The 42517-nt window shown below is 57.7% G+C and carries 35 protein-coding genes and 1 pseudogene; 2 read left to right on the top strand and 34 right to left on the bottom strand.

Translation table 11 applies throughout. The features are described from left to right. Positions 1-340: 340 nt before the first annotated feature. Positions 341-724, bottom strand: coding sequence for a helicase (locus tag D6877_RS14255; RefSeq protein ID WP_130911207.1), 384 nt, complete (start codon positions 722-724; stop codon positions 341-343). Positions 725-1242: 518 nt separating this feature from the next. Between D6877_RS14255 and D6877_RS14250 the strand changes: the two genes are divergently transcribed. Continuing rightward, complete coding sequence (locus tag D6877_RS14250; RefSeq protein ID WP_130911206.1) at positions 1243-1614, top strand: DUF6124 family protein; 372 nt, start codon at positions 1243-1245, stop codon at positions 1612-1614. A gap of 42 nt (positions 1615-1656) precedes the next feature. On the opposite strand, the gene D6877_RS14245 is transcribed toward D6877_RS14250, so the two are convergent. From D6877_RS14245 to D6877_RS14210, 8 genes are all read right to left on the bottom strand, one after another. Continuing rightward, complete coding sequence (locus D6877_RS14245) at positions 1657-2655, bottom strand: hypothetical protein (protein ID WP_130911205.1); 999 nt, start codon at positions 2653-2655, stop codon at positions 1657-1659. A gap of 54 nt (positions 2656-2709) precedes the next feature. Beyond that, positions 2710-3471, bottom strand: a complete 762-nt coding sequence (locus D6877_RS14240) for a lysozyme inhibitor LprI family protein (RefSeq protein WP_130911204.1) — start codon at positions 3469-3471, stop codon at positions 2710-2712. Then, positions 3468-4313 carry a tetratricopeptide repeat protein gene (locus tag D6877_RS14235; RefSeq protein ID WP_130911203.1) on the bottom strand — a complete coding sequence of 282 codons (846 nt, stop codon included), beginning with the start codon at positions 4311-4313 and terminating at the stop codon, positions 3468-3470. The genes D6877_RS14240 and D6877_RS14235 overlap by 4 nt, the downstream gene beginning before the upstream one ends. Next, positions 4300-4845 carry a hypothetical protein gene (locus tag D6877_RS14230; RefSeq protein ID WP_130911202.1) on the bottom strand — a complete coding sequence of 182 codons (546 nt, stop codon included), beginning with the start codon at positions 4843-4845 and terminating at the stop codon, positions 4300-4302. Before D6877_RS14230 ends, D6877_RS14235 begins: the two co-directional genes overlap by 14 nt. A 10-nt stretch (positions 4846-4855) precedes the next feature. After that, complete coding sequence (locus D6877_RS14225; RefSeq protein ID WP_178083684.1) at positions 4856-5356, bottom strand: hypothetical protein; 501 nt, start codon at positions 5354-5356, stop codon at positions 4856-4858. A 44-nt stretch (positions 5357-5400) separates the two neighbouring features. Then, positions 5401-7851 carry an alpha/beta fold hydrolase gene (locus D6877_RS14220; protein ID WP_130911201.1) on the bottom strand — a complete coding sequence of 817 codons (2451 nt, stop codon included), beginning with the start codon at positions 7849-7851 and terminating at the stop codon, positions 5401-5403. A 9-nt stretch (positions 7852-7860) separates the two neighbouring features. Further along, positions 7861-9255 (bottom strand): TIGR01777 family oxidoreductase, encoded by a 1395-nt coding sequence (locus D6877_RS14215; RefSeq protein WP_130911200.1) that lies wholly within the window; start codon positions 9253-9255, stop codon positions 7861-7863. 86 nt (positions 9256-9341) lie between these two features. Continuing rightward, positions 9342-9917: a hypothetical protein gene (locus D6877_RS14210; RefSeq protein ID WP_178083683.1), complete on the bottom strand. Its 576-nt coding sequence runs from the start codon at positions 9915-9917 to the stop codon at positions 9342-9344. Between the two features lie 33 nt (positions 9918-9950). Here D6877_RS14210 and D6877_RS29920 point away from each other — a divergent pair. Continuing rightward, positions 9951-10204, top strand: a pseudogene (locus D6877_RS29920) (hypothetical protein); the annotation flags it as partial. Positions 10205-10207: 3 nt separating this feature from the next. Here the strand turns inward: D6877_RS29920 and D6877_RS14200 are convergent. The 25 genes from D6877_RS14200 to tssA all read right to left on the bottom strand — a co-directional run bounded on the left by D6877_RS14200 (position 10208) and on the right by tssA (position 42387). Beyond that, complete coding sequence (locus D6877_RS14200; protein WP_347233414.1) at positions 10208-11632, bottom strand: lysozyme inhibitor LprI family protein; 1425 nt, start codon at positions 11630-11632, stop codon at positions 10208-10210. After that, entirely contained in the window at positions 11622-12749 is a 1128-nt protein-coding gene (locus D6877_RS14195) for a hypothetical protein (RefSeq protein WP_130911198.1), read from the bottom strand. The genes D6877_RS14200 and D6877_RS14195 overlap by 11 nt, the downstream gene beginning before the upstream one ends. Before the next feature lie 109 nt (positions 12750-12858). After that, positions 12859-13545: a hypothetical protein gene (locus D6877_RS14190; RefSeq protein WP_241662902.1), complete on the bottom strand. Its 687-nt coding sequence runs from the start codon at positions 13543-13545 to the stop codon at positions 12859-12861. Between the two features lie 83 nt (positions 13546-13628). After that, on the bottom strand, positions 13629-16793 hold the full coding sequence (locus D6877_RS29915) for a glycoside hydrolase family 19 protein (RefSeq protein ID WP_241662901.1): 3165 nt from the start codon (positions 16791-16793) through the stop codon (positions 13629-13631). 18 nt (positions 16794-16811) lie between these two features. Further along, positions 16812-17831, bottom strand: a complete 1020-nt coding sequence (locus D6877_RS14180; RefSeq protein WP_130911196.1) for a sel1 repeat family protein — start codon at positions 17829-17831, stop codon at positions 16812-16814. A 5-nt stretch (positions 17832-17836) separates the two neighbouring features. After that, positions 17837-19873, bottom strand: coding sequence for a type VI secretion system tip protein VgrG (locus D6877_RS14175; protein WP_130911195.1), 2037 nt, complete (start codon positions 19871-19873; stop codon positions 17837-17839). A 28-nt stretch (positions 19874-19901) separates the two neighbouring features. Beyond that, positions 19902-20903, bottom strand: a complete 1002-nt coding sequence (locus tag D6877_RS14170; protein WP_130911194.1) for a serine/threonine-protein kinase — start codon at positions 20901-20903, stop codon at positions 19902-19904. Beyond that, positions 20900-21628, bottom strand: coding sequence for a PP2C family serine/threonine-protein phosphatase (locus D6877_RS14165; protein ID WP_041476618.1), 729 nt, complete (start codon positions 21626-21628; stop codon positions 20900-20902). The genes D6877_RS14170 and D6877_RS14165 overlap by 4 nt, the downstream gene beginning before the upstream one ends. Further along, a complete protein-coding gene (gene tssM / locus D6877_RS14160) occupies positions 21628-25167 on the bottom strand; it encodes a type VI secretion system membrane subunit TssM (protein ID WP_130911193.1) in 3540 nt (1179 codons plus the stop codon). Before tssM ends, D6877_RS14165 begins: the two co-directional genes overlap by 1 nt. Positions 25168-25181: 14 nt before the next feature. Next, positions 25182-26057: a type IVB secretion system protein IcmH/DotU gene (gene icmH, locus D6877_RS14155; protein WP_016772511.1), complete on the bottom strand. Its 876-nt coding sequence runs from the start codon at positions 26055-26057 to the stop codon at positions 25182-25184. Positions 26058-26062: 5 nt separating this feature from the next. Further along, entirely contained in the window at positions 26063-27394 is a 1332-nt protein-coding gene (tssK, locus tag D6877_RS14150; protein ID WP_016772510.1) for a type VI secretion system baseplate subunit TssK, read from the bottom strand. A 2-nt stretch (positions 27395-27396) separates the two neighbouring features. Continuing rightward, the gene (gene tssJ / locus D6877_RS14145; RefSeq protein WP_016772509.1) at positions 27397-27897 is read right to left on the bottom strand and encodes a type VI secretion system lipoprotein TssJ; all 501 of its coding nucleotides are present in this window, start codon (positions 27895-27897) and stop codon (positions 27397-27399) included. Positions 27898-27902: 5 nt separating this feature from the next. Further along, positions 27903-29099 (bottom strand): type VI secretion system-associated FHA domain protein TagH, encoded by a 1197-nt coding sequence (gene tagH / locus D6877_RS14140; RefSeq protein ID WP_130911192.1) that lies wholly within the window; start codon positions 29097-29099, stop codon positions 27903-27905. Between the two features lie 18 nt (positions 29100-29117). Then, entirely contained in the window at positions 29118-29258 is a 141-nt protein-coding gene (locus D6877_RS14135; protein ID WP_003229566.1) for a hypothetical protein, read from the bottom strand. A gap of 297 nt (positions 29259-29555) precedes the next feature. Continuing rightward, a complete protein-coding gene (locus tag D6877_RS14125; protein WP_122705536.1) occupies positions 29556-31076 on the bottom strand; it encodes a sigma 54-interacting transcriptional regulator in 1521 nt (506 codons plus the stop codon). A 10-nt stretch (positions 31077-31086) separates the two neighbouring features. After that, entirely contained in the window at positions 31087-33744 is a 2658-nt protein-coding gene (tssH, locus tag D6877_RS14120; protein WP_130911191.1) for a type VI secretion system ATPase TssH, read from the bottom strand. A gap of 11 nt (positions 33745-33755) precedes the next feature. Continuing rightward, entirely contained in the window at positions 33756-34763 is a 1008-nt protein-coding gene (gene tssG / locus D6877_RS14115) for a type VI secretion system baseplate subunit TssG (protein ID WP_130911190.1), read from the bottom strand. Further along, the gene (gene tssF / locus D6877_RS14110) at positions 34727-36514 is read right to left on the bottom strand and encodes a type VI secretion system baseplate subunit TssF (RefSeq protein ID WP_024014825.1); all 1788 of its coding nucleotides are present in this window, start codon (positions 36512-36514) and stop codon (positions 34727-34729) included. The genes tssG and tssF overlap by 37 nt, the downstream gene beginning before the upstream one ends. A gap of 101 nt (positions 36515-36615) precedes the next feature. After that, positions 36616-36999, bottom strand: coding sequence for a hypothetical protein (locus D6877_RS14105; RefSeq protein ID WP_110599800.1), 384 nt, complete (start codon positions 36997-36999; stop codon positions 36616-36618). Beyond that, the gene (locus tag D6877_RS14100) at positions 36996-37847 is read right to left on the bottom strand and encodes a hypothetical protein (protein WP_016772501.1); all 852 of its coding nucleotides are present in this window, start codon (positions 37845-37847) and stop codon (positions 36996-36998) included. Before D6877_RS14100 ends, D6877_RS14105 begins: the two co-directional genes overlap by 4 nt. Before the next feature lie 5 nt (positions 37848-37852). Then, complete coding sequence (locus D6877_RS14095) at positions 37853-38356, bottom strand: PAAR domain-containing protein (RefSeq protein ID WP_130911189.1); 504 nt, start codon at positions 38354-38356, stop codon at positions 37853-37855. An 11-nt stretch (positions 38357-38367) separates the two neighbouring features. Further along, on the bottom strand, positions 38368-38775 hold the full coding sequence (gene tssE / locus D6877_RS14090) for a type VI secretion system baseplate subunit TssE (RefSeq protein WP_007920274.1): 408 nt from the start codon (positions 38773-38775) through the stop codon (positions 38368-38370). A gap of 9 nt (positions 38776-38784) precedes the next feature. Then, a complete protein-coding gene (tssC, locus tag D6877_RS14085) occupies positions 38785-40260 on the bottom strand; it encodes a type VI secretion system contractile sheath large subunit (RefSeq protein ID WP_016772499.1) in 1476 nt (491 codons plus the stop codon). A gap of 28 nt (positions 40261-40288) precedes the next feature. Then, positions 40289-40792, bottom strand: a complete 504-nt coding sequence (gene tssB, locus D6877_RS14080) for a type VI secretion system contractile sheath small subunit (RefSeq protein ID WP_016772498.1) — start codon at positions 40790-40792, stop codon at positions 40289-40291. A gap of 32 nt (positions 40793-40824) precedes the next feature. Then, positions 40825-42387, bottom strand: coding sequence for a type VI secretion system protein TssA (gene tssA / locus D6877_RS14075; RefSeq protein WP_056790892.1), 1563 nt, complete (start codon positions 42385-42387; stop codon positions 40825-40827). Positions 42388-42517 lie beyond the last annotated feature (130 nt).

Below are 42517 nucleotides of genomic sequence, written 5' to 3'. Positions count from 1 at the left end.
GAGCCGTGAAAAAGCTAACGATGTCGTCAGCAAAGTGCTTGAGGCTGAAGTGCTGTTGCGTGAACTGGCTTCGCAATTCAGCCAGGGCTAAACGCATCACGGGCAAGCCCGCTCCCACAAGATCAACACGATCCCTGTGGGAGCGGGCTTGCCCGCGATGAATCCAACCCAATTTACCTGTCTGACACAAAACCTGTGGTGAGGGGATTTATCCCCGACCGGCTGCGCAGCAGTCGCAAACCCAGCCAACAGTGTGTGTCAGCTATATCGAGGTCTCAGGTTTTGGGGCCGCTGCGCAGCCCATCGGGGATAAATCCCCTCGCCACAACATCCCTTCTACTCAAGCCTTAGGCTTAGCCTTCCTCGGCAACAAATACTTCATCAACCCCTGAAACCACATCACCAGCGCCGGATTCCCCTTGAGCTGGATCGACTTGTCCTGGATCCCCTGCATAAACGCCAACTGCTTGTTCTTCGCCTGCATCGTGGCAAAGCCATAACCGGCGTCTTTAAACGCAATCGCAAACGCCGGCTCCGCCACCACGCCAGATTTGCTGGTGATGCGCTGATCCTTGACCACGAAATGCCGCGCCACTTTCCCATCCAGCGTCTGCAGCTGAAACACCAGATCCTTGTCACCCAACTGCTGCTGGAACGCAGGATTGGTCCGGCTGGCCTTACCCATCAACAAACCCATCATCCACAGGAGAAAACGAAATTTCATGCGCACAGCCTCAAAAGGAAAATGAACGGCCGGGGCAGTGTAAGGGATTCGGACGATAACGCCAGTATCTGACTCTATTTGAAGAGGATGCAGACCATTTCCCGCACGATGACCGCCAAGTCACGATTCCGCAAGCAGCGTCCTACACCTGTTGAAACACATCCCTGTAGGAGCTGGCGAAGCCTGCGATCTTTTGATCTTCCGGCCCGCGAATCTATGGGAAATTTCCTGCAAAGTGCGGTGCTGTCCATGAACTAGGCGAGTTGGCTGGCTATCGATAGGATCTGTGGGTCGCCGCAAAATCGGCGATACGGACGTGCAAGTCCGCATCGGCACACTATCGGTTATAGCTATTCACCGAGCGTTTTCTTATGCTCGCAAATCGTTATGGCAGCTGTGTGTGGGAGACCTTCGGGTCTGCCGGTTTGCCGATTGCCGGTCTTGCACACCTATACACAGCTGCCACCTAATTCGAAGTGCGAGCGAAAGGGTGTTAGCTCCTTAATCGGTATATTTAAATGATCAAACCAACACCCAATCCCCCCGAAACCCCAGATATATCGCCCTACGAATCTCTCGAATCAAAGAAATTCCACGAAGCCGCCGAGCGCGCCCTCGACCACCACTTCAAACCGCCCCTCGAACCACACCCCAAACGCGAAACCGGCCTCTTCAGCCTCTCCCCCGGCACCGACGCCGAAGCCCTCATGGCCAATGCCTCGGAAGACCTGCTGTCCATCAGCGTCATCGCCTGCGATCTGGCTGACGACCTCCACGGCTCTCGCCGCTCGGTCGCGCTGGCCCTGAGCAGAATGGCGGACGGGGTTCGGTTGATGGTGGAAGGGATGCTTGATCACATTGAAGTGCGGAATACGCCGGCCAAGCCGTAACGCGGTTTGCGGATGAAAAAAGGGGACGTTAAGTCCCCTTTTCTAGAGCGCATAATCCATCACTTCTTCCAACCGCCAGCATTGCCCCCGGACAAACCGATATTCAAAGACATAGTCGGTATCCGGTTTCTGCAGGATGGCGACGGCGTGATCTCCCCGCTCTTCCTTGACGGTCAATGTCAGGCCTTGGACTTCTCGCTTGGCCTGATCCGGGATGATTGGAAACTTGAGTTCCTCACCGCTGAGGCTGCGCTTTTCCATCTCAGGCTCAGCATCACCGGCCACAGTCGTGACCATTTTCAGCGGTTGTTGGACGAAGGATTTCTGCACATCGGCGCGCTCGGAGAAGGCTGCGAGAAACGCTGAAAAGTCGGGCGAGGGGCAAGCGACACTGGTCACGTCGCCGTTAGTTTTGGGCGACTTCTGGCGCAGATCCTGTTGAAGCTTTGAATCGGCAATGATCTTTGCATCGAGGTCTGCCAGGCGCTTTTTGATACTCGCCGCATCCTTGTAGGCACACACAACATCGACGCCGTTTTCAAGGTCTCGGCCGTCTCGGCAATCCTGCAACTCAGGGTCTGGCGGATCACCACGAAAAAAACGCAACGACAACTGCTCGCTTTGCTTGATGAGTGGCAATTCCAGCGTCCAATAGGTATAGCCTTCGAACCCACCGTTTGACTCTTTTTGCCTCATGAGCACGTACAGGGACTTCCCCGCTTGCTCAGGGAATTTTCGTTCGAAGAAAAACACCGACGCGACTTCATCACCCACGAGCGGCGCCACAAACGAGAGTTCTGGCTTCGTGGCACTCATTGTCGTGTAAAAAACCTCACCACCGGGAACGTAGCCACCTGTCGTCTGACCTTTGAGCGTGTTCTTCAAGAACAACACGGTGATCTTCTGCTCGCCCACCGATGCCACCACCGGCGGATGCATTTGCTTGATGGTTTGCAGGTCATCAGCGGTTGCCGTTTGCGCGGTAAGACCGATGATCGATGCGAGCATGCACACACGACTTGAAAACCTGGTCACTTCCATTACTTCCTTGTTGATCGACGAATTGATCAATCTTCAATAACTAGCGCGAGGGCATCACGATGATTCAGGCGCGCCGCATTTCAGCTCTTGGATTTGCGCGTTCTGAATCGGAATTACACAGGCGAGACGTTTCTCTCCGGGTGCACGAAGCTCCGTGAGGCTGAGCGTTACGTGTAACCCGTCCTCGGCAAACGCGTGATCCTCAAAACCTGCGTCGGCATAGTCGCTCCAGAATCTCTTGCCATCGAAAGTGCAAAACTGCCTGGACGACAGCACTCTCCAGTTGCCGTCGGGCGCGAGAGTCTGAACAGTCAGGCAAGGATTGCCGAAGGTACTGACGTAGCGAGCCACGACATCGCCGAAGCGTCGAGAGGCGGATTCAGACACTTGACTGATATTGATCACATCACTCGGTCGATCGGATGCGATCGCTTCCAGATAACCGGCACGCTCCAGACTTATCCGTGCCACACACAGACTGATCATCAAGGACTGCGCCTGTGAGCCGGGTTGTACTTCTGTGGCCTCCAGCAAGCATGTGGTGTCGCGCAACTTGAGCCAGGCACGTTGTGAATCTTTGGCGATTGCAATAAATGCCTCAGCTTGTGCAGGGTCTTCCTCTCGCTGAGACGCGAAACGCGCTATCAGTTTTTTGTAGCTGGCATTAAGTTTTGCGTCGGCCGCTTTACGGTCGGCTTCAACGCATTCCAGGTATTGCCAACTTACGGTAATGACCTTGCAAGTATCCTCAGCGAGCGCAATTGAAGTGAACATCAGCCCAAGGGCCAACACGATAAAGCGGGCAAACCTGTTCATTTTTTCATTCCCTGAAACTCTGATCGCTCAACGACGCGTTGCGGAATTTTCTGCGCCTTGCCAGCGGCAGTCATCGCTTCGCCGTACTCGCGGTAATAGCGCTGTGCTTCCTCTTTTCGATCAAGTCGCCACAAGGAATCCGCCATGTTCAACATCAACACCGTACGCTTGCCCACCGCCTCAACGCCGCGATAAAACTTCAGCGCCAGCTCATCTCTACCGCCCTCGGCCAGATAAAAGCCGAGGTCGTTGTAGGCTTGAACATTTTGCGCCGGGGGATGACACGCCATGTAGGACTCCGGGCTTAAAAAACTCATGCTCCACTCAAGGGATTCGGCGCGGGACTGCGCCGTTTCGGGGTTCAAGACATGTTTCAGCAGTTCCTTGGGAGGTTTGGTTTCCAAGGCAGGGTTGAGCACCCCGCCCTCTTCGGAAACCCACTGATGGCCCTCCCAGTTACCCTCACAAAACCTTTCGTAACTCTCAGCCAACACGCAACCGGTTTCCATCGAAATCACAGCGCAATGCCCCTGTGATGTCGCTATTTCCTCACCGTTCTCACCTATGACTACGCCGTACTCCACCGGGGTCGCCAACAAGGTTTTCTTATCGGGGCTAAGCCATTCGGGATAGGCCTGAGTACCAATGCCAGCATGGAAGAGCGGAAACGTTTTTCCATTTGCCGTGAACCAGGCAGTGGCAGACTCCACCACAGGTGAAGTCCACTTTTTTGCTTGTAACGTCACTGTGTGCCCGTCAATGCCAACTATTGGCGGCTCTTCGGCAAAGGCGCTGGCGGCAACCAAGTTGCCGAACATCAACACCCACTTAAGGCTGGCCATATTCAATCCTTTTCACCGCCGGGCTTTCCGATTGCAGCTGCCTTTTGGTAACGCCATAGGCCTCCATCAGCACTCCCCGGGAGCCCTTCGAACCAAACGAGCGCTGGGTATTATCGAAGCTATATTGCTCCAGCCGTCCTGCCGTCGAGTAATACCCACGCCACTCCGGGCAGGCACCGCAACCGCCGTAACCACCGATTGAAACAAGGCTGCCCTTGCTACCTGTCACACAATCCATTGCCACCACCACGTTGCTCAGCATCTTCGTCTTCACCCCGTCCGAGGTGAGTTGGGAAACCTTGCCGACATCACGCCGAAGCACTTTGCCGCCGATGTTGATGGTCTGGTCGGAGCAAACCGGCAGCACGTGGTCGGCGGTGTCCTCCACCGTCACTGATCGGCAGGACGACACCAACACCACTTCAACGCCGCCACATTGCATAACGTCGCGCTGGGTGTAGGCATCGGTCGGAGCGGCGACGGCCGGAAGCGAGAGCAACAGAGAAAGACAGCCCGTGAGTAAGCGGTTCATCCCCTAATCCTTAATCAAGCGGCGGCGTTTCTGCGTCTGTCATCGTCAGCAACCGAAATTCGTTGTTCACAAACTCGTAGTAACGATCCCGGTTGACGCTTTCCAGCGAATTCCCCTGAGCGTCTTCTTCGCCGTCGAGGGTGATACCGGAAATAAGGATCAAGCGGCTGTCGGGTTTGTAAGCCATGGCGAAGGTGCTGCCGTCGTAGGCATTCGGCAGACCGCCAGAGACTTCACCGGTTTGTGCATCGAGCACTTCGGCGCAGATGGCACCGCCGCCACAACCCAACGGGTTGAGGATGTAATGGCCGGCGAAGTTGACCTTGCCTTTCAAGGCTTTTGATCGCGCACTGTCCATCACCGGATTGCTGTTTTCCTGCGGCACCAGTGCATGGTGGGTGCCGGTGAAAACTGGTGTGACGGGATAATCCTTGAAGTCGGGGTCGGCGGCGAATGCCATGGTTGTGGCAGCCAATATCAAGCTGCCGAGAAGAGCCGAAAATCCTTTCATGTAGTAACTCCTTAATGGAAGACCTAAAACCGACGGCTCCCGGTTCATCCCTTGTTACCCGGATTGACCAGACTCAACTCACCATCCCGATACACCACCTCACACCCCACCCACGCCGGGTCCACCTGCGGCATCACCGCCGACGGCTTTCGCAATTCGCGCAGCAACGTCGAGCCATGCGACAACCGCCCACCCATCCGCGCAATCACTGCCCGCGCTGTTTGGTAATGCGCGTGCCGCCCCGGATCGAGAGTGTCTTCCAGCAAGATGTCCTCGCCGAGGATGCCCCGCACTTGCCCCGGATAAATCATGAACCCGGTCGCCTGCTCCGCACCTTCGCGACCGTCCTGCCAGAAGCTGCCGTCTCGGGTGCGAACGTCGGGATGCGGTGCAAACCAGTGCTCGCGATCCGCCAGCGGCATCGCGTGATGCAGGCGGAAGAAGATGCGCATGAGGTTGTCGCGATACCACTCGCGTACTTGCAGGTAGTAACCGCGTAGGCCCGGCAGGCCGGTCGAATGCGCGAGGCGGATCAGTCCAGACCATTGCGGGAATGGCTGTAGCGGCAGATCGCTCGACGCGGGCCGAGGGGTGGCCGGATCGGTTTCCCACGGCAATCGATGCGGACTGTTTTCAAGGTTGTCGTAAGCAGTCGGCGGGCGACCCAGCCAATCGCCACCGCTGCTGGCCAGTGCCGTGGCGATGCACAGATTGCCTTGCACCACGAACACGTAAAACCGAGTGAACCAGTCTGCCAATTGCTGACCATCGGCAGCTTGGGCGACGAGTTCGGCCAGTTCCCGATCGAAGCGCTGCAAACCGTTTTCAAGATTCAGCAAATGGCCGCGAGCCTTGCGTTGCATACGCAAAAGCAGCGGCAACGAACGGAGTATCTTCAGCGGTTGCCACGGCAGATGCGGGGTCGCGCCGCCGACTTCACCGGCGTAGTTAGCGGCGCTGATGCCCCAGTCGGCCAGCCGGGCGAGAAACAGATCATTGTTGATATAGGACGCGCCACCGAACACAGCGGTGAACGGCTCGTTGTCCTGCAACACTCGCGCATCCCAACGCGCCATGATCGCCGGGATACTCGCTGCCGCGCGGCGTTGGGCGTATTCCACCAACACGCTCGGTCGCGGCGGCAGGATCTCGGCGATGTTGGCGGCGGTCAGGTGGCGGCGCCAGCCGTAGTCGCTGATCGGCCGGTATTGCAGCAGCCACAATTGCGCGCCGTCCCAGGCCCATTCGACGTCGCCGGGCACGTAGTGAAACACGCGCAACACGTCTTGTAGAAAGCGCCAGAGCAGGTCTTCGGTCAAACCGTGGGACGGCGTAAACGTGCCGCTGCGCCAAGCATCACCGAGCCGCGAAAGTGTTGCCCGTGAGGGGCTGACGTGACCGTCGGCAAGCGATTCGAGATGGCCTTCAACCCACTCCAGTTCTACCGAGAGATGGCGCACAAAAGCGATCCCGGAAACTACCGGCGTGATGAAGCGTTGCACCACCACTTCCTCGACGCCTTCGGCCGTCAGCTCGGCGATGCGTTTCGGCACGTTGGCGGTCGGTTCGCGCAGATAGGTCGTGCTCAAACCGGCATTCGCCAAATCGGCCTGATCCTCGCCATAACTGGAGGAGCGCACCGCCCAGGTCACATCAGGTTGAGCAGCAAGAAATGCCGGCAGACGCGGATCGGCACATTCGTTGAGCGTCAGCGCCGCTGGCACCGCTTGCCGGGCCAGCTCAGCCAGGCGCAAACGACCGCCCTTGGTGTGGGCGACAAACCCGCGCTCGCCCGACTCCAGCCACTGCGCGAACTGCGCGGGCGAGTCGATCCACGGGTAATGGCCCCAACCGGGTTTCAAGCTGATGGTCAGATCAGCGCGGGCGAGAATCGCCGACCATGCCGCCGCTTGCTCGATGCCGAGTACAGCGTCCTGATCGCCCCAGACCAACTCGACCGGATCGGTGATCCACTCCAGCAGCGGCAACGCGGTGTCGGCGCGAATCAGATCCCAGTGCGGCACAAACGCACGGCAGCGCGCATAGCCGGCGCCCATGCGCTGGTACTGCGCAGGCGTCCAGGTCTGGTTGGAAAACTTGCGCGCGAACAGCGTGGGTTTGTTCGACAGCAGCCAGTGAATGGTCTTGCGAATTGGCAGCGGCGACATCAATGCCGGCAAGCGACGCTGCCACAAAAACGCACCGACCGGCGCCAACAAAACGCTGCGGGAAAAGTGTCCGGGCCGACGTTGCAACGCGTGCAGCACCAGCAAGGCATTGACCCCGACCGCCATGATCGCGCTGCCCTTCTGCGTCATCGCCAACAAGGTCTGCGCGTAGTCCGCCAGATCCTCGCAGGGTGGCAGCGGATTGGCGCCGAAGCCCGGCAACTCCAGCGGCAGCACGTCGTAGCGCTGGAAGTACGGCAGCGCGTCATCCCACCAATCGGCGGCGCTGCCGTTGCCGGCCAGCAGGTACATCAACGGCTTGCTCATGGACGATCCTCAGGTCAGATCGCGCAGAGCAGCGTCGAGGGTTGGAAAACGGAATGTGTAGCCAGCCTCAGTCAAACGCTGCGGCACCACGCACTGACCGTCGAAGAACAACTGCGCCATCTCCCCCGCCATTGCACGCACTGGCGCAGCGGGAATATGCAACCACACCGGACGCTTGAGGACCTTGCCGGCCTGCTCGGCGAACGCGGCCTGACTGACCGTTTCCGGCGCCACCATGTTGTAGGTGCCGCGCAGATTGTCATCGTTGAAAGCCCGCGCGATCACCTGAAGCACATCGTCGCGATGCACCCAACTCATGATCTGCCGACCATCGCCCATGCGCCCGCCGAAACCCAGGCGGAACGGCAGCAGCAACGGCGTCAACGCACCGCCGGGGCCGAACACCACGCCGAGGCGCAGCACCACCTGACGCACGCCAAATTCCGTGGCCGGTTGCGCGGCGGCTTCCCAACGCGCACAGAGTTCGGCCATGAAACCGTCGCCCTTGCTGGCGTGTTCGTCGAGGTTTTCACTGGCGTCGCGCACGCCGTAGAAGCCGATGGCCGAGGCTTGAATCCATAGGGCCGGTTTATGCTTGGTGTTCTTCAGCCAGGTCATCAACGCTTCGGTGGTGCCGACTCGGCTGGCGAGCAGTTGCGCCTGACGCTTGGGAGTCCAGCGTGGGCCGGCGACAGGGGCACCGGCGAGATTGATCACTACGTCGAAGGCTTCGTCGTGGCTAAGTTCGCTGAGCGAATGCACACAGCGGATGCGGCCGTTGAATAGATTGGCCGCGCTCAACGGATCGCGCGTCAGTACGCTGATGGAGTGGCCCGCGTCGAGTAATTGACTGACCAAGGCTTTACCGATAAATCCGGTGCCGCCGGTGATCAGCACACGTTTGAAAGCGCCACCGGCAAACGGGTTGGACAGGCTCGTTGTCTTTACTGCAGGAGACTTCCGGCGGTCATGCCGATACAGCCAGAACAGTGGCGGCAACAACACCAGCAACGCAAAACCGTCGAGCCACAGGTGCGACCAGACCTGTTGTTGCGCTGAGAGCCACATGTCCTGCGGCGCCCATAACAGGATGCCAGCGGTCAACCAGCCCCACATCGCCGGGGCTTTCAAGCGATTGCCCAAGTGCACCAGCGCGAGCATGTACAACGAATAACTTTGCAGCGTCGCGCCGAATAGCGCGAGCCACCAGACTTGTTGTTCGTGGCCGGCGGTGGGAACCGGATCGGCGCCCCAGAATGCGAGTTCGAGGGTGTGCAGATAGCCGTCGAGTAATCCGGAATGCCCGGCCCACGTCAGGGTGAGGCCGGCAAGAATGTGCACGATTGCGGCGGCGTATAGCCAGAGCACCAACGCTGGGCGAAGGGAGATCGAGGGGGCTGGCATTCCGTGTCCTGAGCGCGTTCCTTGGGGGTGGGGAGTTTAAAGGAAAATGGGTGTTTTCAGTCGCTCGAACACAATACGTTTTGTCGCTATCGCACTGAGTGAGCGTCAATCAAGACGAGCAGCTCCTTCAACCTAGCAATATCCTCCTCATAAAAGGCATTACATTGCGTCACGACCACATATTCATAGCCGGTCGCTTTTTCATGGGTGCTGCATACAATCCCCGGACCTTCCCCGCCATCCTGCCTTCCATACACGACATCCCGCGCATCCGTCAGCACCCAGCCTGACATTGCCAATTTCGTACTGGCTGATTCAGGAAGTCCATCGAAGTGCATGATTGCCTCAGCATTCGGCAGCTTGACAAGCAAGTTGTATGGCGACGATAAAGAACTCATTCCCACAGTTTTCGTGACTTCGGCGAGGTCCTTACCCCGCACGATAAACGTGGGGAGGCCGTCTAGATCACCTTCATAAGTTGACTGATGAAGTGGCGAAAGTTTCAGGACTGCAATTGCGCCCTTGCTGACACAGCTGACGAGCTCCAGCATTGGCTGAACGTCATGAAACTCGCAGGTGGAATCTTGAGCAAACAATGTCGGTGATAGAAGTGTCGTGCAGAATGCGAACACCCACCTCAAACAAGATTGGGGCAAGCTCAACTGAATGCCCCTGTACGCATTTCCATTCACTGAGTGCCACCTGCTCCAATACATTCAATTGAATCGCTGGAATCCAAGAAACTCCACAAAGCCGCCGAACGCGCCATAGACCACCACGTCAAACTGCCCACTGAACCAAACGCAACACGCGAGACCGGCCTCTTTAACCTCTCCCCGGCACCGACGCCGAAGCACTCATGGCCAACGCCTCCGAAGACCGCCTGTCCATAAGCGTCATTGCCTCAGACCTCGCCGACGACCTCCACGGCTCCCGCCGCTCGGTTGCACATTTAGTAGCATTTGCTCGGAGCTATTGGCTCAATCACTTCCGACCGAAGTCGCTTAGCAGCATCGAGACCTGACTCGTATCCCTTGTCGGCGGCTAGCTGATAGCAAGCCAAGGCACGAGGAATATCCTTCTCGCCGAGATCGCCACTCTTCCAGTAGTCACCAAGCGCGACAATTGCATGCGCTGACCCCATGGAGCCGGCACGAATAAGCTCTTTCTCAACATCAATTGGCCGCTGGCACGGTCCGCTTCCGGCCGTTTCATTGCCAAAACAATAGAAGCTTGCCAGACCCTCAGCGCCTCCTGGTGAATTCAAAGCTGCTGCTTTGAAAAGAGCCTCAACTTTGCTGTATTCCAACTGCGGAGCCATACCCGACAGACTCAGCCTAGCCGCAGACTCACTGGAAATAGGATCGCCTGAAGCAGCTGCACACAGGTAATTTTCCAAAGCCGCTTCAAAAAGCTCCACTGTGAGTCGATATTGCTCAAGACCACCCAAACTAATAAACCCTTGTGCACGCTGTGAGCAGAAATTTTCCTCACGACTCAATGAGCGCGTACTGGCTACAGAAAGCTCCTTTTCGGGAATCGACCAATCCTCAACCCCCTCAAGCGTCCAGCAGGCTTTACGCGAAAAGTTGAAGATCTTGATATTGCTGTTTCCGGCACGTTTATCCACAACGTCAACGTGACGATCATCTACCTTCTCGACTTCTATTCCTTCGACTTTCCCATCTGGCACCGCAGCCATTAAGGGAAACGCCATCTCGCGCCCCACCACTGCAGTGACGTGAGTCACTATCCGTCCTATATCCGACGTCCCCTTCAACACCAATAGCTTCACGGCCTGCGCAGTTAGTCGCTTCTGCGATTCGGCATTAGCGGAGAATGCTGGAAGAAACTGTTCAAAGTCTTGCGTAGGGCACGAGCCACGTCCAATTGTCGGGCCACTCCCGATATCGGACGCGATATTGTCCAAAAACACTGAACGGTCACGACTCATACTGGCGATGCAATTGTTCACCGCTGCCACATGCGCCGAAGAGCCCCGTTCCGCCTCCAACGCATCGACCTGGCAATCGGTATCGCGCAGTTTGATCCAGGCGCGCTGAGCCTCCTGAACCGTTGCCTTTTGGCTCGCCGCAAGAACTGGATCAGTTTGATACCCACCTTCGAGCCGAACCATCAGTTCTTGATAACTGGTATTCAACTGCTTATCTGCAGCAACCTTGGCACTCACAGAACATCTTTCCCTCTGAGAGTTCGTAGTGATATCGGCACATGCATCGTCAGCAAATGCATGTCCCCCCAACAGAGATAAACCACCAATCAGCACGGCGGGCAGCACCGGAATAAGATATTTACTCAAAGCAAATTCCAACAATATTTTGCGAAAGTGTATTTTTAATTCGAGCCTATTCTTCAAGGGAGATAGCCATTTTCAGAGTAGATCCATTCAGATAAACGACTGCTTCGCGCCCATTAATATCGACAGGGGTAGGATTCTGGATCATTCCTTCATCACTAGCCTTCGCAATTTTTGTTAACGTCTTATCCGCAACATTGGCACGCCAAATAGTTTCATCACCATTCTTGAAATAAAACGTCGGCCGTGACTTGCTCCAAATCGGAGCATATATATTCCAACCGGCCTCGGGCCGACCAGCCTGCGCTATCGTTTCATACCCTGAGATGTGCGAGTAGTACGCTTGCAATTTTCCATACTCACCACCCCAACCGAATGTCAAACCACTAACAGCATTTTCATCAGCATTTGGCCACTGCTGGAACAGCAAACTGCTTTCCAATGGCGGAGATTTTGAACCGAGCTTATAAACCATCCCCCGCAGCTGATTCTTAGAGAGCTGCTGTCGATAGTAAAACGCCCCATCCAAGATTCCCGCGAATCTTTTCCCTTCGTCGTTTGAACCCAAACTGAAAGCACCATCAAAACCGATATCTTTCGCAATCGTGTGCAATACCGGCCTGTCGTTGCGATCAACGTACTCATATAGATTACCCCGGTACGCAATCATCGCCGCATCAAAATGCCCTTCGAACACGATGACATGCAACATGCCTGAAATTGTTTCAGCGGAGATCACAAATCGTTCAACAGCCCCTTTTTCATTGGGAAGCCATGCTAAATCAATGACCTTCCATGAGCGTTCAAACTGTTTGTAAGGCTTATCCCCCAACATTAACTTAATATCTTTCTGAGTCGGCCTAGGCGCAATAGGAACCGGCGACAGAAAGCGTATCTGCCGAACATAAGAGTCCTCTAAACACTCCACTGACTCACAAGAGTTACGCTCCGACTCAAGCCATTCACTTTCGATTAATTGAAAAACCCGCCGATTTTTTATCGACTTGAATACTTCACTTAGCTTTTCATCCATTGCGGACAAGGAAGGAGAACGACAAATTTTCCTTTCTACGTCCGTTGAAGCTTTGCCACAGTCGGAACTCGCAGAAAATGCCACCGAACTGAAAAGCAAAAAAGCTAACGGTAAAAAGCTAGGGAGCGAATATATATTTTTCATTGATTCACGCTTTCAGGCATTGAACTTCGCAAAGCGGGTTGCGAGATGCTTGGGGCGTTCATTTATCCGCCGCTTCATTTGTTACCCTCTTTGCCAATGCTCGACGACATCAACATCCACCCGCATCGCCACACAAGATCCATCCGCGTATTTCTTTGCCTTTCGGTGTTTTAAACATAATCGAAAGCCAGCCAGCCTCAACAGCCTCCTGCTCAACCCTATCCCCGGAAACCAAATACATACGAGTGACATCGTCAAAAACTGGAGAGCTATAAATTTTAGCTTTTTTATTTATTGTCAGCTGAACCGGCACACCTTCATTCCATTTAGAAAACGCTGGAGTCGCAAGTTTATTACTAACAGACAATTGATCCTTGTAAGGAAATTCATACATTAGATTCTGGTAATCGTCTGCCAATATATCGCCACCCTCACCAAAATATTTGGAGACTCGCTCATCCCTTGAATAACCACTCTCGCTCTTTTTGTAAACATGCACGCTGTAATATTCACCAGAATATCTAACTCCGGTGTCTGAATGTATTCCCACACTGTGTATTACAAAAAGCTCTTTCTCGGAACTACCTTGAACATCAGAAAAAAATGCCGAGCGGACTTTTCCTGTGTCTGCCAAATACGGTAACTGCCCAACGAGCTTCTTAGATTTACTCAAACAATCAACATAGTTAACATCAATACCCACTTGATTGTTCGAATCTTCACTGCTCGCCTCATCCTCTATAGGAACGAGATCAAAAACAATCGCACCGTCTTTTGTCGGGATCGAATGGTACACTTTACTCTCAGGGACCTCGCAAGCTAGCGAAGCCACCGAAGACAGGCAAAATGAAACTAACAATGAAAATTTACATAAGCGCTTCATAACGAACAGCCCCCGAACACAACCTTGAATTTCTCAGCAACTTCTTTAGTAAACTTCTCTCGCTGATCAAGTTCTTTCAGCCCAGAGTTGATAATCCTAGTCACAGATTTAATCTTCGCATCTACATCAGGTGAACTTGCATCCGCAAGTGAACCAATACCTTTCGCCTTCCAAAACCATAGACCAGACTCTAATGCAACCCTCATATTGTCCTGTACCAGGTTCGGATTAGCATCGATATTCACACCTATCGCTACAGCACATTCACGATAGTTAGCATAGTGGGTCAAATGAAGAAGGCCTCTCCCCCTATAGTCGTTATGAGGGTACTGATTGCTACCAAAGCTATGTTTACCATACGCTGGATCGTTTGCAATCAGATGCTGATCTATATACTCAAGCTTCTCTTCTCTGGTTAGTGACATCCCCAGCCTTGCAAAACCATCATTAATAGCGGTTGGCGCCATTCTATATAGTTTCTCGGCTGTGTAGCTACGACGAGTGTAATTTAAACTTTCCCTAAACGCAGAAAATTGAAAAGTCTCGTGCTTACCCTGCCCCATTATATGAAATACCTGAGCACAGGTATTTACTCCATACTTAGGGAAAAGCTCGTTCGCCACCATGACAAACTCACTTACAAAAGTATCCGTTACGGAGGATGGACAAATACTCCGCATCAATGCATTTGTTAATGCTATATTACTGCCACACTTTTTGCAGACATTACTCCCGGACGATGGCATCATATTCCCAATGAGCGCGATTGGATGAAAATGCCATACAACTCCATCGCCTACCCCTTTAGATTGTATAGCTGGATCATCCCAAAATATTAAACTATCTATTCGTTCTTTTTCGTGCTTTAGAACAGATGGATAATTTTCTAGCATCGTGTCCAGCCGCGCCCATTTGGCAGAGTCCGACTTGGATTTCCACTCCGTAGGGTGATATGCAATTAGCTTTGACCAGTGATCTCTTAAATCCAGATTCTTAAGTGCAATCGGAAAATCCTCGGGAGTAACTTTTTGATCATTATTACCAAATCGATCCAAGCCCCTATATAAGTTCTGGAAGAACTCTGGCATATCATCAGGATCCAGAAAACCATCAGAATTTGAATTTAATTCCTTAACGATGCGAAAGCCTAGTTTTTCCCAGTCATGCTGACTAAGAAGCTCCGCGCCTTCTTTTTTGAGCAAACCTGATTTGCTCTCTGTATTATCAAATACGGTTACCTCATACCACTCTTCAGCGTCCTTATAGAGAACAGTTTTCCCGAGCTCTACAAATTTCTCATTCGAGATTGTCACGCTTTCGGTTACAGGAGGCTTACCTTTTAAGGTCGTATTTGCTGGCAAGTGTAAGTATTGCTTCCCTTGCTTCAAAGTTGCTTTATTTTTCAGAAAATCCTCAATTCTCGGATCTGCCGAAAAAATTTCAACGTGAACTTGATAATTTCTCGAAACCCCTCCATCAGGACCTGCTAATGTTTCATTCAAACCAAGAAAACCGATTATGTCACCTGCCTTAATTGCCGTGTCCATCGGCACAACCTTATCAAACTCCGTAGGAACCAACCCCAGCAATTGAACATAAGGCTTTTCAACACAAGCCCAAAAAGTTGCTGGGACAGGAGTAGAATGGCTTTTCAAACCGGTTGTAGCACTGGAAATACTTGGCACGAAGGAACATTCCGCCATTTTGTAAAGTTTAGAACCAATCTTCAGGTTAAAAACTTTTCCACTATCAAATTCTATTACGCTATTTGTACAAAGTACTAAATCTTCGTTTTGCCCCAGACTATTTACCTGTCTCATTGCAGCCCCAGCTACAGCGCCGTTACTCTGGGGTGAGGGGGCTACCCTTAAGGTAAGCCCAGAGCCGGAAACTATCGCTCTGACCTTGCCCTTCCAATAATCTGGCTTCTTCCGCTCCGGTGCAGTTATTGCTTTCCAGCTCGCACTGCCATCACCTCTTGGGTATGCAACACCGTTTTGCTTGTAGGCGAACCAGAAATCCTGTCCTGGCGTGCGTCCACCTACTGTACCTTTAATTAGTTTGCCTTTCGCGTGGATGTGATCAGAGTGCTCTTCAAGTATTTCAATTTCAGTTCCAGCAGAAATCGAACCATATTCGATGCAGCCAGTTGCGCCAGCAACATCGCTTCGAGCTTTAAACCCACTTGCGATCATCTTTATTTTTTGAGGGCCCGTCTGTTCCGGTTCATCCGCGTACCTCTGATATGGCAGCAAATGCATATACAGGCTATAAAATACGAGTTCATTACTAGTATTGGGCACGACCTCTTTATTAGGTGGTGATTTATAGTCGTGCTTGACAAGGCAGAATGAATTTGAGTACTCCAATTCCTCTGTAGCACTCGAACCTTCAAACTCCGTCTTTAAATAATCCTCATTCAATCGATAGGCTACGACGACACCATCTCCAATACAACGAATAGGCTCATCTCTCACACACTGCGGAGCAGTCTTATGCGTGATATGAATACCGCCATGCCAAAATCCATGACTCCCAAGTAAAAAGTTACCTGCGCTTTCACTCTCAAGTGCTTTGAAGATTTCTTCAGCATCCTTAAATTGCGATCCATCCGCTTTTCTAAACGGGTACTGAAAGTTCATTAATGGTGTAGATTCTACCGGTGCAGGTGCAGGTGCAGGTGCAGGTGCGGATCCTTCCCCCGTCCGAGTCGACTCCTTAACCCTTAGAAACTTTGTAGGGACTGGCCAAAAATATGCTTTGCTATAGGCACCAAACTTTGCAGTAGCTGGACCGGAGCTTTGCGCCCCAAAAAACTCACCATATTGAGAGTCCAGCGTACTATCATAGTGTTCTACGATACCCGTATGATTTAGCGTTTTATTATCTCGATTAGAGATTACGTTAATCCAGAGTACGATATCTCCTCGCCTCACATTAGCAGGACTAATTACATCATAGTATTGAAGTGCGGCCGCACTATTTAGCCCCGCCGTGTTCTGGTAAGGAACTTGATATCCAGCACCTGTGAGCAACAGGTTTACCATATGAGAGCAATCGACGATTTTTTTGCCATTTTCTACGACAAAACCATCCCCACCTTCCTTATATCTATAGTTAGCACTCGTATAGTTACTTGATAAATCTAGTGGCTCTGTCATTTCTGCTTCCTGCAATAATCAGTAGCAATAGCTGGCTTTAGTAATTTCAGCGGTCTGTTTATTTAGACGTTCCAAATGTGCGATAGACCCTTTGCTGCCTTTTTTGGCAGCCACTTGGTAGCACGCAACCGCCCGGGACATGTCCTTCGTTACCAGCTCTCCAGTTTCAAAGGCACGCCCGAGTGCATTTATCGCAAAAGCACTTCCCATACGGGCCGCTTGCGTCAGCGCTTCCTCAGCCTGTGCTGGATGCTGGCAAGGGCCATTGGAGGAAATATTGTTTCCATCGCAATAGAACAACGAGAGGCTCATCGCCCCCTCAGGCAGAGTGGTCGCTGCTGCCTTGAATAGCTGCTCAACCTTCTCCGTTTGCAACTGCGGAGCCATTCCGGAAAGACTCAAGCTTGCTGCATTCAAACTAGCCTGGGGATCGCCGGAAGCGGCTGCGCATAGATAGTTTTCCAAGGAAGCTTCAAACAACTCACCTGTGAGTCGGTACTGCTCCAGCCCCCCTAGACCTCTAAAGGCCTCTGCACGTTGAAAGCAAAAATTCTCTGCCTCGCTCATGCGGGGCTTGCTCGTCTCTACGAGATCTTTCTCACTGATCGACCAATCTTCAACCCCCTCAAGCACCCAACACGCTTGGAGAGAAAAGTTAAAAATCTTGATGTTGCTATTACCTGCTCGCTTATCCACTACGTTGAAATGATTATCGTCAATCGCCTCAACCTCTACGCCTTCAGTCTTGTCCGCGCCTACAGGCGCCATCAACGGAAACGCTAAATTGGTGCTAGTAAGCCCCATCGTTTGAGGCTCAAAAACCCCATGATCTCCCACCGGTTTCAAAACCAGCGACTTCACCGTCATTGCAGTCCACCGCTGCTGAGTTTCGGCATTCGCAGAAAACGCTGGCAGAAACTGGGAAAAGTCCTCGGACGGACATTCATCCGCATAAGCGCTGCCATGAAACAGGCTCAACAGCGACGCGGTGAAAACCGCCATCGTGATGCCATTGCTCTTCTTCAAAACACCATTCATGTCGATCACTCAGAAAACACAAAAAAAGCCTTCGGCTTAACCTTCTCAGGCGGCGCATTCAACAACGCCTGATCCATCAAACTCCCCGCCTTATCCTTATCCGCCGCCCCCGGCAGCACTGGCGGTTTAATCCCGATCCCCGTGCCGGACCCAGCCGAGCCACCCGCATTGATCTTGATCACCGGCCCAACCACCGTAACCCCACCGCCATCAAGCTTGATAAAGCTCCCACCCCCAAGAATGGTCAGCTCTGTCCCCGCCTCAATAACGATCTTGTCCCCAGCCTTGAGGTGTATCTCTTTCCCCACGCTGGTGAGCTGCGCAGTCCCCAGCTTCACATGCTGGTTCTGCCCAATCGTCAGGTGATCATCCAGCTTCGCTTCAACCTTGCGGTCGGAAATCGTGGTGCGGTGTTCTTCAGCCTTCAGCTCGGTGTAGGTGTTCTTAACCACCGTGTCATGACGCTCATTCCCGACCCGAATCTTCTGGTCGTGCTCAACGTTCTCATCCCAGTCGCGCTGCGCATGAATGTAGATCTGCTCCGCACCTTTCTTGTCTTCAATGCGCAGTTCGTTATACCCACCGCCACCCGGGGAGCTGAGCGTTTTGAACACACTGCGGGTCTTGTTCGCAGGCAAGGCGTACGGCACCGGGTTTTCCTTGTGGTACAGGCAGCCGGTTACCAGCGGTTGATCGGGGTCGCCTTCGAGGAAGGTGACGAGGACTTCCATGCCGATGCGCGGGATGCTGATGGCGCCGTAGCGGTCGCCGGCCCAGGAGCTGGAGACGCGTAGCCAGCAGCTGGTTTTGTCATCGGCGAGGCCTTCACGGTCCCAGTGGAATTGCACTTTGATGCGGCCGTACTGGTCGCAGTGGATTTCTTCGCCTTTGGGGCCGGTGACCATGGCGGTCTGGCTGCCGAGCACGCGTGGTTTCGGGTGTTCGAGGGCCGGGCGGTAGAACACGTCCCACGGGGTGGCGAGGAAGGTGTTGCGGTAGCCCTGGTGGAAGTCGTCCTTGTTGTCGGTGGTGTCGCTGGTCACGCCTTCTTCGAGGACTTGCGGTTGTTTGCCTTCGTGGAAGATTTCGGTGAGCAGCCACAGGTCGTTCCACTCGCTGCGCGGGTGGTCGGACATTTCCATGAAGTGGCCGCTGACCAGTCTGGTCTGGTCGCCGCGACCTTCGGCCTGGCGGTAGTCGGCGCGGTGGCGTTCGAGGGCGCGCTGGCTGAGGAACTTGCCGCGCGCGCGGTCGATGAAGCGGCCGGGGTAGTCGTAGTCTTCGAGATCCGGTTCAGTGCTCTCGCCGTCAGGTTTGTATGCGGCTTCCATTCGCAGGCGCGGTTTTTCGAAATCGTAGTCGCGGCGCGTGGTGCGCGTGGTGCGGGTTTCCAGACGCAGTTTGAAGGCTTTGATCACCGGCTCGTCGGCGACCATACCGCTGCCCTGCACGTACGCAGTCGGCTGACCGAGATTCTGGAACACGGTCTGGTCGTCGCCGAACACCAGCAGGTGGGCTTTTTCGCTGTGCTGGAAGTGGTAGTGAATGCCTTCCTCTTCGCACAGACGCTGGACGAAATGCAGGTCGGTTTCGTCGTACTGCACGCAGTAGTCGCGATCCGGGCACGGCTGGCTAAGCTGGAAGCTGTAGGCGTTGCTCTTGATGCCGTGCTCTTCGAGGATCAGCGCAATGATTTTCGGCGCGGACATCTGCTGGTAGATACGCTGGTTGGTGCGGTGATGCAGGTATTGCAGTTGCGGCACGATCGAGACTTTGTAGCGGGTCAGGCGCTTGCCGGCATCGCCCTGGGCGACGCGGTAGATCTGCCCGTGAATGCCCGAGCCCTGTGGATCGAATGCCAGAAACGCCTGCTTGTGCAGCAGTTGTTCGAGGTCCAGATCGGGGTTTTCGCTGACCAGTTCGAGGTCGAAGCGATACGCCTGGCTGATGCCTTCGGTGCCGGTGAACGACAGCACTTGCAGGTCGCCGACGTAGTCTTCGACCTTGAGGCTGAAGTGGGTTTCGTTAGCTGAGTTGAACATCGTGTGCTCCCTGTTCGAATGTCATCCGTTACGCCCGAAGTCGCAGACGTTGCAGCCAGGACGAAGTGGCGCCCAAGGCGTCACGCAATTGTTGGGCAGTGATGGTGCGTTCTGCCGGGTTGAAGCTCAGCGCGGTTCGCAGCGCTTGCCAGCCTTGCTGGGGTAGATTCGCTGGGGCGCGCAGCTCGCGCTCCAGATGCTCGTCGCGGGCCTGGGTCGAGGGCAAGCGGCGGAACGGGTGTCTGCCGCCCGCCAGTTCATAGATCACGCAGGCCACCCCGTACACGTCCGCGCTGGCCGACAACGGTTGGCCCTCAAGCAGTTCGGGGGCGGCGTAGCCCGGGGTCCAGGCGTTGAAGCGCTCGCGGCTCAGGTGCGGCAGGCCGGGCAAGGTGCCCTCTTCTGCCTGCCCCAGACCGAAGTCGAACAGGCGCAGGCCGTCTTCGCTGAGCATGACGTTGCTCGGTTTCAGATCACCGTGCAGCACGCCGCGACGGTGGGCGTAGGCCAACGTGTCGAGCAGCGGCAGGACGATGTCGCGCAGTTCTTCCCACGGCAGGCCGAGGGGCCGCTCGCAGAGCAATTTGTCCAGGGTCAGGCCACGCATGTATTCCATGGTGATAAAGGCCCGCTGGCAGTCGGTGTCGACTTCAAAGGTGTGTGCACGCACGACGTTGTCGTGGCGCAGGCGTCGGGTCAGGGCGAACTCGCTGTAGAGCAAGGCACTGGCGTCCGGCGATTCGGCAAATTCTTCGCTGAGGATTTTCAGCGCAATGTAAGGGTCGGGATCGCCGAACTGCTCATGCAGCAGATCCCGCGCCCGGTAAACGGCGCCCATGCCACCGGCCCCGAGCAGACGCTCGAGGTGGTAGCGACCGGCGAGTACATCCGGCAGCGCACCGATGCTGGCCTTGGTCGGCGCCAGCAACGGTTCGGCCTGGTTGCCCTTGGCGAAGGCGAAGTAGGTCAGGTTGTTGGCCTGCTCTTCGCTGATCAGCAGGTCATCGATGGGCGATTCGAGTTCACTCATTGGCGGATCACCACGGCAGTCAGGTTGTCCCGCGCGGCGCCTCGCAGGGCGCCGTCGAACAAACGTTCCAGCGCCACGTGCGGCGCGCTGAGGCTGAGGGCGTTGCCGAGGGCATCGCTGCTCAGGCCCTGATACAAACCATCGCTGCAGAGCAAAAACACATCGCCCGGATAGACCTCGAGTTCAAGCACATCCAGGGTCAGTGTGTCGGCGGCGCCGACGGCTCGGGTGAGTGCCTGAGCCGCCGGGTGCGCTGCCGCCTGTTCGACGCTCATTTGCTGCTCGTCGATCAGCTGCTGTTGCAGCGAATGGTCCTTGGACAGCTGATACAGCCGCTGCCCGCGCCACATGTAGCAACGACTGTCGCCGGCCCAGATGCAGGCCGCGCGATTGCCTTCCACCAGCAGCGCGACGACGGTGCTGCCCATGATGCTGTCGTGACGTCCGGCAGTGACCGTCAACTCCTGGCCCAAGCGCCGGTTCAGCCAGTGCAGGCACTGGCGGATGGCTTTGAGGCGTTCGTCGAAGTCCTCGTGTTGCGGCAACTCAGCCAGGCTGGCGACGATCAACTGGCTGGCGATGTCGCCACCCTGATGACCGCCCATGCCGTCCGCGACCACCCACAGCCCATGCTGCGGCGAGTCGAGGAAGGCATCTTCGTTGCGCGCCCGCACCTTGCCCGGGTCGGTACGCGCCGCGCTGCGCCAGGGACTGGCCACCAGCATCAGAGCTGCACCGGCATACGGAAGGTGCGCAGCACGCCCATGTCGAACGGGTTCGGCGTGCGCTGGCTGGTCAGCAGGTAGTTGGCGCGCAGGCCGCCCACGTCCGCTTTCAGTACCAGCACATCACGACCGTTCAGGTACTCGGTCTGCATCAGGTCGAACAGACGGAACAGCGACCATGGGCCGGAGTTCTTCTCGATACCGATCGGACGCCCGGCCATCTTGTCCATGACCAGACTGGTGCGACCGTCTTCAGCATCGGTCGGCCACTTGAAGGTCATTGGCAGGATCGGGCCGTGACGGTATTCCATGGTCTTGTCGCCGAACTTGAATTCGGAGCGGCTGACCGCCGGATCGAGGGTGTACGGCTCGAGCTTGAACTGCACGGTCGGCTCGGCCGGGTTGATCGAGAAGAAGCTCTGGCGAATGGTCTGCGCCGCCGCCATCTGGTCCAGATACATTTTCGATACCGGCAGGCTGTGACCGTCGACGCTGCGCATGCGGTAGTTGCCCGGATCGCCGCTGACGAATGGACGCATGTAGCTGTCGAAGAAGCGATCGACAGTACCCTGAGCACGGAAGAACTCGCGGAAGTCGCTGATCGCCACGTCGCTGGTGCTGCTGGCGCTGAACGGATAACGCTTGCTGATGGTCTTGCCATACACGCTGTACAGCTCGTTCTGATAACGGCCGTTCAGGTATTGGTAGGCATCGTTGAGCACCAGGCGCCACGAGTCTTCGGCCAGCACGTTGAACCACACGCTCAGCGGACGCGGCAGACGACCGGAGGCATTGCGCAGGTTGGTCAGCGCATCACGCTGGCCGCTCATGCGCGTCTTGGCCATCTCGAACGCGGCTTGCTCCGGCGTGCTGGAACGGGCCAGACCGGCCAGTTGCAGTTGCAGGTCGTTGAGCGCGCTGAACGCTGGCGTCAGGTCAGCACCCGGGCCGTTGTTGTCATCGAGCAGACGATGCAGCGGTTCGAAGCGGCGCTGCAGGGATTTCTTCGCGGTGTCCGGCAGATTCTTCGCCACGTTCAGCGCCGAAGCCTTATCGGCGGCAGCCGCGGCGAGTTTGCCGACCTTGCCCATTTTGCCTTTCTGTCCGGCCAGCGCATCGGCAGCTTCGCCGGCTTCATCGACCGGATCAGGCGCAGCTTCGAAGCGGGTGTTTTCACGCACTTCGGTGAGCAATGCGAGGACCGGCGAGTTAGCCGAAGTCAGGCCCGCCAGTTGCTCGGCGCCTTCGCCAGCGTCGCTGATCGGTGGCAATGCGACCTGGCCAACGGCTTCGCTCCAGTAGTTGGCGTAGTCGCGGAAGTACAGCTGCTCGAGTTCGACCATCAGGCGACGCAAGTCCATGTCGCTGATGCCCGCGCCTTCGCCCAGCACCCAGTTGTCACGCAGGATATCGGTGACCAGAGCCGCGCCCTGCACCGAGAAATACTGCTGATAACCCTGCTGGGTGTAGAAACCCGGGATCACGTATTCCGTGCCGATGAACAACGAGCCTTGTGGGCCGAGGTGTTGGCTGAAGCGATAGTCCGGCAGGTTGCGCGCCTGCTCGCGGAGCATGCGGTAAACCACGTTGGCCAACGATTCGCTGCGCAGGACCTGACGCGCCTGCGTGACCAGTTGATCGTTCAGCGGATAAATGAACGGCTGCTTGAGTAAGCGCTCGAGGTGCGTGTTCAAACCGTTCTGCACCGCGGTGTTGCCGGTGTAGCGCTGCGACCAGTCAGTGGCAACCCAGTCCTTGAGCCACGCCGCGTCGCGACGATCCTTCATGTTCAGCATCAGGTACGCACGCAGGCTGTTGAGCAGGCGATCGCGGTCCTTCATGTTGGCGCGGATCTGCCCCTCGAGCATGGTCGCCACCCGCGGCAGCAACTGCGCTTCAAGCTCACGCTCGTAGGCGGTTTTCACCACCGGGTTGATCTCTTCGCCCTGATACAGGCCGCCACGCTCGTGGTACGACACGTCGCTCTTGCTCGGGAACACCTGGGTCGCGGCGTAGCTGGTGTCGAGCACTTTCAGCACGCCCATGGCGTCATCGCGCGGCGTGACGGCCGAGCGTTGCTGGGTCCAGTTCTGCGCCAGCGTGCGCAGGTTTTCCAGACGCTCGTAGTTGGCCGAGAAACCACCGGCCCAGAGCATGCCGAACAGTGCCAGTGCCGCCAGAGCGCCGACGTACAGCGCACGCTGGCCCCAATGAATGCGGCTGCGCTCGCGCTTGTCCAGACCGGCCAGATCGGCTTCGGGGAAAATCACCTGGCTGAGCAAGTGGTGGATGAACCGCGAACGGCCGCTGCGCAGAGTCGGCAGCACACCGGCGTTCATGCCCAGGCTGGCGCCGATGCCGGCGGTGGTCGAATCCATTTCCTGGGTCAGGTGTGGCGCGCTGGTCAGGTAGAAACCGCGCAGTTGCGTGGCGCGCTGATAACGGTTGCCGGTGAACGCCATGTCGACGAACAGGCATAGACGCTCGCCGATCTGCCCCAACTGATGCGGGAAGTCGAGGATGCGGCCACGGCGCTGAGTGTCGCGCTCGGAGTGCATGCGCATGATCACTTGGCTGTTCAGGCGGCGCAGCAGCTCTTCGAACTCGTTGCGCAGGACCGTGACGTCGGTGCCGACCTGATCCTTGCGGAAACTGGTGCCGAGCACCTGATCACTTTCTTCGCGGGTCAGTTGATCGAAGAACTCGTCGAAGCCGAGCAGCTTGTCAGCCTTGCTCAGGACCAGATACACCGGCACATCGACGTGGAGTTTCTGATGCACGTCCTGCAAACGGCTGCGCACCTGGCGCGCGAGGGTCTCGATGTCCTGCTCGCTGCCGCCGGTGAGGGTTTCCACCGGAATGGTCACCAGCACGCCGTTCAACGGACGGCCGCGACGACGCTTGCGCAGCAGTTCCAGCAGGGTGGTCCAGGCGTTGCCGTCGACTTCGGCGTCCGGTTGAGTGGTGTAGCGCCCGGCGGTGTCGATCAGGACACCGTGATCGGCGAAATACCAGTCGCAATGACGGGTGCCGAGGGTGTCGCGGGTCAGCTTGCGGTCGATCTTGTTGATCGGGAACTCCAGACCGGAAAAGTCCAGCAGGCTGGTCTTACCCGAGGCCTGCGGACCGATCAGCAGGTACCACGGCAAGTCACTGCGCCAGCGCTCGCTGCGACCGCGATACAGGCTCGACGTCTTCAGGGTTTTCAGCGCGTCCTTGAACCGCGCCTTCAACTCTTTCTGTTCTTCGTCGATCAGCTCTTCGCGGCGAATGCGGTCCTGACCGTCCTCGCTTTCTTCTTCGGCTTTCTTGCGGATACCCGCGCGCCAGCTGACGAAGACCATGGTCAGGCCCCAGATCAGGAACAGCACGCTGATGGTCAGCAGACGCGAGGTCGCGCTTTCCCAGAACTTGTAATCATCGACCGCCAACAACGGGCCGACGAACCACACCAGCAGCGCCACGAACAGCACCAGCAGCAGAGTCCAGACCCAGGTCTGGCGCAGGAAGGCGCCGACTTTCTTGAAAAACTTTTTCATCACACGTCCCTGTTTTACGGCTGCGCCTGCGGTTGCACCGCGGCTGGATCAAGCGGCTGATAAGGATGCAGAACGGTGTCGCGTTGTTCGCTCAGGACCCAGGCGAAGCCCGAATACATCACCACCAGGCAGACCAGAGTAAAGAGCACCACCATCCACGCCGGCACGATGCGCACCAGGTTGCGGCGCTGATCGTTGAGACCTTCCCAGTGCGGCGACAACTCGCGCGGCACGTCGCCACGCAACTGACGGATCTGCCGGTACAAGGCGTCGCGGATGCCTTCAAGCTCAAGCATGCCGCGCGCCTGGACGCGGTACTTGCCCTCGAAACCGAGGGACAGGCACAGGTACATCAGTTCGAGCATTGGCAAGTGCTTGACCGGGTTTTTCGACAGCCGATCGAGCAGTTGGAAAAACTTCTCGCCGCCGAAGGTTTCGTTGTGGAAGCTGCTCAGCAGGCTCATCTGCGACCATTCGCTTTCGTTGCCCCACGGCGTGGTCACGACAGCTTCGTCGACCACGGTGCAGAGCACGTAACGCGCGGCCATTACCTGGCTGCTTTCGGCGCCGTTGTGCAGGGCGCGCACTTCAAACAATTTCAGCCCGGCGGTCAGCCGCTCATTTAGCGCGTACAGGTCTTCGCGGGTCTCGCTGTGCTTGAGACGCACCACTTCCGAGAGCAGGTCGGACGAGGCCGCGACCAACGAATTGAGGCTGATGTTGAAGGCCTCTGCCGGACGCAGGCGCGCGGCGTAGATCATGCGTTCTTCCAGTTGCTCGAAACGCGGCGGCGCGGCGAAGTCGGTCAGCGGACTCGATGCCGGTCCGTGGCCCTGACGGTCGAGCAGGACGGTTTTGTCGTCCTGGTTGTAATCCGTTTCCTTGATCATGTCGGTCAGTTCCTGATGGCCCAGAATTTCAGTTCAAGCTCGGCGAATTCGCCGGACACGTGGAACGCGAAACCGCCGGAGCGCTCGAGTTGTGCCAGGTCTTCGGAACTGAGTTCGAGGATGAAATAGGTTTTGTTCGAGTGGAACGCGATCTGCCGTGGGGCCACCGGCAACGGTTTGACCTTGATCCCCGGCAAGTGCAGGTTGACCAGTTGGCGGATGCGCTCCACCGGGCCGACCTTGAGGTGCTGCGGCAAACGCTGACGCAGTTCTTCGGAGTCGCAGTTGGCACTGGCTGCCAGCACGAACGAGGCCGAGCCGAGCAGTTTGTGGTCGTGCAACGGCGAGACGATGATGCCGTACTGACGCGCCTGCAGGATCAACTCGATGGCGTGCTGTTCGAGCACCATCGACAGCACCTGACGGATCGCTTCCATCAGTTTGCGGAAGCTTGCGCCCTGATCGGCGTGGGAATAGCGGCTGTCCAGACGCGGGCGTTTGCTCTCGCCGGAGAAGGTCGCCAGATCGCCGAGCATGGTCAGCAGCGTGCGGTACAACTCTTCCGGGTGCACTTGTTCCAGACCGAGGTAATGGCGCAGCAGCAGTTCGGTACGGTTGATCAGTTGCAGCATCATGAAGTCGCCGACTTCAGCGCCGCCGACCTTGCCGTTGGAGCGAATCCGCTCGGCGATGGTGTCGCCACGGTGGCTGAGCATGCTGATGACTTCTTTCAGGCACGACAGCAGGTAGCTGGAGGCGTGGGCCTGAATGTAGGTCGGGACGAAATCCGGGTCGAGGCTGATCACGCCGTCGGGCGTGGTGTCGAGCACGTCGCAGATTTTCAGCTTCACGTAGGCCTGATCGCTCTGCTGCTCGCCGAGCAACAGTTTGAAGTCCGGACGACCGCAGCTGACCTGGCTGGCAGAATCGTCGCCGGCGTTGGAGTCGGCGACTTCGGCGTCATAGGCGGTGTAGCGCGCGAGCACGTCGGATTGCTCCGGGCGCCGGGCCTCGATGTGGTTGCCGGTGACCAGTGGCAGCGCCAGATAGATCGGCGTGTTGCCGGTGTTCGGCGGCACGTCCAGCGCCAACGGCTCGGTGTTGCCACCGAGTTCGAACAGGCTGCCGTCCGGCAGAATCCCCGAGGCTTCACTGATCACCAGTTTGCCCATGTTGAGGAACTGCAAGTCGATTTCCAGATTGAGAAAACCCCAGGTGTAGCCACCGAGCAATTGCGTGCGGGTTTTCATCTGGTGATCGTAGTAACGATCGTTGTGCTGGAAGTGCTGCGGTCGCAGCAGCATGCCTTCCTGCCAAATGACTTTATGGGTGTTCATGATCAGTCATCCGCCTTGGCGAGCACTTGTTGGGTGTTGCGGATACCGGCCTGATCGAGGGTCAGATCAGCCTCGGTGAGTTCCAGCGGAGTGATCTGCACGGTGTGGCGCCATTGCGTATCCGGCAGGTCGCGATAAGCAGCGAGGATGCCCACGTAACGGCTGCCCTCCTCCACGCTGAGTTTCAGTTCCACGGTTTCACCCGGGCGCAGTTCGAGTTCTTCGCTGGCCACCAGATCCGGGTTGAGGGATTCCTTGGCGCGTTCGTAGAGGCTGAAGAAATCAGCGTTCTCGAAGGTCACCGGGTGCTTGAGTTCGAACAGACGCACGACGATCGGCGACGGCCGCCCGTTGAGGTCCGGGTTGAGCTGATCGCTGCCGGTCAGTTTCAGATTGATCTTGGTCACTTTCGAGTACGGCGACAGCGACGAGCAACCGGCAAGCAGCACCAGCACGGTGAGCGCAGTCAGCGTCTTGAAAAAAGCGGTCGAGCGGCGAGACATGCGCATCATCCTTGGTGGTCGGTGTGGAGGGTGGAGATCAGGCGGATCTGTTCTTCGTAGGCCTGGGCAAAGTCGCGGGCCAGCAGACGCTCGCTCCAGTCATCGTCCTGACGCAGTGCCTGGTGATAGCGGCCGAACGCTCTCCAGCGCCCGCCCGACGTGGCGATCAACGGCTTGCTGTCACGCTCGAAACGCAGGGTCAGTTGCTCTGGCGAGAAGTGCTCCAGCGTGCCGCGTACGGCGGCGCGACTGGCGGTGAGCAAAGCCACTTGGTGCGCCTGCAAATCACGGAATGCGCGGGAGATCGCCTGCTCGGCAGGCAGGTGCCCCGGTTTGCTTGGCTGCAACAGAATTTCCAGTGCTTCGCTCGGATCGACGGCGAATTTCAGCGGGTTCTTGTTGGTGCCCTGCACCGTGGTCTGGGCCAGACGCAGTTCGTTTTTCAGCTCGGAGCGGGTGCGCAGGCTCTGCTGCAAACCGCCGATGCTCTGGCGCAGCAGCCGCGCAGCGTTCAGCGCCAGCGCTTCGCGTTCGTCGTGGCTGAGGCCTTTGACGTCGACGCCGAGCGCCGCGCCGAAGTGCTCCCAGAAACCTTCGCTCTGACGCTCGACGGCTTTCGGTGCAGGCGCCGGCTCAGGTTCGACCGGGGCGGCAATCAGCTCCGGGACCATCAGGCTTTCCATGTCGATGCGCGCGTAGTCGGCACGTTGACGGGAGTCTTCCGGCTTGGCGGTGGGCGACAGCAGTTCGTCGATTTCCGAGTAGACGCGCTCTTGCTGTTCGAGGGCATTGAGCGGGTCGAGGTCGAGGAACGCGTCATCCGGAATGATGCTGCCAGCGGCACGCGGACGGCCGACTTCGCCGTCGAAGGTCGCCGGGTCACGGACCAGCCGCGCGCGGATCTCGAAGTCGCCGAGAATGTAGGTGCTGCCGTGCTCGATGCGCACCGGCTCGCCCTTGTGCAGGCGCGCGCCGCTGCTGCCGTCCTGAACACCGTTGCTGCTGGTGTCGGTAAGGAAGAACGAGCCCTCGCGGTAGCTGACAATCGCGTGATGATTGGACAGGTGCCGCTTGCGGTCAGGGATGATCCAGTCACAGTCCTCGCCGCGCCCGATCACGCCACCGGCCTGTTTGAAGGTCCGCTGGCACAACTCGGTGGGCACGAACTGCTTGGTGTTCAGCATTTCGAAAACCAATTCCATGTTTGATGCTCCTTGCGGTCACTTGCCGCGATTGACCGCTTGCGGATCACCCAACGGGCGATAGTCGTTGTCGTTGAATTTGTAATTGCCGCTACAGCCGCCAAGGCCGCATAGAACGACGAGGGTCAGCAGGACAGCGTGCCAGTGACGAACAGACATCAGAGGGTCTCCAGGTGTAGACAAAGCACAAAGCGCCGACCCTTGCGGGCGGCGCTGAAATAAGTTTTTGAGGTGGGCTCGAAGCCTCTAGATCGAGGCCTTGCGCCATAGCCTGGAGGTACGGCGACCTCCCGCGGCGAGGGGACTTGTCCCCGTTGGGGCGCGCAGCGCCCCCATAACCTGCCAGCGCGATTTCTCAGTGAAACCGTATGTACCGGACTGCGACTGCTGCGCAGCCGGACGGGGATAAATCCCCTCGCCACAGGGTATGTGTTGGGTTCGAAGAAGTGCTGTAGCTCAACCATCAAAGTCACCCAAATTGATATTCAGGCGCCCGAGGCGGTACAGCAGCGTGCGCCGTGGCAGGCCCAGTTCGCGGGCGGCGAGGGTCTGGTTGCCGTCGTTCTTGCGCAGGCAATCGAGGAGCAAAGTGCGCTCGACCTGCTCCAGGCGTTCGCGCAGATTCAGGCCGCTGTTGTCTTCCGGCATCGCTTCCAGGCGCAGGGAAAAATGCTCGGCGAGCAACTCGCCGCCCTCGCAGAGCAACACCGCGCGCTCGACCAGTGCCTTGAGTTCGCGAACGTTGCCGGGGAAGTTGTAGCCGCACAGATGCTCCAGCGCCGAATCCGACCAGCGCACCGGGTCACGCTGCAAAAACGTGCAGGTCTTCTCGGCGAAATGCCGGGCCAGATCGAGGATGTCGCCTTCGCGCTGACGCAGGGCCGGCAGCTCGATCGGGAATTGTGCGAGGCGGTAGTACAAGTCCTCTCGGAACTTGCCTTCGCTGACCAGCGCCGCCAGATCACGGTGCGTTGCGGCGATGATGCGCACGTCGATCTTGTGCGTGTCGTTAGAACCCAGCGGACGGATCTCGCCTTCCTGCAACACGCGCAGAATCTTCGCTTGCAGCGACAACGGCATGTCGCCGATTTCGTCGAGCAGCAGCGTGCCGCCATTGGCCGCGTCGAACAGCCCTGCGCGATCTCGATCGGCGCCGGTGAAGGCGCCCTTGCGATAGCCGAACAGTTCGCTTTCCAGCAGGTTTTCCGGGAACGCCGCGCAGTTCTGCACGATGAACGCCTGGGAGCGACGCGGGCCGCAATCGTGGATCGCCCGCGCCACCACCTCCTTGCCGGTGCCGGTCTCGCCACGCAACAGCACGGTGTACGGGCTGTGGAGGATCTTGCTGATCAGCGAGTAGGTCTGGCGCATCGCCGCGCTTTTACCGATCAGGCCGTAGCCGCTGATGCTCGGCACGCTGCGAGTGGCGGTGGCCGATTCGGCGGCTGGCTGACGCAGGCGTTGCAGCAGATGCAGTTGGCCGAGCACGAACGAGCCGAGCTGTCCAAGGGAGTCGGCGAAACCCTGCAAGTCAGTGCGACGACGACTGGCACACAGCAACAAGCCCTCAACCGACTTGTGCTGATTGACCAGCGGCACGCACAACAGCGACTGCCACGGCGTGCTCGTCGCCGGCAGAAAACTGGTTTCGTGCAGGCTGCCGGTCAGGTCGTCGAGGCACACCACGCGGTTCTGGCACAGGGCGAATTGCAGCAGTTGTTCACCGTTGTAATCCGCCGGCAGGCTCGCCGCCTGACGCGGTTGCAGCGCGCCGTCGAGGCACTCGGCATTCATCCCCAGGCAGGTGTGGGTGGCGTCGAGCAGGTACAGCTGCGTCAGTTCGCAGCCGCTCAGCTCGGCCAGACCACGGACGAATTCACCCAGCAGCGCAGCACTGTCCGCCGCCCGCGACAGACTGGCGAACTGCGCCAGCAACGCTTCGGCATAGACCAGTGGCTGCGGCACTTGAGTGAACATCACGCCCACCTCAGACGAACTCGCAGGTCACGCTGGAGTTGCCGTCGAGCGTGGCATGCACACGCTTGAGGCTTTCGCCGGTCGCCATCGCATCGAGCAGACGATCAGCCACCAACGGCAGCACGTGTTGATCGAGCAGATGATCGATCAGGCGCGCACCGCTTTCGCTTTGCGTGCAACGCTCGGACAGGTGATCGACGAGGTTCTGGCACCAGCTGAAGTCCAGCTGACGACGGTTCAGGCGCTCGCCGAGACGGCCGAGTTTGATCTCGATCAGCTCGCGCAGCACCGGACCGCCCACCGGGTAGTACGGCACCACTTTCATCCGCGCCAGCAGCGCCGGCTTGAAGTGTTTGCTGAGTACCGGGCGAATGGTTTCTTCGAGCACTTCGGCGGTCGGCCGCGCGCCGTCTTCGCAGAGTTCGCTGATCTTGTCGCTGCCAAGGTTCGAGGTCATCAGGATCAACGTATTGCGGAAGTCGATCTCGCGACCTTCGCCGTCGTTGGCCACGCCTTTGTCGAAGATTTGGTAGAACAGGTTGAGCACGTCCGGGTCGGCCTTCTCGACTTCATCGAGCAACACCACCGAATACGGCTTCTGACGCACGGCTTCAGTGAGCATGCCGCCCTCGCCGTAACCGACATAGCCCGGTGGCGCACCGATCAGACGCGAGACGGTGTGCTTTTCCTGGAACTCGGACATGTTGATGGTGGTGATGAAGCGGTCGCCGCCGTACAGCAGGTCAGCCAGGGCCAGCGCGGTTTCGGTCTTGCCGACGCCGCTCGGGCCGACCAGCAGGAACACACCGACCGGTGCATCAGGCTTGTTCAGACCGGCAGCGGTGGCGCGCATCGAACGATCCAGCGCGTGCACGGCTTGTTCCTGGCCACGGATGCGCGTGCGCAGATCGGTGGCGAAACTGGCGACCTTGGCGTTGTGCTCGCGGGCCAGTTGCGCCAGCGGCACACCGGTCCAGGCGCTGATCACTTCGGCGACCAGACGCGGGCAGACTTCGAAGCTGACCAGACGTTCTTTGACTTGCGCAGCGGTCAACGCGGCGTGGGTTTCATGCAGCTGAGCTTCCAGCGCTTCGACGCTCTGGCCTTCTTCGACTTCGGCGACCACAGTTTCAATCACGGTGCCTTCGGCGTCTTCTTCAACGCTGACGGTCGGCTCGACGGCTGCGGCATCACGGGCCTTGGCCAGTTGCTGACGCAGTTCCAGCAGACGCTCGGCCAGCTCTTTTTGCTCAGTCCACAAGGTCTCGAGCGCAACCATCTCGCTTTCGGCTTCGTCCAGACGCGCTTCCAGTGCTTCCAGCGCTTCGTGGTCGATCAGCAAGCCAGCTTCGGCATCGCGGCGCAGGGCCTGACGCTGACGGCCGCCTTCAGCCAGTTCGCCACGCAGGCGCTCGAGGCTTTCCGGGGCCGCAGCGAGGCTGATGCGCACGCGAGCGCACGCAGTGTCGAGGACGTCGACAGCTTTGTCCGGCAGTTGCCGACCGGCCAGGTAACGCGCGGACAATTCAGCAGCGGACACCACCGCGTCATCGCGCAGATAGATGCCGTGGCTCTTCTCGTAGACCTGAGCCAGACCACGCAGAATGGTCACTGCTTCGCTGACAGTCGGTTCGTGCAATTGCACAGGCTGGAAACGACGGGCCAGCGCCGGGTCTTTCTCGAAGTATTTCTTGTACTCGGCCCAGGTGGTCGCGGCGATGGTGCGCAGTTCGCCACGGGCCAGCGCCGGTTTCAGCAGGTTGGCCGCATCGGAGCCGCCGGCATTACCGCCCGCGCCGATCAGCGTGTGGGCTTCGTCGATGAACAGAATGATCGGTTTCGGCGACGCTTTGACCTCGTCGATCACGCCTTTCAAACGACGCTCGAATTCACCTTTGACGCTGGCGCCGGCCTGCAACAGGCCCATGTCCAGCGACAGCAATTCAACGCCTTTGAGCACTTGCGGCACTTCACCGGCAGCGATGCGCGAGGCGAGGCCTTCGACGATGGCGGTCTTACCGACACCGGCCTCACCGACGACGATCGGGTTGTTCTTGCGCCGACGAGCGAGGATGTCGACCATCTGGCGAATCGCGCCGTCACGGCACAACACCGGGTCGAGTTTGCCGTCGCGGGCCTGTTGGGTCAGGTTGTGGGTGAAGCGCTGCAACAGCGATTCGCCCTGCGCCGCCGGTTTGCCGTTGGCCGCCGGTTGCTCCTGTTGCGACAGGGCAAATTCCTTCAGGCGATCAATATTCAGTTTGGCGAGCAGCGGTTGATAGCGGCTGCCGGCATAACGCATCGGGTTGCGCAGCAACGCCAGGATCAGCGCGGCGTCTTCGACCTGGGTCTGGCCCAGCTCGAGGTTGGCCACCAGCAGCGCGTCTTGCAGCCATTGCACCAGTTCCGGAGCGAATACCGGGTTGCGCGAGGCGCTGTGTTCGACCCGCGATTGCAGTGCAGCGGTCAGTTCACCGGCGTCGACGTCAGCATCCTGCAACGCGCGCGACAGCAAGCCGTTCGGACGCTCGAGCAAGCCCAGCAGCAAATCTTCGACAAGAATCTTGCTGCCGCCACGGGCGACGCAACGCTCGGCCGAACGCTCCAGATCACGACGGGTTTCGGCGTCCAGCGCCTGGATGAGTTGTTGCAGGTCTACGTTGATCATGGCTCACGTCCTTAATGAATTTTGCTGCCCAGGGTCACCACGCCGTCCGCTTTTTCGCGGCCCAGCCAACTGGTCCAACCGAGGCGACAGGCGTTCTGCTCACCGATGCGCAGTTCGCGGATTTCTTCCTGGCGCAGGACCAGGCGAATGTCGTAATCGAGCGGGTCACGCAGGGTGAACCGCACCAGCGCGCAGAGCGGCTGGTAGCCGAAACCGATCGGCAGGAATTCATGGAATCGCTGCCAGTCGAGTTCGGTGATGTGAATGCGGAATTTGCCGCTGCGATCGCGCACGTGCTCGCCCAGTACCAGGTCTTCGCCAAGTACGCTGTTGGCGCGGCCCAAACGATTGCGCTGCTCGTCGAGAATTTCCACGCGGCGCTCGATGCACTGCTCGATGACCAGGTCTTCGTGCTTGAAGTAGTAACGCAGCACGGCTTCGATCAGCGCCGCCGAGTGCGCGCGCAAACTGAGCAGGCCGAGGTACGGCAGCAAGCGTTTCCAGTTGAGTTCCTTGGCCTTGCGGATCTCGTCCCCGCCCAGGCCGATCAGGGCAAACAGCTGCGCCGAGAACGGATCGATCGCGCCACTCTGGAAACTCGCGCGGTAGCGGTACTTGCGCCAGATCGGCAGCATCAGCCGTTGCAGGCGATGGTGGAACAGGTCGAGGAAATTGCGCGTCGGGTTGCCGTCCTCGCTGTCGCCCAGGGCCTGTTCGCCATAGAACGCCGGCAGCGGCGAACCGGAGCCGACCAGGCCGATCAGGTTGAAGCGGATGCGCGCGCGCATCTTGCCGTGCTCTTCGAAAAACTCGACGCGATCGACGTCGCTGCGCGGAAAGCCCAAGCTCGGGTTGGCCTGGAACTCGACCTGGTCATACAGATCGTCTTCGCTCAGATGCGGGTGTGCCTCGCGCAGCCGGTCGATCACCAGCAGCACGGCCTGAAACAGCGAGTACTCGCGTATTACCTTCGTCAGCCCGCTTAAAGCAGGGGCTGCAGGCCCATACGTGGTGTCCATTGGTACACCTCTCCCTGTGTGCTTTTTACCCGCAGCTCATGGAATGAATTGAGACTGGCGTAAAGCGCGAAAAACTCGTTGAGAACCGAAGCGAAGACGAACAGGTCGCCTTCGCCGATATAGCCTTCCGGGTCGATGGTCAGTTCGGTGCGCAAACCGCGCACCGGCAGACCGCGATGCAGTCGGTCGACGTGGTGATGCTTGATGTGCTTGAGGCCGCCGAGCAGGCGTTTGCTGACCTTTTCCGCGTGCTGGTCGTAGTAGCGCGGCAGGTCGTAGGTTTCCAGAATCACCTTCAACGCATTGACGTCGGCCAGCGACAGATAGTTAAGCGACATGTTGCTGATCAGCTTCCACAGGAAGTCACGGTTCAGCGGCGGCGCGAAACTCGGAGTGGCCGGGGTGATGTTGCGGAAACTGAGGAATTCCGGGGTCTGCTCGCTGGCCATGCAGATGTCGCCGAGCTTGAGCTTTTTTGGCAGGTTCTGGTTGGTGCACATCAGCTCGATCGACAGGGTTTCGTGGGCTTCGGTGTGGCGGATGCCGAAGCTCAGGTAAGTGTCGAGGCCGTCATGCAACAAGGACGAACGCTGGCGAATGCTGTAATGCGGACGGCTGTTGGGCACGTCGAAACTCGGGTCGTGCTCGAACGATTCGAACGGCACGTATTCCTGATAACCGAGACCGCCGGGCTTCCAGCCGGTGACGGTTTCCACCGAGAACACACCGCAGTTTTCCAGGTCGTATTCCGCCGGCAGCAACAGGTACTCGTCCTGCTTGCCATCGAGACGGATCGGCAGCGCGTCGTGCTCGAACAGATTGACGATCGGCGTGCAGAACAGCTTCACGTTATCAAGCGTCGGGCGCATGCGCATGATGCCGCTCTTGCGAATGTCGAAACGCAGTTCGAGGCCGCGCATCTGCTTGAGGGTGTCTTCCGGCAAGGCCTTGAGAATGTCCAGACCGTTGACGTCGACGAACAGGAACTTGTCCTGAAAGGCGAAGTATTCCTGCAGGTAGCGATAGCCACGGAAGGTATTCAGCGGATACGGGATCAACGCTTCTTCTTCGGCAAAACCCACCGGTTTCACCCGGTCGCCGGGAATCTTGAACGCCATCGGCTTGCCGCTGACGCCATCGATCGGCTTGCCGGCGCCGTCAAGCGGGATCAGTTCGATGCCGTCGAGGTTGCGCAGCAGGCTCAGGTACAGCATCTGGCTGATGTAACGCTCGCCGGCAAAGTGCAGGCGCAATTTGCTCAGCTCCAGTTCGCCGAGGTGGCCGTCAGCGCTCATCTCCAGGCGCAGGCTGAGCAGCGAGCCATCGCCCTTCACCGAATAATTCAGCGCGGCCAGATCCAGCGGCAGCACTTCGGTCGGGTAGCAGGTGCGGAAACGGCAGCGCACGTCTTCGATCGGCTTGCTCTCGATCGGCGTATCGCGCTCGACCAGCAGCGCCGGCCCGGAACGCTTGAGCGGATCGAACTGCAAAATGCTGAACGCCGGCAGCGGGCGCATGTAGTTCGGCCACAGCAACTGCATCAGCGAATGGCTGAGCTCCGGCAGTTCGTCATCGAGCTTCTGGCGCAAACGCCCGGTCAGAAACGCAAAGCCTTCGAGCAACCGCTCCACATCCGGATCCCGCCCGGCCTGCCCCAGATACGGCGCCAGCGCCGGACTACGCTCGGCGAAACGGCGACCGAGCTGGCGCAGTGCGGTGAGTTCGCTTTGGTAGTAGTGGTTAAAGGACACGGGGTACCTGCCTGGTAGTGGAACTCATTTAAAAAAACAGCAGAACAGTTCATGCGGGTAAGAAACTCCCCGCGGGCAATGTCGGCCATAACGCCCAACAGTCATGCTTTAACTTCTCGATTTGAAAAAAAAACGCGATCAATCAATTGGCCAGCAAATATCGCCGCAAAAGTCAGGACACCACCCATCGAGGTGTAAGCCATCGCACGGACGGGGTAGTGAGGCAAAAAATAGTACAAAATAAGTCCCAGCATTAATGAGACAGACAGGACCTTTAATTTCAGCTTGGGGACAAAAAACGCTATAGCGTTCATCACCACAAAATACTGAACCATTAGATCCGGCGTCATACCGATGCCGATACCTCTCGATGTCAACCCGCCATACATATCGATATATACGTCGACACCGTAGTTATGCAAAGGAATATACAGGGCACATACTATCAGGTGTGGAATACAGGCAACTAAGCGACGAGCTTTCATTTATTCCATGCCCCGTACTGATCCATATCGCCTTGCGAAATTGGATTTATTAACTTCGCATTCGATACAGGCACATAAGGTGCGTCAGTAAGTTCAATTGTGTGCGGGATACCTTTATCGTATACCGTGTCTTTTTTCACAACCAACTTGCAGTTTTCTTTTGCCCACAATATCCCTCGCAATATGATGAAGTTATCGTAAACGTCTTTCGGTCCTCGCTCTGCTCCGGTATAGGCTTTGCCGTCGCCCCAGGTCACACCCGTTTCACCAGCCAGCTTTATTGCGAGTTCTACCTGCTTTGTTTCTCGCAGATATTTTCTATAGGTGTTAACCGCAAACGGCACCTGGCCAATGCCATCAGTCCAATACGGTTTATCCTCCATGAACACCATCAAGAACTCAGCACCGCCCACGGCACGGAATTTCCAGTCACCCGGCATTCCAGAGTGAAAAGTGAATGAAAACCGGTCGACGATTGCGAAGTCGATCAGCTCCTGCCAAGTAACATGTTTATAAGCCGCATGCGATTCTGATCCGGCCTGCGTTGTTTCCGGGTTGATCCAGACAAGCTCTCTATAATATCTGGCCAACGGTTCGAACCACTGACCCTTTTCTGCGTATAGTTTCTCCGCAGTGATAATTCTGAATGGAGAGTCATCCTTACCCGGTTTCAAGGCGAAGAGCGGCACACCACTTTTTCGCGTAATAATCCAGGCCAACGGAAGGTCAACTTTCTTAGGCTTTGTATCCTTGCTCTCAGTTGTTTCGGTAAGAACTTTAAGTGTAGTCACCTCGTCCTGAGTCACAAACGTGTAAGCGACACCATCGATGTTGATTACGGTCTCCATACCTACTAGTCCGCCGAAATATATATAGTTACAGGCTCTGCCGTCTTTCCAGTTGAAAAACCACCTGACATGCCTGTTGACGTTGAGCCTGTTTTCTCAATCCCGCTATCAGAGCGCATGATGTAGTTTAAATTTTCAACCGTTCTTCCATCTGCGGTTTTGAATTCAAAGACACGATTGAATATTCCAGGAATGATGACCGGCTCCGGCGGCACAAACGGCGCCGGCGTATGCGAATTGCCAATAATCACCGTCCCGGATCCGGCCGTGACCTTATTGCCGTGAGATCCAACCGAACCTACGGTCGCAGCCGGTTTGCAGTTGATCAACACGGTTGTCGCAAGATCGCCGACCATCGCACCACCACACGCCGAGACATCGCCTTGGCGGGCGGCCGCGAGGCCGTCGAAGAACACGTCGCCGGAACCGGCGGCGATCGGGTTGGTGCCGTGGCCGGGGAGCGGGCAAGCGGTGGGGTCGGATACGCGTGCTGCGGGTTTGCCAGACATCGGGGATCTCCTTAGGTGACCTTGACTTGACCGCTGCCATCCAGGCGCGCGGAGAAACTGACCTGACGCTTGAAACCCTCGACTTCCAGCAGGCCTTCGATACTGAAGGCCAGGCGAAGTTGATCGTGGTCACGCGGCAGGGAAATGACACGCACGTTGCTCAGGCGCGGCTCGTAGGCTTCGATGAAGTTTTCGATAGCCAGACGGGCCTGACTCAGGGAGTCGTGCAGGCTCAGGCGCATGTCATTGAGATCGGGCAACCCGTAGTCGGCCAGCGTTTGCACGCTGCCGGCCCGGGTGCTGAGCATTTTGGCCAGATGGGCAGCCACTGACGCCATGGCACAAGCCTCAAGGCTGTTGCCCTTGCGTAGTTGTGCGTCGCCGTTGAGGCGTTCGAACAGGCTGCCGTATCCGTCCATGAGTCGCTCTTACTCTTTGTCCAGCTTGCCAACCAGCGACAGGGTGAAATCGGCACCCATGTACTTGAAGTGCGGACGCACGTTCAAGCTCACGCGGTACCAGCCCGGCTCGCCTTCAACGTCGCTGACGATCACTTGCGCAGCGCGCAGCGGACGACGGCCACGCACTTCGGCGCTCGGGTTTTCCTGGTCGGCAACGTACTGACGGATCCACTTGTTCAGTTCCAGCTCGAGGTCGGTACGCTCTTTCCACGAACCGAGTTGCTCGCGCTGCAGCACTTTCAAGTAGTGAGCCAGACGGTTGACGATCATCATGTACGGCAGTTGGGTGCCGAGCTTGTAGTTCAGCTCTGCCGCCTTGCCTTCTGCACTGATGCCGAAGAACTTCGGCTTCTGCACCGAGCTGGCGGAGAAGAACGCCGCGTTGTCGGAGCCTTTACGCATGGTCAGGGAGATGAAGCCTTCCTCGGCCAGTTCGTATTCACGACGGTCGGAAACCAGAACTTCAGTAGGGATCTTGGTTTCGATTTCGCCCATGCTTTCGAAATGGTGCAGAGGCAGGTCTTCAACCGCGCCACCGCTCTGCGGGCCGATGATGTTCGGGCACCAGCGGAATTTGGCGAAGCTGTCGGTCAGCTTGGTGCCGAACGCGTAAGCGGTGTTGCCCCACAGGTAGTGCTCGTGGCTGTTGGCAACGGTTTCCTTGTACACGAACGATTTCACCGGGTTTTCTTCCGGATCGTACGGGTTGCGCAGCAGGAAACGCGGCACGGTCAGGCCAACATAGCGAGAATCTTCCGAGGTACGGAAGCTCTGCCATTTGGCGAATTGCGGGCCTTCGAAGTGGTCTTTCAGATCCTTCAGATCCGGCAGGCCGGTGAAGCTTTCCAGGCCGAAGAATTTCGGCCCGGCGGCAGCGATGAACGGCGCGTGGGACATGCACGAAACGCTGGCCACGTACTGCATCAGCTTGACGTCTGGCGAGCTTGGCGACATGTAGTAGTTGGCGATGATCGCGCCCACCGGCTGACCACCGAACTGGCCGTATTCAGCGGTGTAGATGTGCTTGTACAGGCCCGACTGCATGACTTCCGGCGAATCTTCGAAATCGTCCAGCAGGTCTTCTTTGGAGACGTTGAGGATTTCGATCTTGATGTTTTCGCGGAAGTTGGTGCGGTCGACCAGCAGCTGCAGACCACGCCACGACGATTCCAGAGCCTGGAAATCCGGGTGGTGCAGGATCTCGTCCATCTGACGGCTGAGCTTGGCATCGATCTCGGCGATCATGCGGTCAACCATGGCTTTCTTGACCGGCTCACCGTTGTTCTGCGGCTTGAGCAGCTCTTCGATGAACGCCGACACGCCACGCTTGGCGATGTCGTAGGCTTCGTCGTCCGGGGTCAGACGGGTTTCGGCGATGATGCTGTCGAGAATGCTGTATTCGCCGCTGGCGGCGCTCTTCTCTTGTGCTGCGCTAGTGCTCATTGTGTTGGCTTCCTTGGCTACTGGAGTCTCAGGCGTCCGGGGCTGCGGCGTTCAGGCCCAGCTCACCGAGTACGCGACCGCGGGATTCGTCGTCGGCGAGCACGCCTTCGATCGCTTTACGGAACGCAGGTGCGTTACCCAGCGGGCCTTTGAGGGCCACCAGCGCATCGCGCAGTTCCATCAGTTTTTTCAGCTCAGGCACTTGCTCGACCAGGCTGGCCGGGTTGAAGTCCTTCATCGAATTGACGCGCAATTGCACGGCCAGCTCTTCAGCCTCGCCATCTTCCTGCAGACGGTTCGGCACGCTCAGCGTCAGACCCAGCTCTTGCTTGGCCAACACTTCGTCGAAGGTCATCTTGTCGATGCTGATCGGCTTGCGATCTTCGATTTTGCGATCGTCCTTGCGGTGGGTGTAGTCACCGATTGCCAGCAGCTTCAGCGGCAGTTCAATCTCTTCCTGAGCTCCGCCGGTGGCGGGTTTGAAGGTGACGTTGATGCGTTCCTTGGGGGCTACCGAGCCTTCTTTGGCCATGGCTTTTCTCCTTGCGGTTGTGGCCCTGGGGCCTATTCGAGTACCACTTCGAGGTCGAGGTGGCACAGCCTGCGATAAATCTCTTCCTTGCTTTCACGTACGGCGTGGTTCTGCGGCAACAACTCGCAGCAACTGTGCAGCAGGTGCAGCACTTGCAATGCAAGATCGGGCTCCCAGGCGTGCAGGCCTGAGTCCTGTAATGTCTGATCGAGGGTTTCCAGCTGGTTCTTGGCCAGTTCGTATTTCTTGGCCAGGAAACACAGCCGCGCGAGGGTGAACTGCCAGAAGAAGCGTTCGCGGCCACCGTGGGCCGATTGCAGGCCCTGCTTGAGAATCTGCACGGCCGGCTTCAAGCCTTCCTTGCGCAGGATCGGCTGGACTTCCTCGAGGGCTTTTTCCCAGGCGGGCTGGGTTTCGACGTTCTCGCTTTCGACCTTGCGCGGCGCGCTGGCGCTTTGCAGGTGCGGCATGACGTTGGCGGCGATCCACGCCCGGGTGGACGGATCGGCAAACGGCGCGCCGTCATGGAAGCGCAACTCGATGATGCCCGGCAGGCGCTGAATCAAAAGCGCGAAGTGGATTTCCACTTCGCGCATGGCCAGCTCGGCGTTGAGGTTCTGGAGACATTCCCAGACCATCCTCTGGCCATCGAACCAGAACGGCGCCTTCGCCAGGCTCGCCTCCAGTTCCACCAGCAGGTCGGCGTATTTGCCCTGATCGAAACGGTCCTGATAGAGCTTGAGCTTTTCCAGCGGCAGACCGCGCAGCACGGTGATCTGCTCGGCGTTGCGCTCGGGCACCGCGTCGATGGTCATCCACAACAGCGTGCGATTGAGGCGCAGCGCGCGCAGATCGGTAGCCTTCTGCTTGAGCCACCAGGCACACAGCGGGCGCGCGCTGTCCTGCTGGGCGCGCAGGGCTTTGTGCGCATCCCGCTCGTTGTCGATCGGCGCGCCAGGGGTGAGCAGTTGGGTCGCGGCCTGCTTGACCTGCGCTACCGCCGCGCCCACCACACCGGGTGCCGGCTGGTTGTCGGCGGCGCGCTGAATCATGGTTTTCAGGCGGCGGGAGATCGGCAGCAGCAGCGGCGCGTCATCGCCCAGGTGTTCAGTGCACGCGGCCTCAAGACCGGCCAGGTGCTCGGAGAGCTGCCGGAACATCGGCAACTGCTCTTTGATCGCAATATTTTCGGTGATGACCTGCTCGAGACGCGGCACCAGCCAGCCGATCGCGGCGGCACGGGTACGGGGTTTGAGCGGGTGGACGTCGGCCCAGTTGTTTTCCGACAGATGGTGCAGCAGACCGAGGCCGGCCAGCAGCCCGGGGAAGGATTCGCGCTGGTACAGCGACCAGGTCAGCCAGGCGCCGACACGCAGATCCTTGGATTGGGTACGCAGCAGATTTTCGCTGTTTTCGCGGATTTTCAGCCAGTCGATCTGCCCGCTTTCGTGCATCGACGAAGCCTTGGCCAGCTCACTTTCCAGCGCCTCGAATTCGCTCGAAAAACGAACGTCTTCGCCCGCAAAATTCTCTTTGGAAACAGAGACTTTTGCGAGTTCGAGGTAATGGGCGGAAAGTTTGCTTGAGTAGGACATCCATGGCCTTTATTAAGGATTACAGTCATGCGCGCGAATGGAGTTTCAGCAACGCGGGACAGTACCGAAGAGCAGTTCAGCGACTCATCCAATTGAGATGTGCTCTTTCAAGTGGGCGCATCGTAATCAC

Origin of the sequence: Pseudomonas sp. Sample_9 (assembly GCF_004307535.1) — a bacterium.
Taxonomy (GTDB): Bacteria; Pseudomonadota; Gammaproteobacteria; order Pseudomonadales; family Pseudomonadaceae; genus Aquipseudomonas; species Aquipseudomonas mercuritolerans.
This window is presented reverse-complemented; position numbering and strand designations above follow the sequence as displayed.

Bases quoted from the DNA above. Each gene is read 5' to 3' on its own strand.
- D6877_RS14255 (WP_130911207.1), bottom strand. From the start codon at position 724: ATGAAATTTCGTTTTCTCCTGTGGATGATGGGTTTGTTGATGGGTAAG.
- D6877_RS14250 (WP_130911206.1), top strand. From the start codon at position 1,243: ATGATCAAACCAACACCCAATCCCCCCGAAACCCCAGATATATCGCCC.
- D6877_RS14245 (WP_130911205.1), bottom strand. From the start codon at position 2,655: ATGGAAGTGACCAGGTTTTCAAGTCGTGTGTGCATGCTCGCATCGATC.
- D6877_RS14240 (WP_130911204.1), bottom strand. From the start codon at position 3,471: ATGAACAGGTTTGCCCGCTTTATCGTGTTGGCCCTTGGGCTGATGTTC.
- D6877_RS14235 (WP_130911203.1), bottom strand. From the start codon at position 4,313: ATGGCCAGCCTTAAGTGGGTGTTGATGTTCGGCAACTTGGTTGCCGCC.
- D6877_RS14230 (WP_130911202.1), bottom strand. From the start codon at position 4,845: ATGAACCGCTTACTCACGGGCTGTCTTTCTCTGTTGCTCTCGCTTCCG.
- D6877_RS14225 (WP_178083684.1), bottom strand. From the start codon at position 5,356: ATGAAAGGATTTTCGGCTCTTCTCGGCAGCTTGATATTGGCTGCCACA.
- D6877_RS14220 (WP_130911201.1), bottom strand. From the start codon at position 7,851: ATGAGCAAGCCGTTGATGTACCTGCTGGCCGGCAACGGCAGCGCCGCC.
- D6877_RS14215 (WP_130911200.1), bottom strand. From the start codon at position 9,255: ATGCCAGCCCCCTCGATCTCCCTTCGCCCAGCGTTGGTGCTCTGGCTA.
- D6877_RS14195 (WP_130911198.1), bottom strand. From the start codon at position 12,749: ATGAAAAATATATATTCGCTCCCTAGCTTTTTACCGTTAGCTTTTTTG.
- D6877_RS29915 (WP_241662901.1), bottom strand. From the start codon at position 16,793: ATGACAGAGCCACTAGATTTATCAAGTAACTATACGAGTGCTAACTAT.
- D6877_RS14180 (WP_130911196.1), bottom strand. From the start codon at position 17,831: ATGAATGGTGTTTTGAAGAAGAGCAATGGCATCACGATGGCGGTTTTC.
- D6877_RS14175 (WP_130911195.1), bottom strand. From the start codon at position 19,873: ATGTTCAACTCAGCTAACGAAACCCACTTCAGCCTCAAGGTCGAAGAC.
- D6877_RS14170 (WP_130911194.1), bottom strand. From the start codon at position 20,903: ATGAGTGAACTCGAATCGCCCATCGATGACCTGCTGATCAGCGAAGAG.
- D6877_RS14165 (WP_041476618.1), bottom strand. From the start codon at position 21,628: ATGCTGGTGGCCAGTCCCTGGCGCAGCGCGGCGCGTACCGACCCGGGC.
- tssM (WP_130911193.1), bottom strand. From the start codon at position 25,167: ATGAAAAAGTTTTTCAAGAAAGTCGGCGCCTTCCTGCGCCAGACCTGG.
- icmH (WP_016772511.1), bottom strand. From the start codon at position 26,057: ATGATCAAGGAAACGGATTACAACCAGGACGACAAAACCGTCCTGCTC.
- tssK (WP_016772510.1), bottom strand. From the start codon at position 27,394: ATGAACACCCATAAAGTCATTTGGCAGGAAGGCATGCTGCTGCGACCG.
- tssJ (WP_016772509.1), bottom strand. From the start codon at position 27,897: ATGTCTCGCCGCTCGACCGCTTTTTTCAAGACGCTGACTGCGCTCACC.
- tagH (WP_130911192.1), bottom strand. From the start codon at position 29,099: ATGGAATTGGTTTTCGAAATGCTGAACACCAAGCAGTTCGTGCCCACC.
- D6877_RS14135 (WP_003229566.1), bottom strand. From the start codon at position 29,258: ATGTCTGTTCGTCACTGGCACGCTGTCCTGCTGACCCTCGTCGTTCTA.
- D6877_RS14125 (WP_122705536.1), bottom strand. From the start codon at position 31,076: ATGTTCACTCAAGTGCCGCAGCCACTGGTCTATGCCGAAGCGTTGCTG.
- tssH (WP_130911191.1), bottom strand. From the start codon at position 33,744: ATGATCAACGTAGACCTGCAACAACTCATCCAGGCGCTGGACGCCGAA.
- tssG (WP_130911190.1), bottom strand. From the start codon at position 34,763: ATGGACACCACGTATGGGCCTGCAGCCCCTGCTTTAAGCGGGCTGACG.
- D6877_RS14105 (WP_110599800.1), bottom strand. From the start codon at position 36,999: ATGAAAGCTCGTCGCTTAGTTGCCTGTATTCCACACCTGATAGTATGT.
- D6877_RS14100 (WP_016772501.1), bottom strand. From the start codon at position 37,847: ATGGAGACCGTAATCAACATCGATGGTGTCGCTTACACGTTTGTGACT.
- D6877_RS14095 (WP_130911189.1), bottom strand. From the start codon at position 38,356: ATGTCTGGCAAACCCGCAGCACGCGTATCCGACCCCACCGCTTGCCCG.
- tssE (WP_007920274.1), bottom strand. From the start codon at position 38,775: ATGGACGGATACGGCAGCCTGTTCGAACGCCTCAACGGCGACGCACAA.
- tssC (WP_016772499.1), bottom strand. From the start codon at position 40,260: ATGAGCACTAGCGCAGCACAAGAGAAGAGCGCCGCCAGCGGCGAATAC.
- tssB (WP_016772498.1), bottom strand. From the start codon at position 40,792: ATGGCCAAAGAAGGCTCGGTAGCCCCCAAGGAACGCATCAACGTCACC.
- tssA (WP_056790892.1), bottom strand. From the start codon at position 42,387: ATGTCCTACTCAAGCAAACTTTCCGCCCATTACCTCGAACTCGCAAAA.